At 41.8% G+C, this 57,671-nt stretch carries 53 protein-coding genes (1 of these 53 running past the window's edge); 17 read left to right on the top strand and 36 right to left on the bottom strand.

Annotated elements, in window-relative coordinates; translation table 11 throughout:
* Positions 1-32 precede the first annotated feature (32 nt).
* A complete protein-coding gene (locus D7D50_RS06530; protein WP_120701772.1) occupies positions 33-1,271 on the bottom strand; it encodes a tetratricopeptide repeat protein in 1,239 nt (412 codons plus the stop codon).
* Positions 1,261-2,430: an AI-2E family transporter gene (locus tag D7D50_RS06525; protein WP_048691022.1), complete on the bottom strand. Its 1,170-nt coding sequence runs from the start codon at positions 2,428-2,430 to the stop codon at positions 1,261-1,263. The genes D7D50_RS06530 and D7D50_RS06525 overlap by 11 nt, the downstream gene beginning before the upstream one ends.
* A 175-nt stretch (positions 2,431-2,605) precedes the next feature.
* On the opposite strand from D7D50_RS06525, the gene D7D50_RS06520 reads away from it, so the two are divergent.
* Both D7D50_RS06520 and D7D50_RS06515 read left to right on the top strand, forming a co-directional pair.
* Entirely contained in the window at positions 2,606-3,616 is a 1,011-nt protein-coding gene (locus D7D50_RS06520; RefSeq protein ID WP_042361161.1) for a lactonase family protein, read from the top strand.
* A gap of 76 nt (positions 3,617-3,692) precedes the next feature.
* A complete protein-coding gene (locus tag D7D50_RS06515; RefSeq protein WP_023023803.1) occupies positions 3,693-3,878 on the top strand; it encodes a hypothetical protein in 186 nt (61 codons plus the stop codon).
* A gap of 104 nt (positions 3,879-3,982) precedes the next feature.
* Here D7D50_RS06515 and eno read toward each other — a convergent pair whose 3' ends face one another.
* Entirely contained in the window at positions 3,983-5,287 is a 1,305-nt protein-coding gene (eno, locus tag D7D50_RS06510; RefSeq protein WP_000022824.1) for a surface-displayed alpha-enolase, read from the bottom strand.
* 186 nt (positions 5,288-5,473) lie between these two features.
* Between eno and D7D50_RS06505 the strand changes: the two genes are divergently transcribed.
* Positions 5,474-5,917 carry a DUF1694 domain-containing protein gene (locus tag D7D50_RS06505; RefSeq protein WP_023027060.1) on the top strand — a complete coding sequence of 148 codons (444 nt, stop codon included), beginning with the start codon at positions 5,474-5,476 and terminating at the stop codon, positions 5,915-5,917.
* A gap of 156 nt (positions 5,918-6,073) precedes the next feature.
* On the opposite strand, the gene D7D50_RS06500 is transcribed toward D7D50_RS06505, so the two are convergent.
* The 8 genes from D7D50_RS06500 to D7D50_RS06465 form a co-directional block, all read right to left on the bottom strand.
* Positions 6,074-7,243 (bottom strand): glycerate kinase, encoded by a 1,170-nt coding sequence (locus tag D7D50_RS06500; RefSeq protein WP_120702339.1) that lies wholly within the window; start codon positions 7,241-7,243, stop codon positions 6,074-6,076.
* 96 nt (positions 7,244-7,339) lie between these two features.
* Positions 7,340-9,064, bottom strand: coding sequence for a septation ring formation regulator EzrA (gene ezrA, locus D7D50_RS06495; protein ID WP_023027062.1), 1,725 nt, complete (start codon positions 9,062-9,064; stop codon positions 7,340-7,342).
* A gap of 86 nt (positions 9,065-9,150) precedes the next feature.
* Entirely contained in the window at positions 9,151-11,100 is a 1,950-nt protein-coding gene (gyrB, locus tag D7D50_RS06490; RefSeq protein ID WP_120701771.1) for a DNA topoisomerase (ATP-hydrolyzing) subunit B, read from the bottom strand.
* A gap of 12 nt (positions 11,101-11,112) precedes the next feature.
* Positions 11,113-11,676, bottom strand: coding sequence for an HAD-IA family hydrolase (locus D7D50_RS06485; protein ID WP_120701770.1), 564 nt, complete (start codon positions 11,674-11,676; stop codon positions 11,113-11,115).
* Positions 11,677-11,854: 178 nt separating this feature from the next.
* The gene (locus D7D50_RS06480) at positions 11,855-12,412 is read right to left on the bottom strand and encodes a DJ-1 family glyoxalase III (RefSeq protein WP_120701769.1); all 558 of its coding nucleotides are present in this window, start codon (positions 12,410-12,412) and stop codon (positions 11,855-11,857) included.
* 1 nt (position 12,413) lies between these two features.
* The gene (locus tag D7D50_RS06475) at positions 12,414-13,658 is read right to left on the bottom strand and encodes an FtsW/RodA/SpoVE family cell cycle protein (protein WP_120701768.1); all 1,245 of its coding nucleotides are present in this window, start codon (positions 13,656-13,658) and stop codon (positions 12,414-12,416) included.
* 16 nt (positions 13,659-13,674) lie between these two features.
* Positions 13,675-14,682, bottom strand: a complete 1,008-nt coding sequence (locus tag D7D50_RS06470) for a YeiH family protein (protein WP_023027066.1) — start codon at positions 14,680-14,682, stop codon at positions 13,675-13,677.
* A gap of 1 nt (position 14,683) precedes the next feature.
* Positions 14,684-17,143, bottom strand: coding sequence for a bifunctional DnaQ family exonuclease/ATP-dependent helicase (locus D7D50_RS06465; RefSeq protein WP_120701767.1), 2,460 nt, complete (start codon positions 17,141-17,143; stop codon positions 14,684-14,686).
* Between the two features lie 158 nt (positions 17,144-17,301).
* On the opposite strand from D7D50_RS06465, the gene D7D50_RS06460 reads away from it, so the two are divergent.
* Positions 17,302-17,943: an MBL fold metallo-hydrolase gene (locus D7D50_RS06460; RefSeq protein WP_120701766.1), complete on the top strand. Its 642-nt coding sequence runs from the start codon at positions 17,302-17,304 to the stop codon at positions 17,941-17,943.
* 192 nt (positions 17,944-18,135) lie between these two features.
* Here the strand turns inward: D7D50_RS06460 and ftsX are convergent, their stop codons facing one another.
* The 3 genes from ftsX to prfB all read right to left on the bottom strand — a co-directional run bounded on the left by ftsX (position 18,136) and on the right by prfB (position 20,885).
* Positions 18,136-19,062 (bottom strand): permease-like cell division protein FtsX, encoded by a 927-nt coding sequence (ftsX, locus tag D7D50_RS06450; protein ID WP_120701765.1) that lies wholly within the window; start codon positions 19,060-19,062, stop codon positions 18,136-18,138.
* A complete protein-coding gene (gene ftsE / locus D7D50_RS06445) occupies positions 19,055-19,747 on the bottom strand; it encodes a cell division ATP-binding protein FtsE (protein ID WP_023023829.1) in 693 nt (230 codons plus the stop codon). Before ftsE ends, ftsX begins: the two co-directional genes overlap by 8 nt.
* A 42-nt stretch (positions 19,748-19,789) precedes the next feature.
* A protein-coding gene (prfB, locus tag D7D50_RS06440; RefSeq protein WP_111674402.1) for a peptide chain release factor 2 occupies positions 19,790-20,885 on the bottom strand; the annotation gives its coding sequence in 2 pieces (ribosomal slippage) (positions 19,790-20,812 and positions 20,814-20,885; 1,095 coding nt in all).
* A 197-nt stretch (positions 20,886-21,082) separates the two neighbouring features.
* On the opposite strand from prfB, the gene D7D50_RS06435 reads away from it, so the two are divergent.
* Positions 21,083-21,940 carry a metallophosphoesterase gene (locus D7D50_RS06435; protein ID WP_023027070.1) on the top strand — a complete coding sequence of 286 codons (858 nt, stop codon included), beginning with the start codon at positions 21,083-21,085 and terminating at the stop codon, positions 21,938-21,940.
* A 58-nt stretch (positions 21,941-21,998) separates the two neighbouring features.
* Here the strand turns inward: D7D50_RS06435 and D7D50_RS06430 are convergent, their stop codons facing one another.
* The 3 genes from D7D50_RS06430 to D7D50_RS06420 form a co-directional block, all read right to left on the bottom strand.
* The gene (locus D7D50_RS06430) at positions 21,999-22,667 is read right to left on the bottom strand and encodes an MIP/aquaporin family protein (RefSeq protein ID WP_023027071.1); all 669 of its coding nucleotides are present in this window, start codon (positions 22,665-22,667) and stop codon (positions 21,999-22,001) included.
* Positions 22,668-22,787: 120 nt separating this feature from the next.
* The gene (locus D7D50_RS06425) at positions 22,788-25,472 is read right to left on the bottom strand and encodes a cation-translocating P-type ATPase (protein ID WP_023027072.1); all 2,685 of its coding nucleotides are present in this window, start codon (positions 25,470-25,472) and stop codon (positions 22,788-22,790) included.
* Positions 25,473-25,666: 194 nt separating this feature from the next.
* Positions 25,667-26,050, bottom strand: a complete 384-nt coding sequence (locus D7D50_RS06420; RefSeq protein ID WP_120701764.1) for a YwiB family protein — start codon at positions 26,048-26,050, stop codon at positions 25,667-25,669.
* A gap of 110 nt (positions 26,051-26,160) precedes the next feature.
* On the opposite strand from D7D50_RS06420, the gene D7D50_RS06415 reads away from it, so the two are divergent.
* Genes D7D50_RS06415 through D7D50_RS06400 form a run of 4 tightly spaced genes read left to right on the top strand, consistent with a single transcriptional unit; the run spans position 26,161 to position 30,668 of the window.
* On the top strand, positions 26,161-27,471 hold the full coding sequence (locus D7D50_RS06415; RefSeq protein ID WP_048688696.1) for an HD domain-containing protein: 1,311 nt from the start codon (positions 26,161-26,163) through the stop codon (positions 27,469-27,471).
* A complete protein-coding gene (gene yidA / locus D7D50_RS06410) occupies positions 27,461-28,270 on the top strand; it encodes a sugar-phosphatase (protein ID WP_120701763.1) in 810 nt (269 codons plus the stop codon). Before D7D50_RS06415 ends, yidA begins: the two co-directional genes overlap by 11 nt.
* Positions 28,270-29,484: an aminoacyltransferase gene (locus tag D7D50_RS06405; protein ID WP_120701762.1), complete on the top strand. Its 1,215-nt coding sequence runs from the start codon at positions 28,270-28,272 to the stop codon at positions 29,482-29,484. Before yidA ends, D7D50_RS06405 begins: the two co-directional genes overlap by 1 nt.
* An 8-nt stretch (positions 29,485-29,492) precedes the next feature.
* Complete coding sequence (locus D7D50_RS06400; protein WP_120701761.1) at positions 29,493-30,668, top strand: aminoacyltransferase; 1,176 nt, start codon at positions 29,493-29,495, stop codon at positions 30,666-30,668.
* A 74-nt stretch (positions 30,669-30,742) separates the two neighbouring features.
* Here D7D50_RS06400 and tpiA read toward each other — a convergent pair whose 3' ends face one another.
* From tpiA to ftsW, 4 genes are all read right to left on the bottom strand, one after another.
* Complete coding sequence (tpiA, locus tag D7D50_RS06395; RefSeq protein WP_120701760.1) at positions 30,743-31,501, bottom strand: triose-phosphate isomerase; 759 nt, start codon at positions 31,499-31,501, stop codon at positions 30,743-30,745.
* Positions 31,502-31,665: 164 nt separating this feature from the next.
* The gene (gene tuf / locus D7D50_RS06390) at positions 31,666-32,862 is read right to left on the bottom strand and encodes an elongation factor Tu (protein WP_023023854.1); all 1,197 of its coding nucleotides are present in this window, start codon (positions 32,860-32,862) and stop codon (positions 31,666-31,668) included.
* A gap of 256 nt (positions 32,863-33,118) precedes the next feature.
* A complete protein-coding gene (ppc, locus tag D7D50_RS06385; protein ID WP_120701759.1) occupies positions 33,119-35,944 on the bottom strand; it encodes a phosphoenolpyruvate carboxylase in 2,826 nt (941 codons plus the stop codon).
* Between the two features lie 28 nt (positions 35,945-35,972).
* Positions 35,973-37,211, bottom strand: a complete 1,239-nt coding sequence (gene ftsW / locus D7D50_RS06380) for a cell division peptidoglycan polymerase FtsW (RefSeq protein WP_120701758.1) — start codon at positions 37,209-37,211, stop codon at positions 35,973-35,975.
* Positions 37,212-37,459: 248 nt separating this feature from the next.
* Between ftsW and D7D50_RS06375 the strand changes: the two genes are divergently transcribed.
* The 3 genes from D7D50_RS06375 (at position 37,460) to D7D50_RS06365 (ending at position 39,521) form a co-directional block, all read left to right on the top strand.
* A complete protein-coding gene (locus D7D50_RS06375; RefSeq protein WP_023023860.1) occupies positions 37,460-38,323 on the top strand; it encodes a GH25 family lysozyme in 864 nt (287 codons plus the stop codon).
* A gap of 86 nt (positions 38,324-38,409) precedes the next feature.
* Positions 38,410-38,883 (top strand): aminoacyl-tRNA deacylase, encoded by a 474-nt coding sequence (locus tag D7D50_RS06370; RefSeq protein WP_120701757.1) that lies wholly within the window; start codon positions 38,410-38,412, stop codon positions 38,881-38,883.
* A gap of 14 nt (positions 38,884-38,897) precedes the next feature.
* Positions 38,898-39,521, top strand: coding sequence for a histidine phosphatase family protein (locus tag D7D50_RS06365; RefSeq protein WP_023023865.1), 624 nt, complete (start codon positions 38,898-38,900; stop codon positions 39,519-39,521).
* Positions 39,522-39,557: 36 nt separating this feature from the next.
* Here the strand turns inward: D7D50_RS06365 and lysS are convergent, their stop codons facing one another.
* The 4 genes from lysS to D7D50_RS06345 form a co-directional block, all read right to left on the bottom strand.
* Complete coding sequence (gene lysS / locus D7D50_RS06360) at positions 39,558-41,048, bottom strand: lysine--tRNA ligase (RefSeq protein ID WP_023027082.1); 1,491 nt, start codon at positions 41,046-41,048, stop codon at positions 39,558-39,560.
* A gap of 184 nt (positions 41,049-41,232) precedes the next feature.
* On the bottom strand, positions 41,233-42,585 hold the full coding sequence (locus D7D50_RS06355; protein ID WP_023023869.1) for an ABC transporter permease: 1,353 nt from the start codon (positions 42,583-42,585) through the stop codon (positions 41,233-41,235).
* Complete coding sequence (locus D7D50_RS06350; RefSeq protein ID WP_023023871.1) at positions 42,585-43,280, bottom strand: ABC transporter ATP-binding protein; 696 nt, start codon at positions 43,278-43,280, stop codon at positions 42,585-42,587. Before D7D50_RS06350 ends, D7D50_RS06355 begins: the two co-directional genes overlap by 1 nt.
* Positions 43,264-44,421 (bottom strand): efflux RND transporter periplasmic adaptor subunit, encoded by a 1,158-nt coding sequence (locus D7D50_RS06345; RefSeq protein WP_120701756.1) that lies wholly within the window; start codon positions 44,419-44,421, stop codon positions 43,264-43,266. The genes D7D50_RS06350 and D7D50_RS06345 overlap by 17 nt, the downstream gene beginning before the upstream one ends.
* A gap of 200 nt (positions 44,422-44,621) precedes the next feature.
* Here D7D50_RS06345 and gorA point away from each other — a divergent pair, with 200 nt between their 5' ends.
* Positions 44,622-45,971: a glutathione-disulfide reductase gene (gene gorA, locus D7D50_RS06340; protein WP_023027085.1), complete on the top strand. Its 1,350-nt coding sequence runs from the start codon at positions 44,622-44,624 to the stop codon at positions 45,969-45,971.
* 367 nt (positions 45,972-46,338) lie between these two features.
* On the opposite strand, the gene D7D50_RS06330 is transcribed toward gorA, so the two are convergent.
* Together D7D50_RS06330 and D7D50_RS06320 are read right to left on the bottom strand one after the other, a co-directional pair.
* Complete coding sequence (locus tag D7D50_RS06330; RefSeq protein ID WP_023023876.1) at positions 46,339-47,070, bottom strand: cyclase family protein; 732 nt, start codon at positions 47,068-47,070, stop codon at positions 46,339-46,341.
* Positions 47,071-47,408: 338 nt separating this feature from the next.
* The gene (locus D7D50_RS06320) at positions 47,409-47,621 is read right to left on the bottom strand and encodes a YdbC family protein (protein ID WP_006597402.1); all 213 of its coding nucleotides are present in this window, start codon (positions 47,619-47,621) and stop codon (positions 47,409-47,411) included.
* A gap of 89 nt (positions 47,622-47,710) precedes the next feature.
* Here D7D50_RS06320 and D7D50_RS06315 point away from each other — a divergent pair, with 89 nt between their 5' ends.
* On the top strand, positions 47,711-48,040 hold the full coding sequence (locus tag D7D50_RS06315; RefSeq protein ID WP_042361426.1) for a hypothetical protein: 330 nt from the start codon (positions 47,711-47,713) through the stop codon (positions 48,038-48,040).
* A 41-nt stretch (positions 48,041-48,081) separates the two neighbouring features.
* Here the strand turns inward: D7D50_RS06315 and D7D50_RS06310 are convergent, their stop codons facing one another.
* Together D7D50_RS06310 and D7D50_RS06305 are read right to left on the bottom strand one after the other, a co-directional pair.
* On the bottom strand, positions 48,082-49,368 hold the full coding sequence (locus D7D50_RS06310) for a peptidase U32 family protein (RefSeq protein WP_023023881.1): 1,287 nt from the start codon (positions 49,366-49,368) through the stop codon (positions 48,082-48,084).
* Between the two features lie 162 nt (positions 49,369-49,530).
* Positions 49,531-50,460: a peptidase U32 family protein gene (locus D7D50_RS06305; protein WP_006597381.1), complete on the bottom strand. Its 930-nt coding sequence runs from the start codon at positions 50,458-50,460 to the stop codon at positions 49,531-49,533.
* Positions 50,461-50,591: 131 nt separating this feature from the next.
* Here D7D50_RS06305 and D7D50_RS06300 point away from each other — a divergent pair, with 131 nt between their 5' ends.
* On the top strand, positions 50,592-50,888 hold the full coding sequence (locus tag D7D50_RS06300) for a DUF3270 family protein (protein ID WP_006595911.1): 297 nt from the start codon (positions 50,592-50,594) through the stop codon (positions 50,886-50,888).
* A gap of 98 nt (positions 50,889-50,986) precedes the next feature.
* Here D7D50_RS06300 and D7D50_RS06295 read toward each other — a convergent pair whose 3' ends face one another.
* From D7D50_RS06295 to D7D50_RS06260, 7 genes are all read right to left on the bottom strand, one after another.
* On the bottom strand, positions 50,987-51,457 hold the full coding sequence (locus tag D7D50_RS06295; RefSeq protein ID WP_006595910.1) for a YtxH domain-containing protein: 471 nt from the start codon (positions 51,455-51,457) through the stop codon (positions 50,987-50,989).
* Positions 51,458-51,472: 15 nt separating this feature from the next.
* Positions 51,473-51,856 (bottom strand): DUF948 domain-containing protein, encoded by a 384-nt coding sequence (locus D7D50_RS06290; protein WP_006595909.1) that lies wholly within the window; start codon positions 51,854-51,856, stop codon positions 51,473-51,475.
* Positions 51,857-51,867: 11 nt separating this feature from the next.
* Positions 51,868-52,650 carry a prolipoprotein diacylglyceryl transferase gene (gene lgt, locus D7D50_RS06285; RefSeq protein WP_006595908.1) on the bottom strand — a complete coding sequence of 261 codons (783 nt, stop codon included), beginning with the start codon at positions 52,648-52,650 and terminating at the stop codon, positions 51,868-51,870.
* Positions 52,647-53,579 (bottom strand): HPr(Ser) kinase/phosphatase, encoded by a 933-nt coding sequence (hprK, locus tag D7D50_RS06280; protein ID WP_023027089.1) that lies wholly within the window; start codon positions 53,577-53,579, stop codon positions 52,647-52,649. The genes lgt and hprK overlap by 4 nt, the downstream gene beginning before the upstream one ends.
* A gap of 389 nt (positions 53,580-53,968) precedes the next feature.
* Positions 53,969-54,244, bottom strand: a complete 276-nt coding sequence (locus D7D50_RS06270) for a PspC domain-containing protein (protein ID WP_048689503.1) — start codon at positions 54,242-54,244, stop codon at positions 53,969-53,971.
* Between the two features lie 60 nt (positions 54,245-54,304).
* A complete protein-coding gene (locus D7D50_RS06265) occupies positions 54,305-54,757 on the bottom strand; it encodes a SprT family protein (RefSeq protein WP_120701755.1) in 453 nt (150 codons plus the stop codon).
* Positions 54,744-56,870: a Tex family protein gene (locus D7D50_RS06260; protein ID WP_120701754.1), complete on the bottom strand. Its 2,127-nt coding sequence runs from the start codon at positions 56,868-56,870 to the stop codon at positions 54,744-54,746. The genes D7D50_RS06265 and D7D50_RS06260 overlap by 14 nt, the downstream gene beginning before the upstream one ends.
* 120 nt (positions 56,871-56,990) lie before the next feature.
* On the opposite strand from D7D50_RS06260, the gene D7D50_RS10160 reads away from it, so the two are divergent.
* Together D7D50_RS10160 and D7D50_RS06255 are read left to right on the top strand one after the other, a co-directional pair.
* Positions 56,991-57,137 carry an SPJ_0845 family protein gene (locus tag D7D50_RS10160; RefSeq protein WP_167444700.1) on the top strand — a complete coding sequence of 49 codons (147 nt, stop codon included), beginning with the start codon at positions 56,991-56,993 and terminating at the stop codon, positions 57,135-57,137.
* Positions 57,134-57,671, top strand: partial view of a permease gene (locus D7D50_RS06255; RefSeq protein WP_117744490.1) — the 5' portion only. It continues 368 nt past the right edge of the window; the window shows 538 of its 906 coding nt (coding positions 1-538); it begins with the start codon at positions 57,134-57,136; its stop codon lies beyond the right edge, outside the window. Before D7D50_RS10160 ends, D7D50_RS06255 begins: the two co-directional genes overlap by 4 nt.

Here is a 57,671-nt window from a genome sequence, read left to right as displayed (position 1 = left end):
GTTCTGATTCCCGCCCTTCAAGGGTCAAGTAGTTAATCTTCTAACAGGCTCTCATAGAAAGCTTGCATTTGCCCATCATCTGGGACTAGCTGCAAATAGCCTTCTGCCACTTCCCGGGCTTTTGCGATTTGTCCCAACTCTCTCAAGAGGTAACTATAGCTTTCTAAGTACTCTGGATTTTCTTTCAAATCTGGGTAGAGCTCTTCATAGATCGGAGCCGCTTTTTCAACCTCTTCGAGTGCTACCAAGGCACGAGCGATATTCCAACGGGTGACGACATTTTCCACTTCCACTTCTTGCCATTCAAGGACGTCTTCATAACGTTCCTGTTCCAGATAAAGAGTTGTCAGACGAAGGGCGATATCTTCAAGATCCTCAGCAACTTCTTTGGCTTCTAACAAATACTTCTCTGCTTTTTCTGGCTGGTGCAACTCGTAGGCCAATTGGGAGGCTAGAAGGAGGAGATAAGCGTCAAAAGGATTCTTTTGGATTCCTTGCTCTGCTATTGCTAACGCTGTTTCTCGGTCATTTTCAGCTTGAAGAGCCAAGGCATAGCCGTATTCATACCCTTCAAAGTCTGGCGACAGTGTATCAATCTGCTTGAAGTAGATCAGAGAACGTTGATACTCTTCTCGGTCAGAGAGAAGGGTTGCCAATTCATAGGCAATCTGGTCATCAAACTCAATTTCCAAGGCCTTTTCTAAAAACTCAATAGCAGACTCAAACCGACCCAGATTCGCATAAGCATAGCCAATCCGCTGGTATGTGGAAATGCCCGTTTCTTCTAAAATGAGACGGTTGTCTAACTGAGCATACTCTTGAATGGCTTCTTGGTAATTTTCAAGTTCTAAATCAATCTCTGCCAAGCCTAGTTGAATAATAGGGTCATCTGAAAGAGTCGCTGCTTCCATCAGTTTTTCTCGAGCCACATCTGCCAAGCCCTCACTTTGGTAGAGGTCTGCCTTGACTAAGAGACTGGCTAGATACCATTCCGAACTTTCCGGGATTTCTTCCAAATAAGCAAAGGCTTCTTCCATTTGGCCATCTTCCGCTACGATAGTGGCTAGACTCAGATAGACCTCTGGATAATCATCTCTCAGATGCAAGTAGGTTTGCTTGGCTTCTGGGTAAAAACCAATACTTTCAAAATATTGTCCCAATTCTAACAAGGTAGCTGGATCATCTTCTAGCAAAGCCTTATCCAAATAAGCTGGCAGACGATCTAGCTCTTGTTTCTCAATTGCTTCTAGAATTTTTTGACTATTCTTCACTTTGAATTTCCTCAACTTCGTCCTTTTCGTACAAACCACTGACCTCTTTATACCATTCAAATAGAGCACTGATGACTACTTTAGCCGAAGCATAAACCGGGATTCCTAAGAAGACTCCCCAGATTCCAAACATAGAGCCAGAAGTAATCAATACAAACAGAATCGTGATTGGGTGGATATTGAGCTGACTCCCCAAGACAAGTGGGGAAACGAAACGTCCCTCGATTGTTTGCTCAACAATAAAGACAATGACGACTTTGACAAACATCTCTGGTCCTGCCACCAACCCCAAGACTAAGGCTGGGAGCATGGCCAAGAAGCTGCCCAAGTATGGTATCAAGTTCAAAAAACCAGCGGTTACACCGAGTGTCACAGCGTAACGAAGCCCAATGATCTTAAGCAGAAGAATAAACATTAAAGCTACGATGATAGCAACAGTAATCTGACCTCTGACATAATTGGCCAATTGTGTATTGACATCAGACAGGACTTTGTCTGCAGATTTACGAATCTTGGTTGGCAAGAAACGGATGATTTGCCCTTTTAAGTTCTTTCCATCTCTCAAAAGATAGAAGACGATAAAAGGCATAATAATCAAAGCGATAATGACCTGAGAGGCGACAGTAATCAGATTGCTGACCCAGTTGACTGCTCGGGCGGAAAAAGAACTCGCCCAACTGGTAATATTCTGCGACAATTGGCTGGTCCATTCATCCAGCTGAGGCTTGATTTCTGGCGACACTTTGTTGTCTAAGACATCATCGATGGTCCTATTGGCCTTTTCCAAGTAATCTGGCAGGTTCTTCATAAAACTAAGAACTTGATGTTGAATAGCTGGAATAGCGACAGCCAAGCCCCATAAAATGAGAAGCGCGATCAAAATAAAGACGATGGAAATTGCAATGATCCGTTTGACTCGGTGCCTTTCCAAAAAGTCCACGATTGGATTTAACAAATAATAGAGGAGCCCTGAAATAATGACTGGTAGCATGACTGCTGCTCCAAACTCTAACAGGGGTGTAAAAATAAAACTAATCTTGCTGAGAACTAAAATATTCAATCCCATCAGTAAGGTTACTAGAAAAACAGTAATGGCTTTATTATCTACAAACCATTTAAAAAACCAGGATAAACTAAAATCTTTTTCTTTATGTTCCACGGGAATCTCCTTCGTTTTCAATCTGTCTTTATTTTAGCATTTTTAGTCCATAATTTCACGATATAGCTGAAATGTGAGCTTTTTTTTAATGCTTAGCTTGTCAATCCTTCACCTAATCGTTTTCCATCCCCTTCTTTTCTGATATAATGGAGCTATCAACAAAGTCGAGGTGCATGTGATGCAAGATATTTATTTCGGAACCTATACCAAACGAGACTCTAAAGGAATTTATAAGGCTTCCTTCGATGAAAGAACTGGTCAACTTAGCGACTTAGAACTAGTTGCTCAAGAGCCAAACCCAACCTATCTCGCTTTTTCAAAAGCTGGTTTCTTATACAGTGTGGGTGCGGAGCAAGGTCTTGGCGGCATTGCAAGCTTTAGTCCTGATCACCAGTTAATCAATCATGTGGTCGAGGAAGGGGCGCCCCTCTGTTATGTCTCTGTTGATGAGGCGCGTGGCTTGGTCTATGGAGCTAACTACCACAAGGGACAAGTCCTCTCATATCGCATCCATGAAGATGGTCATTTAACCTTTGTCGACCAAGCGACTCATCAGGGTTCTGGACCTCACGAAAACCAAGCGAGTCCCCATGTACATTATGCAGATCTCACTCCCGATAAGCTACTCATCACTTGTGATTTGGGTACCGATCAAGTAGTGGTCTATCAAGTCGATGATCTTGGTAAACTAACGAAGACTCAAACCTATCAAACAGCTCCAGGTGCTGGTCCACGTCATATCATTTTCCACTCTCATTACAAGACCGCCTACCTCATTAACGAATTAAACGCTACCATCGATGTCCTTTTCTATGACGGACTTGGCTACTTTGAACATTTCCAAACCATCTCAACCCTACCTAAAGAGTATGAAGGTCAAAAATGGGCCGCTGCTATTCGCCTCTCAGAGGATGGGAAATTCCTCTATGCCTCAAATCGTGCCCATAACTCCATTGCAGTTTATGAAATCTTGGCAGATGGTAGCTTAGTGCTTCTGGAAATCGTTCCAACCAATGGACTCAATCCACGTGATTTCATTCTTAGTCCGGACCAAGAATATCTCATTGCAGTTCATCAAGATTCAGACAATGCCACTGTTTTTAAACGCGATAAAACGAGTGGTAGATTGACTGAATTAAGCCATGATTTCCACGTACCAGAGGCGGTTTGTGTCCTCTTCAACTAACAATCAAAACGCTTGCTAGTTTGGTTAAAAAGTGATTAAATAGTGATAATAATAAATAGGTTATAGGAGAAAACTCATGAACCCAATGGATTTATTTAACCAAGTCAAAGAAATGATCGAAAAGAAAGATTTCGATGCTGCTAAAAAATTTATCGATGACAACAAGGATAACCTTGGTGACTACTTAGAACAAGCAAAAGCTCTTGTTGCTGGAAACGATCTAGTGAGCGGTGCTGTTGATAAAATCAAAGGTTTATTCTAATCCCTAAAATTCTCAACCACTTGGTTGAGAATTTTTTGTTTAGCTCGATAGCAAAAAAAGATCCTTGAGAAAACTCAAGGATCTTTTTAGTCTAGTAAACTAGCTTATTTTTTCAAGTTGTAGAATGATTTCAATCCACGGTATTCAGCTACTTCACCAAGTTGATCTTCGATACGAAGCAATTGATTGTATTTAGCGATACGGTCTGTACGTGAAAGTGAACCAGTCTTGATTTGTCCTGCGTTTGTTGCAACTGCGATGTCAGCGATTGTTGAATCTTCAGTTTCACCTGAACGGTGTGATACAACGGCAGTGTAACCAGCTTCTTTAGCCATTTCGATAGCATCGAATGTTTCAGTAAGAGTACCGATTTGGTTAACTTTGATAAGGATTGAGTTAGCTGCTCCTTCTGCGATACCCTTTTCAAGGTATGAAGTGTTTGTTACGAAGAAGTCGTCACCAACCAATTGAACTTTTCCACCAAGACGTTCAGTAAGAGCTTTCCATCCGTCCCAGTCATTTTCATCCATACCATCTTCGATAGTGATGATTGGGTATTTGTTAACCAATTCTTCAAGGTAGTCGATTTGTTCTGCAGCAGTACGTACAGCAGCGCCTTCACCTTCGAATTTAGTGTAGTCGTAGACTTTACGTTCTTTATCGTAGAATTCTGATGATGCACAGTCAAATCCGATGAATACGTCTTTACCTGGTACATATCCAGCAGCTTCGATCGCAGCAAGGATTGTTTCAACACCGTCTTCAGTTCCTTCGAAACGAGGAGCGAATCCACCTTCGTCACCTACGGCTGTTTCAAGACCACGAGATTTAAGGATTTTCTTAAGAGCGTGGAAGATTTCAGCACCCCAACGAAGAGCTTCTTTGAATGTAGGCGCACCAGCAGGTACGATCATGAATTCTTGGAAAGCGATTGGAGCATCTGAGTGAGAACCACCGTTGATGATGTTCATCATTGGAGTTGGAAGAACTTTAGTGTTGAAACCACCAAGGTAGCTGTAAAGTGGGATTTCAAGGTAGTCAGCAGCAGCACGAGCTACAGCGATAGACACACCAAGGATTGCGTTCGCACCCAATTTACCTTTGTTAGGAGTTCCGTCAAGAGCGATCATTGCACGGTCAATAGCTTGTTGATCACGAACATCGTAACCGATGATTGCTTCAGCAATGATGTTGTTTACATTGTCAACAGCTTTTTGAGTTCCAAGACCACCGTAACGAGATTTGTCACCGTCGCGAAGTTCAACCGCTTCGTGTTCACCAGTAGAAGCTCCAGATGGAACCATACCACGTCCAAAAGCACCTGATTCAGTATAAACTTCTACTTCAAGTGTTGGGTTACCGCGTGAGTCTAGGACTTCGCGAGCGTAAACATCAGTAATAATTGACATTTCTTACTCTCCTTTGAGTTTAAATTTTTTACACCTCTATGATACCTTAAAAATACGCGTTTTTCAAGAAAAAACGTTATCTTTGTGCAGATTTTCCTTAACTTTAGCAAGAAATCGCTTTCTTTATCTTGAAATCCAGCTCCATTCGTTTGTCATTTTGTAGTTAAAGTATGATATACTATTCTTATGACTGATCTATCTAAAGAAATTATGGAAAAGGCCCACGGTGGCTTAAAATTAAATCCTGATGAACAACGTCGCTTTCTAGGTACTTTTGAAGAGCGCGTCCTAGGTTATGCCGATTTAAGAACAAGCAACAGTCCTCAGCTTCAAAAGGGCTTTTTGAAGGTGCTTAAAAGCTTCAGTGAGCAAGCTGACCCTCTCTTTGTAAAAATCTCCCCAAATGTTGATTCTAGCGTCCAATTGAGCTATCTAAAACAAGCAAAAGAGTTCGGTTGCCAGGCTACCATTGTTTCGGAAGAGCATGACTCCTCTCCTTTTGGGCTCGTGATACATACAGATGCACCAGTGACCACTACTGACAAGGACCTTCGCTCTGCTTTTGCAGATCTCTGGGAGGAAGAAAAGAAACCGAGCAAACCTTCTCTTTGGAAGAAATGGTTTGGTTGATCATGACTGTCACATAGTCATTTTTATCAATCGTAAAATATTACATAGAGGCTGGGACAAAAGTCCTAGCCTCTTAATTGTCTTTGGATTGTCGAGCAAGACGCAGTGGTTGAGTGGGCTCTACTGCGCTGATTTCATCAGCTTTTACAGCCCTACTCAACTGTGCGGAGGTGGGACGACGAAATCGAATTCTAACGAATTACCGATTTCTGTCCCACTCTCTATGCTTAATAGATTTCCAATATTTCTAGCTGTAAAGAGAAGATTTTCCCTTGCGTCCTTTAAAAGTTGGTCTAAACTCTCGGGGTGTTTTATGATAGAAAAAGCTCCGACTATATTTTCAAATGGGAGACTTGGTAAATCATTTGCAAGACTGCCACAAATAGCGATTACTGGGATCCCCTTTGGGGTTCGTCTCGCAACCCCTATCGGAGCTTTTCCTGATAGACTTTGATGGTCCAGTCGTCCCTCACCGACAATGACCAAGTCTGCATTTGCTACCTTGGAGTCAAAATCGATTAGCTCTAAACAAGTTTCAATCCCTGAAACAATCCTTGCATGCGCGAAGGCACAAAGACCTGCAGCAAGGCCACCACCAGCTCCCATCCCTGCTTGGGTCAACACACTAGGACAGTTCTTTTCATAAAAGCTGTAAATTGCTTGATCCACTTTATCAAACATAGTGGGGCTAAGCCCCTTTTGTTTTCCAAAAATATAGGTTGCTCCATCTAGTCCACATAGAGGGTTCGACACGTCTGCTAAAATATGTATCTGAACCTCATCTGAGATCTTGAACGCTTCCTCTTTACGGATGGAATCACACTTTAAAAGACTTTGCCCACAGGCCTTCAATTGCTTTCCTTCTCTATCATACAATTGATAGCCTAGACCTACCGCAAGACCAAGCCCACCATCATTGGTGGCTGTTCCTCCAACTCCGATATAAATATCCTTTTTTCCTTTATTGATCAAATAACAGATCAGTTCACCAATTCCTCGGGTCTCTATGTCAAGTGGATGGCGTTGATCAACTGGAATTTTTCCTAAGCCGATCAAGTCGGCTACTTCAAAGAGAGCCAGAGTTTCCTTCTCCACATATCGCATTTCTACCGGCTTTCCAAATGGACCTGTAACAAGGGTAAAGGTTTCCTTCAAGTCTAACGAGTATCGGATGGCATCCACTGTCCCTTCCCCTCCATCTCCAATAGGACAAGTAATCGGTTCTACATCGATAATAGACTGTTGCAAGCCTTCCGCAATCACTTCCGCTACTTCTTTCGCGGGTAGGCACTCTTTAAATGAATCTGGAGCAATTAAAATTTTCATGGAGCCACCTCCTTTATCTCTTTCTATTTTGGTATTTCCCATCACATCTTATCTCCATAAAAAAACATCCAGGAATATTCTCCTGGATGTTTTGGATTAGAATCGGATGGATTCTCTTGTTTTTTCATATGAGCTAACAAATCTCTCTGTTACTCCTGGTTCTACTGTTTCCAATGCTTCTGAAATGACTTTGAATGAAGCAGGATAGTCATACTCTTTTTCAAAAATGTACAAGGCTTCATCAAAAGCTGCTTGGACATGATCATCGAAGGAACGATAACGATTTGAGTATTGAAGCAACTGCTCTGTTAGAGTAGCGTATTGTACCAGTTTATAAGTTTCTTCCTCTAACTCTGTCATATCGTTGGTCAAAATATCCAGGAGACGATTGACGTTTTCAATATTGACACGACGACCTTCTAACTCAGCCAAGAGAGCTTCTGTGTTATCACTTGCAGTGAAGAAGATAGTAAGGAAGGATTGAGGAATTCCAGGTAAGTTACGCTTATCCATGTAGCGCTTAATAGCATGCAAACGGTTGGCGTAGATATTTACCTTTTGACGAGCATTCGTATCGTCTTTCTCAATCTTAGACAAGGTTTCGCTCAGTGCAATTTGATCATCTTCAATTTCCTTCAGACGTTCTTCAATCGCTTCTAACTCTTCTTGAAGAATAGAGTAAGCTTTTTGAGTTTCAGATGTATCATTCAAGGCATCCTCTACAACAAGCTCTTGAGCTGTTAATTCAGCTTCTAACTCCTTCAAGTGATTTTCCTTGAGTACTTTGCTTTCAAATATTTTGCTGAGACGTTCAACTTCTTCTGCTAAACTCTTGTTATTTTCCTTAGCATGGGCAAGGTAACCTGGTAATGCTTTGACCAATTTTTCAACCACTTTGTGTGATTCGATTTCACGAGTGAAAATATCATACAAGGCGTTGATTTCTTCTTGAATCTGCTCATTCTCATAGAGTGCATTATCTAATTCAAGAGCAGCAACATTGGCAAGATTGGCTTTCAATGCCGCATGCAGTTGTTGGAAACGTGCTTCCAAGTCGGTCTCTGTAAAATGATAACCAGATTCCAATAGTTTGCGATAACCAGATTCCAAATCTTCCAATTGGTCAGGAAGAGTTGTTTGTAGATCCTTCACAATTGCAGGAACTTTTTCAACAATGTGAGTCAAGGCTACAATATGGTTTTCTGCTGTGTCAAGAATTTCAGCAGCTTCAACAGGGTCACCTGATGAATTCAAGGTTACAAATTTTGAAAACTCAACTTGAATATTTTCAGATTGCTTCTCAATTTCGGGAAGCGCTGGGCCATACGCATCTGGATCAGAAGCCACTTGTTTTTGCAAGTTTTCAAACATATCCAAGGCATGAACAACTCGACCGCTATTCATTTCTTCTTTTTCTTTTAATTCAGATAAAGCTTGACGGATGGCCTTGATATCTTCATCAATTAATTGAACCTGACTCTCAATATTTCCAATTGCTTGCTTGGCTTTTAAAAAGCGGAAAGAATTGTTGTAGCCTTCTGCTTCAAAGAGGTTGTTCTCAATATCAGCAAAAGAATTGAGGGATAGGTCCACCCATTTTTGATTCCATTCACGAAATGCAACTTGACTTTGACCAATCAAATGCATATTCTTCACAGCCTCTACTTCATCATTTACTGGAAGGTTATACAACTCTTCTTTTCGTTCTTCCAGTGCTGCTAGTAAGGCTTCGTTACGCTTTCTCAATAAGACTGCCACTACATATCCTAAAACCAAAAGGACCCCAATGACAATAATGAGAATAATTAGTCCACGAGACATATAAAAACTCCTTCATTAAATTACTTGAAAGTAATCGTAGTTATTATATCATAAATATTCGAATAATTGGCAAATATCGCAGAATTTTATACATCAAGTGTACTATATTCGGCATTTTCTTCGATAAATTCACGGCGAGGTTCTACTCGATCTCCCATGAGCATATCAAAGATCTTATCTGCTTCTGCTGCATCATCCACTGTTACACGAGCCATGAGGCGGTGTTCTGGGTTCATCGTTGTTTCCCAGAGCTGATGATCATCCATCTCACCCAAACCTTTGTATCGTTGAATCGTTGGTTTGGAGCGACCTTCAGAATAGCGTTCTAGAGCCGCAGCCAATTCTGCTTCTTGGTTGACTCCTGGTTGAATGTATTCTTTGATCTCACTACCGACTTTTACACCATAAATTGGTGGTTGGGCGATATAAACATAGCCAGCCTCCAAAACGGGTTTCATATAGCGATAGATCAAGGTTAGGAGGAGGGTTCGAATATGGGCTCCATCGACATCGGCATCCGTCATGATGACTAATTTTTGATAACGGGCTTTTGATACATCAAATTCTGCACCAAAACCGGTTCCCATAGCTGTGAAAAGACTACGAATTTCTTCGTTGGCTAAAATCTTGTCCATGCTGGCCTTTTCCACGTTGAGGATTTTTCCACGAATAGGGAGAATTGCCTGAAACTCCCGGTTTCGACCTGATTTAGCAGATCCTCCGGCAGAGTCTCCTTCGACGATGAAGAGTTCTGTCTCAGCTGGATTGTTAGATGAACAGTCTGCTAATTTACCAGGGAGGTTTGAGATTTCTAAACCAGATTTCTTGCGGGTGACTTCACGGGCTCGCTTAGCAGCAACACGCGCTTTGGCAGCCAGAATTCCCTTTTCAACAATTTTCTTGGCAATCTGCGGATTTTCCAACAAGAAATCAGAGAAGGCATCGCTGAACAAACGGTTGGTAATCTTCACCACTTCAGAGTTTCCAAGTTTGGTCTTGGTTTGCCCTTCAAACTGTGGATTTGGGTGTTTGACAGAAATGACGGCTGTCAATCCTTCCCGAACATCTTCCCCTGTGAGATTCTCTTCATTGTCCTTGAGAAGTTTATTCTTACGAGCATAGTCGTTGATAACACGGGTTAAGGCTGTACGGAAACCTTGCTCATGAGTTCCCCCTTCATGGGTATGGATGTTATTGGCAAAGCTCATGACGGTTTCGTGATAACCAGTCGTATACTGCATAGCCACTTCAACCGTGATATCATCCATTTCGCCATCAGTATAAATCGGAGTTTCGAAGATGACATCCTTGTTTTCGTTGATGTATTCTACATAACTAGCAATCCCACCTTCATAGTGGTAATCTTTCGTTTGCTCCTGGCCTTCACGCTTGTCTGTAATCGAGATCCGTAAACCACGGTTCAAGAAAGCCAACTCTTGAATCCGTTTGTTCAATTTCTCAAAATCAAATTCAGTTGTTTCTGTGAAAATTTCTGGGTCTGGAGTAAAGTGGACTGTAGTACCAGTTCGATCTGTTTCACCGATCACTTCAAGATCTGCAACGACTTGACCGCGTTTGTATTCTTGGTAATGAATTTGGCCATTCTTATGGACGTGTACATCTAGCTGAGTCGACAAGGCATTTACGACGGATGACCCAACTCCGTGGAGTCCACCAGAAACCTTGTAACCACCACCGCCAAATTTTCCTCCTGCATGGAGAACGGTAAAGACAGTTTCTACTGCCGGACGGCCTGTTTTTTCTTGAATATCAACCGGAATCCCCCGTCCATCATCGACGACTGTAATCGAATTATCAGCTTCGATAAAGACTTCGATATGGCTAGCAAAGCCAGCAAGGGCCTCATCGATTGAGTTATCGACGATTTCCCAGACCAAATGGTGAAGACCTTCTTTAGAAGTGGATCCGATATACATCCCCGGACGCATCCGAACTGCTTCTAAACCTTCTAAAACCTGGATCTGACTGGCATCATATTCTTGGCCAGTCGTTTCTTGTTTCAATTCTTCTGTCATTCTTTCCCTTTTCTAATTAAAAATATAGGCACTTAATTGATCCATTGAGTCAAACAAATAGGTCGCCATGCCAGCTCTCTGGCCAGCTTCAATATCGATCGGGCGATCTCCAATCACCAAGCCTGACTCAATCGCATACTTGTCTTTTAAATACAACATGGAAGTAGGATCTGGTTTACGTGGAAAACCGTCATCAGCTGTCACTACTTCTGTAAAGTAATGACGAATCCCTGTTTTTTCTAGGATGGTCTCTACATGATGGTCACGGTGAGAAACCAAAAAATGACGGGCTCCGTCTGCTGTCAGACGATCCAATAACTCCTCAGTCCCCTCGAATAAGCAGGGGATTTCAAGAGCTTTCTTCTCTCGCTTTTTATACTCTCCCAAAAAGTCTGGAAAGTCTGAGGCAAATTGCTGAACAGCATAATCCGTTGAAACCTTTAAAGCTGCATAAACAGAATCATGATCAGCCTCCCTTTGGAAATACTGTAAGGTCGCTACAAAAGCTTTTGTAGAGGTCTCATAATTGTCCAATAAAGTCCCACCAAGATCCCATATAAAATCATGATAATCCATAGCTTCAATTATACCATAATTTTCGAAAAATTGCTTGTAAAGTCAATGTTTTCACGGTTTTTTTAACTTCTTCTCCCTCCTATTTTACTTTCATTCAAAAAGCATTTATATTTTAAGAAATCCAGATGATAAAAAAAGAAGGCAGGAAATTTCCTACCTTCATTTTTCTTCTCACCATCTAAGGTGCCGACGTTCCAAAAACATCTTGATAGAGCATGCCTGCTCTTAATTTTGCTGCATCTCCACCAAAATGGTTGACCAGTGCATAAGAAAAAGCAAGTGCCGTTGCAGGGCCCCGACTGGTCAAGATGTGACCATCCTGAACCACCGCTTCTTTCACATAGTGTCCTCTTCCAATTTCTTTTTCAAAGCCATCATAGCAGGTGTAGTGTTTTTTATCTAGCAGGCCTGCCCGATCCAACACAATCGGAGCTGCACAAATAGCCGCAAGACTTTTTCCTTGTTCATGGGCTTCTTTTAAAGACTGAATCAAGCCTTCATGGTCGCGTAGATTCGCCGCACCAGGCATCCCTCCTGGAAGGACAATGCCATCAAAATGATCCAATGAACCGGACCAGACCTCATCTACCTTCACTGTGATGCCATGAGAACCTGTCACTTCTTGATCAAATCCAACCATCTGACACTCGATTTCTGCTCTTCTCAAGACATCGACAACGGTCAAGGCTTCTATTTCCTCAAACCCACTTGCTAACATAACTGCTACTTTTGCCATATCAAATGATTCCTTTCTCGTGTAGTCGACTGAGTTGTTTTTGCCTCAATAGTCGACTTTCTTTTTTTCGTTCTTCACTTACCCGATTTTGATGGCTCATCGATAACAACAAGCCAATCCCAATGAGGTTACTAACAATAGCTGATCCCCCTTGTGAGATAAAAGGCAAGGGAATTCCAGTTAGAGGCAATATTCCTGTTACAGCCCCAATATTTTCAAATATGTGGAAGACTAACATCATAATAAACCCAGTCGAGATATAAGTATAAAACTGGTTATTGGATTTCAGAGTAATCCGCAACATTTTATAGACTAAAAACATGTATAAGAGGAGAAGAACCAAACCTCCTACAAAGCCAAAATCTTCCGCAATGACCGTAAAAATCATATCACTCTCCCGGACAGGGATCAACAGGTTGGATACATTAAAGCCTTGCCCCAATAAACCACCGCTTGCGATTGCCAACTGTCCTTGTGCCTGTTGAAAAGTCATAGTTTGAGCATAGTCAAAAGGATTCAACCAGGCTAAAATACGATTCATCTGATAGGTAGGCATCCCCAGAGTTTGATGGAGAAAGGCTCGCCCACCGTTTGATAGAAAGACGGCCAAAAAGAGAGCGATCCCACCTACGAGGGTTAAAAAGACTGGTAAAATGATTTTCCAGGAGACCCCTGAAATGAGGACGACTCCTGAGAAAATCGCCATAAATACCAAGGAAGTTCCAAAATCATGTTGAAAGGCCAAGAGTCCAAGAACTGGTATGGTGTAGGCCGCAATTTGGAGAATGAGAAAAAAGTCTTTTTTTAGCGTTCGATCTTCTTCCCTATTGTTTCGTAAAAAATGAACAATCGAACGAGAGACCATCAAGATATAAGAAATTTTCATAAATTCTGATGGTTGAAAGAGGCTAATCCCCTTGTAGGCTACCCAGTTTTTAGAACCAGTCGAAGCAACCAAGTTTGGGTTGTAAAAATAAAGGGGCAAAACCATTAAGACCAAACCAAAGACATACAAATAAGGCGTCACTTTCCATAAAAATTCTGTATTAAAAAGCATGACGACAAAACTAATCATACAGCCCAAAACAATCCAGGCAACCTGTTGCCCTAAAATGGGCCAAACCAGGTCCGGATAATCATTTGAAACTGCAATGTAGACTGCCACCACTCCAAATGCCAATAACAACAAAACAGTGGTGATCAAGGAGAAATCTCCTCTAAGTTTGAAAGACTGACGTCTCTTCATTTCATCTCCCTTTCATTTAGATTCCTAAAAAGTATTGAAGTAGCAGACTAGAAATGGATACAGCTACCCAGGCAACAAGGCCAATAAGAAGAGGAGCTACCCCCTGCTTGCGAAAGGCTTGAATAGACACTTGACTTCCAATGCCAACCAAGGCCATAGCCATCAAATATTGTGACAACCATTTACAGAACGGAATCCAAGAACTTGGAAACCAGCCAAAGGAGGTCACTAAAGAGGCCAAAAGGAAGTAGAAAATAAACCAAGGAACGATTTTACTTAGTTTCACTTGCTTCCCTTCTCGATCCTGTTTCGACCGTCCAAGAAGTTTTATACCCAGCATTCCAAAACAGATTGGAATAATCATTAAGGCCCGTGTCAGCTTGACAACAGTCGCAATTTCACCAGCTTCTTTACTATAGGAAAATGCCGCCGCTACAACAGATGAAGTATCATTAATGGCCGTTCCTGCCCAAAAACCAAATTGCTGATTTGTCATCGCAAGAAGGTGACCAAAGAAAGGAAAAAGGAAGACCGCTAAGATGTTGAAGAAAAAGATGGTCGACATGGACAGAGCGATGTCGTTTTCATCAGCTTCTAGAACAGGGGAAGCCGCCGCGATTGCAGATCCTCCACAAATTGCTGTCCCCATTCCAACCAAGGTCGTTAAGATCTTTGGAGCTTTTAAAAGGTAGCCCACTGCAAAAGCAGAGAGAAAGGCAATACTGATGGTCGGTAAACTAACGATCAAAGAAGACAGGCCCAATTTGGTCACCTTTTGAAAGGACAAGGTAAAGCCCATCAAGATAATCGAATATTGCAAGATTTTTTTCCCTGAATAGGATAGACCTGATCTACTCGTTTGAGGCAAGACTTGGCTAGCATTCAAAAGGATGCCACATAAGATGGCAAAGAGACTAGAGCCAAGGATAGGCACTGCTTTTCCTAATACCATAGATAGTCCTGCTGCAAAAACTGCAATCATAAGGCCTGGAAGATACTGGCACCAATTAGATTTTTTATTCATTTTAACTCCTAAATTGTTCAACAACTACTTTTATTTCTCCAGTCTTAGCGATGACAAGAGGAGCGATTTTCTCTAAACTGGCTTGAATCTGCGAGCCATATTGACGGTTTAATAAGCGTTGATCTAATAAAATAACCAGAGATTCTTGCTCGCTCGAACGACTCGAGCGTCCAAGAGCCTGCTTTAGGCGTAAAATCGCTAGAGGCAAACTGTAATCATAGAAAGGATTCTTCCCCTCTAGACGCAAAGCTTCATGTAGCTTTTGTACGAAGAAATCACTTGGATTATCAAAAGGAATGCGAGGAATGACTTGAATAATTTTTGCTTGCTGGGCAAAATCGACTCCCTCCCAAAAACTACCGGATCCTAAAAGGACGGAAGCTTCCCCTCTATCAAATCGCCGTTTAATATTTGCCGCTTCGCCATTTTTATACTGAGCCAGATGACTCACTGTCATCTGATGTGAAGTTGCTAGAAGTAAGTCTTTGGAAGTAAACAAGGCAAAGAGAGGCAAGCCAGTAGCTGCTAGTTCATCCAAATATCGCGCTAAAGAGATTGCTAACTCCTCTTGAGTCAGGTTGGTCAAATCAGGAAATTCTCGATCAATGAAGATGGTTTGACCTTGATGGTAGGACAGTTCTTTCCCGATGAATTGGTAGTTCTCAATTCCTAAAATCGAAGCTAGATTGACCTTTTTACTAATCGATAAGGTAGCTGAGACCAAAAGAAGTCTGGTGGTCGTCGGAATAAAGTCTTGAAGCGAAACCAAGCCCTCTCTTCCCGACTGCAGTCGAATAATCGGATGCTGGTCCTCTTGTGTCCGGTCAATCCAAAAAATTTGAAAACGAGGGTCAAAGACCGTTTTTAATTCCGCTAAAACTGGACTATCTAGTTCAGATAAATCCTGGCGAATCTTTTGAACCTGTTCTGCTCCCAGTTCTATCTTTTTGTTGCCTGATTCAAGATGTTTGAGGATGGCATTCAATTCAAATTGGAGACTTTCAAGGATTCGCCGTTTCAACAAGGATTTTTCGATTTCTATCTCACGCTGCAGATCTTGCATGAAATCTGTTAATGATAAGGAAGCCCTTGAAAACTGCTCCAATGAAAAATAAAGTTTTTGTGCTTCATCCACCACTAGAGTTCGATTTTCTATCAATGAAGGATCATCCTCTAAACGAGTCAATAAATAGGCATGATTGGTAAGCACAACTCGGCTCATTTTGGCTTTTTCTTGACCAAGACGCCAAAAATCTTCTGTATAAAATAAAGATTTTTTTGATAGCTTCCCATCATGACGGAGCCGTTGAACAAAATTCCCGTAGCGATGAAGCTGCCCCACTTCGTTTAGATCACCTGTCCTTGTTTGAGCCAACCAGACCAATAATTGCATTTTGAACCGATTCCAGAGGCGATTTTCCTCAGGTTCATGCAATATTCGAAAGAATTCATCTAGTTTTAAATAATTTTGAGGACTCTTTAAACTATGAAAAGAGGTCTGAAAAACGTCCTCAATCATCTTTGCTTCCTGCTGCATGATTTGGTCTTGTAAGACCTTGGTCGGAACACTAACAACAATCTGGTCCTTTGTATGCGCTAGTAAAGGAAGGAGGTAGCCATAGGTTTTTCCAATCCCAGTAGGACCCTCAACAAAGGTGGCTACATCTCTAGAGGACTGAAGACTTTCTTCGATGGCCTGAGCAAACTCTTTCTGCAAGGGGCGGGGTTCCATCCCCATTAACTGGATATTAATATCAAACTGATCAGAAAAATTCTTAGCATCTCTCCTGATAAGAGGTTTACGAAGAAAAATACCATGACGGGAGGTTAAGTCCTCACCATGAAAAACTACCGTATCCTCGAAAGCATCCTCTATCAAGAGTCTCGACTCGTAAATTAGATTATCAGAAAATGGCAGCAAGGTTTCCACCAATTCTCTTGGGAGGGAAGCAATCGTTTCACGAATTTTAAGGAAGAGCTGGGCGGTTGCTTGGGCATCTGAAATGGCTGAATGGGCATGGTCCAAGGGGATCGCTAATTCTTCGCATAAGCTACTTAAATTGTATCTTTCTAAGGTTGGGAAAAAGACTTGAGCCAATTCAACCGTATCGATCCGGGGTGTTATGAGCTCAAATCCTTCCCAAAACAAAGATTCTGCCAAGAGATTGGCATCAAATTTGACATTATGAGCCACAAAAACAGCATCTTCAATCATTTCGTAAACTTGTCTGGCCACTTGTGAAAAATCAGGAGCCTTTTTTAGTTGCTGATTGGTAATTCCAGTCAGTTGGCGAATATGTTCGTCTAGTTGTTCATGCGGGTTGACGTCAGTCTCATAGGTCTCTACAATCTGCCCATCTTGAATGATGACAATCCCGATTTGAATTATTTTTGCATTGCTGCTTGCACTGGTTGCTTCCAGGTCCACGACAGCATATTTTCTTTTAACATTCGTCGTCATAGCACTTAAAATTATATCATTTTCCGACTCGCTTTGCTTGGGTTTTTATGACATTGAAGGAGCCAAATCCAACCAAGCGATGATTCTTCGGTTTCTAGAGGCGTTTTAGTCAGCTATTTTATCATATTTTTGATAGACTAATAGAGAAAGGAGCTCTTATGAAAATACACCGTATTGTCAACCCCATCGCTTATGAAAACACCTACCTACTTGAAAACGAGCACGATCTTCTCGTTGTTGACCCTGGCAGTGCTTGGGAAGATATCCGAAAGCGCATTGATCATCTCGCAAAACCAATTGCTGCTATTCTCCTAACCCATACCCACTACGACCATATCATGAGTTTAGAGAAAGTGCGGGAAACTTATGGCCATCCACCTGTTTATGTAGATGCTCATGAAGCGACCTGGCTCCAAAGTCCTGTGGACAATCTTTCCGGGCTAGACCGCCATTCTGACTTAATGGATGTGGTCTGCCAGCCAGCCGAAGAGCATTTTGACTACCGAACAGCTTACCATTTGAAGAACTTCCATTTTTATGTCCTTCACACACCCGGACATTCCATCGGAGGTGCCTCTATAGTTTTTCCTAACGATCATCTCGTCTTGACAGGTGATGCCCTTTTCCGAGAAACCATTGGACGGACCGATTTGCCGACAGGAAGCGGTCCCCAACTCCTAGAAAGCATCGAGACACAATTGCTCACTCTTCCATCCTCTTATGCAGTTTACCCAGGTCATGGGAATAATACCACCATCGGTCATGAAAAAATGTTTAATCCTTTCTTTCGAAATCGTTAAAAAAGAGAGTGGGACAGAAATCGGTCATTCGTTAGAATTCGATTTCGTCGTCCCACCTCCGCACAGTTGAGTAGGGGCTATAAAAGCTGATGAAATCAGCGTAGTAGAGCCCACTCAACCACTGCGTCTTGCTCGACAATCCAAAGACAATTGAGAGGCTAGGACTTTTGTCCCAGCCTCTTTTTTATATTCTTAAATCTTCAAGAAACGTCTCATTGAAATCGATGAACCTAGTGCTCCAATTAAAATACCGAGACCAAACAAAGCACCGACCATAATCGGAACAAGAAGGTTTGGACTGAATAAGAACAATTTCTGATCTTGTAGGGTATTATACATGGATTTGTAGACAATATTATAGACATAATAGAGCAAGAGAGCAGGTGGAATTGCACCAATCAAGCCAATCCAGGCACCTTCCAAAAGGAAAGGAGCACGAATATAGCCACTCTTAGCACCTACCAGACGCATAATCTTGATTTCTCGACTCCGTGAAATAATGGTAATCCGAATCGTATTGGAAATCAAGAAGACTGCGATAAAGATTAGTAAACCGGCACCAATCAAACCCCAAATACGGATGAAGTTTCCGAGAGCAAAGAGACGTTGAGTATCAACTCCTCCATCTTTTACTTCAGACACCCCTTCAATTTTCTTAGCGGCCTTGGAAACTTCTTTCACATATTTAGGAGCCGTTGTCTCTACAAAATAGGCATCATAGAGAGGATTGGCATCCCCATCAAAAATTTTCCAGTTGTTACCGGCAGTCTTGATCAAGTTTTCATATTGTTCTTCCTTGCTAGAGAACTCAACCTTATCAACATTCTTCATGGCTGTCAACGCATTATAGACTTTCTTGTAGTCTTCATTATCAACCATCTGCCCTTCTTTTTCTATCTGCGGGCTTTGATCTTGGATATCCTTGCGCATATAGACAACAATTCGTACACTATTTTGAATATCATCTGATAGCTTGATCGTATTCGCAATCACTGAGGCAAAAATTGCTACTAGTCCGAGTGTAATCATCACCGAACTAACCGCAGCAATGGTCATCCAGCCATTCCGTTTTAAACTTTTAAATGATTCAATGAGATGGCGGAAAAATCTTCTAATCATCGTATCCGTACTCTCCTTCCGCTTCATCCCGTACAACACGTCCATTTTCAATGGCGATAACACGGTGACGAAGTGTATTTACAATTTGGCTATTATGAGTCGCCATCAAAACAGTGGTTCCTTGTAAATTAATTCGCTCCAAGAGGTTCATAATTTCCCAAGAATTATCTGGGTCCAAGTTCCCTGTCGGTTCGTCCGCGATCAATACTTTAGGATTGTTCACAATAGCACGCGCAATGGCGATCCGTTGTTGCTCACCACCTGAAAGCTCATTTGGAAATGAACGAACCTTGTGTTTCAAACCAACAAGATCTAGCACTTCCATAACGCGTTTCTTAATGTTGCGACGACGCTCTCCAATTACTTCCATTGCGTAGGCAATATTTTCATATACCGTCTTTTTAGGAAGCAATTTGTAGTCTTGGAAGACTACTCCAACATTTCGACGCAACATCGGAATATCGCGTTTTTTAATTTTATCTAGGTCAAAACCAGCTACTTTCAAGGTTCCTTTATCATGTTTCACCTCACGGTAAAGCAAGCGAATAAAGGTTGATTTCCCTGCACCAGAAGGTCCTACAATATAGGCAAATTCTCCTGGTTCAATATGAACGGTCACTCCACGAAGAGCTGTCGTTCCGTTGTCATACTTTTTGACAACATCTTTCATTTCAATCATTGACATGTATTGAAAATTCCTTTCCACATTTTATATAGAAGGAGGACTTTAATTGAGACGCCATTTTAAATAGGCATCAATAAAGCCATCAATATCTCCGTCCATTACTTTATCAACTTGGGCTACTTCGTAACTCGTACGATGATCCTTCACCATGGTATATGGTGTAAAGACATAGGAGCGAATCTGACTTCCCCAGGTGATTTCTTTTTTATCACCCTTTAAGGAGTCCACCTCAGCTGCCTTCTTTTCTTGCTCCAATTGATAAAGTTTTGCCTGCAACATTTTCATTGCACGGTCACGGTTTCCGTACTGAGTCCGGTCAACCGTCGAAGCCACTACAATCCCTGTTGGGATGTGGGTCAATCGAACACCTGTTGAAACCTTGTTGACATTTTGTCCACCAGCTCCACCTGAACGGAAGGTATCCATCTTGATATCATCATCTCGGACTTCCACTTCAATCGTATCATCCAATTCTGGCATGACTTCAACTGACGTGAAGGAAGTATGGCGACGCTTAGCTGAGTCGAATGGCGAGATCCGTACCAAACGGTGGACACCCATTTCTGATTTCAACAAGCCATAGGCATGCGGTCCTTCGAAGGACAGCGTCACTGATTTAATCCCAGCCTCGTCTCCTGCCTGATAGTCCAAGACTTCCACTTTGAAACCATGAGCATTTCCGAAGCGGGTATACATCCGAAGGAGCATATCTCCCCAGTCCTGAGCCTCAGTACCTCCAGATCCTGGATGGATTTCCAAGATTGCATTATTATTATCATAGGGTTCTGATAAGAGAAGCGTCATTTCATAACTGGTCATCATCTTATCCAACTCTATCAACTTCTCTTCTAGCTCTTCGTGAACGGATTCATCTTCTGAGAGAAACTCAAGAAGGATTTCGGATTCATCAAACAAGTCTGTCATTTGATGGAAATTCTCGTAGGTTTGTTTCAACTCATTTAATTCCTGAGATGTCTTTTGCGCTGCAATATTATCATCCCAAAAATCAGGTTCTGTCATTTTGTTTTCCAAAATGGCAATTTCTTCTTCCAGACCCTCTAAGTCAAAGAGACCCCCTGAAAGAAGCTAATTTTTCACGATTCGCGTCAATTTTCTGACGGATTTCTGAAATATCCATAAGTACCTCTTTCTAAGTATCAGTCTATTATACCACAAACCCCGTCATTTGCACATAGTAAGAGATAGTAGGAATCATTTATCCTACAAAAATCGTATAAAACCAAGCCGTTGTCACTTCCCTTGTTACATAATTGTTAGATTTGTTACATGTTGGTTAACTTTCTTTTTCTTATCAACTTGTGATACACTAGTGATATGACACGTATTGGTTTTATGAGTGACCTGCACCTGGATTCCAATCAGTTTGGCGAGGTCGAACGCATGCAACTCCTTCAGGTCCTACAAGAAGAACAGATTGATCACCTTCATCTAGCTGGTGACATTTCCAATAACTTTAAGCAGATGAGTCTCCCCTTTATTCAGGAGCTCCAAACCCAGCTCCCTGTTTCCTTTAATCTGGGCAATCACGATATGTTATACCTCTCAGAGGAGGAAATCCATCAGTATGATTTTCAAGTCCAGACCTTTGGAGATAGCCATTTAGTCAGTCTTGCTGGTTGGTACGATTATAGCTTTGTCCCTGAAAAGAGCAAGGAGGTCCACCTACGTACCAAAAATACTTTCTGGTTTGATCGAAGATTGGAACGTCCCTTAGACGACCCAACAATCACGCAAGAAGTTCTCTCCCAATTGGATCAGGTACTAGCTTCTTTAGATGGTAGAATCATCGTCGCTCTTCACTTTGTTCCCCACAAGGATTTTCTCGTTAGCCACCCCTACTTTCAGAAATTCAATGCCTTCTTAGGTAGTCAAGCTTTTCATGATCTCTTTGTAAAACATGGGGTAAGAGATGTGATCTTTGGTCACTTGCATCATCGCCATTCTTCCAGAGTCATCGATGGCATTCACTATCACATGCGGCCCCTTGGCTATATTCGAGAATGGCAATTGACGGAGGATTTTTTCAAGTCCTTCCCTCAGTACAAGATTTCCCAAATGTATCGCCTTCATAAACGCTACAATGCTGTGAAGGGCTTACCTGAATTTCATCAATACAAAAGACAACATTTAGCAAATGAATTTCGTCAAGCTTTAACCATCCTTGACTGCTAAAAAAAATAAAAAGATTTCGATCCCATAAGGAGTCGAAATCTTTTTTCGTTAAAATAGCTTATTCTTCTGTTTCAAGGAGATTCTTTGCAACAAGAGCTGCCAAGATACCACCAACGATTGGAGCAAGGATAAAGATCCAAATTTGTTGAAGAGCTGCACCACCTACAAAGAGAGCAGGAGCCAAGCTACGAGCTGGGTTAACAGAAAGTCCTGTAATATTCAAACCAACAAGAATGATCAAGGTCAAGCTCAAACCGATCACAAGACCAGCGATTTTACCATTTCCTTTAGAAGCTGATGTCACTGTCATAATGACCAAGATAAAGATAAAGGATGCAATCACTTCGAACAAGAAACCGCCAAATGGGGTTACTCCTTTAGCCAAGGCATTTTCACCAAGACTAGCTGTTGACATACCTGAATTGGACAAAAGGAAGAAGACAGAAGCAGTCGCAAGGAAAGCTCCCACTACTTGCGCTACAATGTAGTTGACCAAGTCTTTAGATGACAAGCGTTTGTTGACAAACATAGCAATAGAAACAGCTGGGTTCAAGTGGGCACCGGAAACAGTCCCAATAGAGTATGCAGCTGCAACAATTGACAAACCAAATGCCAAGGCAATTCCTAGATGCCCAAGACCTTCAGTTCCATTTCCAAAAACAACAGCGCCAGTCCCGATAAAGACAAGCATAAATGTGCCGATTACTTCAGCAAAAAACTTTTTCATAATATAGTTTCCTTTCTTCAAACTGTCGTCTAGTTTATCAAAAATCAATTCTGGACTCAAGAAATATGCCCAGACATTTCTGCACACAAAAAAAGCCATCCGAAGATGACTTTTCAATGCTTAAATAGCGTTTTTATCCTTACCGAGTGCACGTTGGACGGCTTTGACAATTTCAACAAGAACCACAATCATAATTGCACCTACAGCAACCACCAACCATTGCGTCAAACTCAAGTTTGAAACATGGAAGAGTTTATTAAATCCAGGTACCATAATGGTTGCCATTAAGAGAATAAAGGCTACTGGGATAGACCAGTTAAAGGTCTTGTTCTTGAAGAGTCCCACTTTAAAGATCGATTGATAGACCGATTTCACGTTAAAGGCATGGAGCAATTGGATTAAACCGAGAGTTGCAAAGGCCATAGTAAGGGCATCCGCATGGATTTCTGCGTGACTCTGGTGCTCTGGGAAAAGAATTGCCCATCCGTATACGCCAAGTACCAAGATAGTTTGGAAGATTCCTTGATATAGGATGGCTCCAAAGACCCCACCGTCAAAGAAGTTGGACTTACGTCCACGAGGTTTGTGGGTCATGACACCTGGCTCAGCTGGTTCCACACCAAGAGCGATAGCTGGTAGGGTATCTGTTACCAAGTTAATCCATAATAGATGCACTGGTTGAAGAACGTCCCAACCAAAGAGGGTTGCAAAGAAGATAGTGAAGACCTCAGCCATATTAGCAGACAAGAGGTATTGGATGGATTTTTGGATATTGGAGAAGACCTTACGTCCTTCTTCAACTGCTACGATAATGGTTGCGAAGTTATCATCGGCAAGGACCATATCAGAAGCTCCCTTAGAAACCTCTGTACCAGTAATCCCCATACCGATACCAATATCAGCAGTCTTAAGTGATGGAGCATCGTTGACCCCGTCACCAGTCATGGCAACAACCTTGCCTTCTTTTTGCCATGCTTTCACAATCCGAACCTTGTGCTCAGGCGATACACGCGCGTAAACAGAGTATTGCTTGAAGACTTTTTGGAATTCTTCATCAGTGAGTTCATTCAACTCAGCACCAGTGAAGACATGGTCTTCTGTATCATTTGGATCGATGATTCCAAGACGTTTGGCGATAGCTTCCGCTGTATCTTGGTGGTCACCAGTAATCATGATTGGACGAATGCCTGCCTCCTTAGCGACACGAACAGCTTCTGCAGCTTCTGGACGTTCAGGGTCAATCATGCCGACCAAACCAGAGAAGATAAGGTCAGATTCAACAATTTCAGATTCCAAGGTTGGAATTTCATTGCTTGTCTTATAAGCCATCATCAAGACACGAAGGGCTTGTTTGGCCAAGTCTTTGTTGGTAGCAAGGATAGCTTTCTTATCTTCCTCTGTGATTGGGCGAACTTCCCCATTGACTTCAATACGAGTCACACGTTTGAGCAATTGGTCAGGGGCACCCTTCACAGCGATAAAGTAAGAGCCATCAGCTTCCTTATGAATGGTAGACATGAGTTTCCGGTCTGAGTCAAATGGCAATTCAGCCACACGTGGCTCATCCTTCAAGACTTCACGGACGTCGAAATTGTGGTCCAAACCAAACTGTACTAAAGCAGTCTCAGTTGGATCCCCAATCAACTTACCAGCTGGGTCCACCTTGGTATCATTGGCAAAGTTCATGATACGAAGCGTATTGTTGCTAGCAGCAATTTCTGCTGCCGAGCTTTGCAATTGACCGTTGGTATAAACCTTCTCAACCGTCATTTGGTTCATCGTCAAAGTACCTGTTTTATCAGATGCGATGATTTCTGTTGAACCAAGCGTTTCAACCGCTGGTAATTTACGGACGATGGAATTCCGTTTTGCAAGGGTTGTCGTTCCCAAAGAGAGAACGATGGTGACAATAGCAGGAAGTCCTTCTGGAATAGCCGCAACCGCAAGGGCTACCGCCACCATCAAACCTTCTAATGGATGTTCACCACGAACAAAGACACCAACCAAGAAGGTAATCACTGCAATCACAACTATTAAGTAAGTCAAAGTCTTAGACAATTGAGTCAAGCTTTGCTTCAACGGTGTTTCCGTTTCGTCTGCATTGGCCAACATGTCCGCAATCTTACCAACTTCTGTATACATACCAGTGTTGGTTACGACACCAATACCACGACCGTAAGTTACGTTAGAGTTTTGGTAAGCCATGTTAACACGGTCCCCGATACCAGCATCTGCTTCAACAAGTCCTGTCACATCTTTTTCAACTGGAACAGACTCCCCTGTAAGAGCTGCTTCTTCAATTTTAAGGGAAGCTGCTTCAAACAAGCGCATATCAGCAGGCACCACATCTCCCGCTTCTAGCAAGACGATATCCCCAGGCACCAGTTCTTTTGAGTCAATCTCAATAACATGACCATCACGACGAACACGGGCCATGGGGCTAGACATATTTTTCAGAGCTTCAATGGCCGCTTCAGCTTGCCCCTCTTGGTAAACCCCAAAGGCAGCATTCAAGACAACAACAGCTAAGATGATAATAGCATCTGTTAAACCATCCATCCCTTCTGTAATCACAGAAAGTGCCGCTGCCGCTAGCAAGATGATAATCATCAAATCCTTAAATTGATCAAGGAATTTAGCTAGTAGGCTACGTTTCTCACCCTCTTCTAACTCATTACGACCATAAGTCGCTAAGCGTTCTTGAGCTTGAGCAGTTGACAAACCTTCGATAGATGAGTCCAATTTCTTTAGGACTTCTTCTGCGGTTTGAGTGTAAAACAAGTCTTTATTTTGTTCTTTTGACAAAACAGTCTCCTCCTTTTTTGGCCTCTTTTTACAAAAAAGAGACCTGTTTTTTAAAAAAACAAGTCTCGCTGTTTAATATAGTGCCGGAAATAATTCGTAATGACGACACTATCGCGGGAAATCCGCCAGCTACTCCCTTGAGTGGTTTCATTATACCACAACTCGTAAAAAAATCAAGAAAAACTACTGATAAACTAGTCTTCCCAAGTCAATTCTAAGTGATAGGTAGCGAATTGCTGACTTTCATCTGCCGTCAACAACTGATAGGACAAACCAAGCTTATTTTGCTCTAATGCATATTCCTTGGTATCAATCACAAATTGCTGCATGCCTTGGGGAGTCGGAATAAGTGCATGGCCTTTCTCTGAAGCCATAAATTTCATGATGGATTTTGGAGTTGAGAAGCGAGTCATGGTCAATTCTTGATCATGGAATTTCAAAGCTACTTTTTCTCCTTCTTCGTTGACGTAAAGCAGATAGTGATAGCCACCCTTTTCCTTCCATTCCCCTTCGTAATATTGATCCATCACTTCGAGTTGATCATCAAATTGAATCTGATTTTGTATTCTAATTTTCAAAAGTTCCCATCCTTTCCCTCTTTCCTTTATTTTACCAAAAACTTCTTTCTTTTTCCTATTGCAACCATCTCTCGATACCAATTTAGGCCGTTTTCTGCTATAATAGAGGCATGAATGAAAAAGTATTTCGGGATCCTGTGCACAACTATATCCACGTGGATCACCCAGTCATTTACAAGCTCATTAATACAAAAGAATTTCAACGACTACGTCGCATCAAACAGTTGGGAACCTCTGGGTTTACCTTTCATGGGGGCGAGCATAGTCGTTTTTCGCACTGTCTAGGAGCCTACGAAATTGCTCGTCGTATCTTATCTATCTTTGATGAGAAATATACCGACCAATGGGACTCGAGTGAATCCCTCCTTACCATGGTTGCAGCCTTGCTCCATGACATTGGACACGGGGCCTATTCACATACCTTTGAAGGACTATTTGATACAGATCATGAAAAAATGACCCAGGAAATCATTACCTGTCCTGAAACGGAAATCTACCAGATTTTAATTCAAGTAGCTCCAGATTTCCCTCAAAAGGTTGCCAGTGTTATCGACCACACCTACCCTAATAAACAAGTGGTGCAGTTAATCTCTAGTCAGATTGATGTCGATCGCATGGATTACCTTCTACGAGACGCCTACTTCACTGGTGCCTCTTACGGAAACTTTGATTTAACTCGTATATTGCGCGTTATTCGTCCAGTAGAAAATGGGATTGCTTTTCAGGTCAATGGGATGCATGCAGTTGAAGATTATGTTGTTTCTCGTTACCAAATGTATATGCAGGTCTACTTTCACCCAGCTACTAGAGCAATGGAAGTCCTATTACAGAACCTACTCAAGCGAGCACGTCATCTCTATGCTACGCACAAGGAGTTCTTTCACGCGACTTCACCTCGCTTGATTCCATTCTTTGAACACCAAGTGAACCTTGCCGATTACTTGGCTTTGGACGACGGCGTCATGAATACCTATTTTCAATCTTGGATGGAGAGTCCTGATTCTGTTCTCTCTGATTTGGCCCAGCGTTTTATCAATCGCAAGGTTTTCAAATCCATTCTCTTTCAAGATAAGGATGAAAAACAATTAGCTGCTCTCAAACAACTGATTCAAGAGGTTGGTTTTGATCCAATCTATTATACAGCTATCCATCGAAACTTTGACCTTCCTTACGACGTTTACCGACCAGATTCAGAAAAACCTCGTACTCAAATTGAGATCATCCAAAAGGATGGTAAATTAGCTGAGCTATCCCTACTCTCTCCTATCGTTGCTTCCTTAGCTGGTAGTAGACAAGGGGATAACCGCTTCTATTTCCCGAAAGAAATGTTGCTTGAAAATAGCTTGTTTACACCTCAACTACAATTATTCCAGTCCTATATTATCAACGATACCTTCACAGGAGAGAAACATGAACATTAAACTTGTTGCCCTGGATATCGATGGAACCCTTTTAACATCAGACGGCCAAGTAACCCCCGAAGTTTTCCAAGCTATCCAAGATGCCAAAGCTCAAGGGGTTCATGTTGTCTTAGCAACTGGTCGTCCTCGTTCTGGTGTCCTTCGATTGTTGGAGGAACTTCATTTGGATCAACCAGGTGACCTCGTCATCACCTTCAATGGGGGACTGATTCAAGACGCCCACACTGGTGAAACTCTCTATGAAGAACACCTCTCCTACAACGATTATTTGGATATTGAAGCGCTAGCTCGTAAGTTAGCTGTTCCTATGCATGCTAGTACCAAGTCTGGCATTTATACAGCTAATCGTAACATTGGTACCTATACCGTCCATGAAGCCAAATTGGTCCACTCGGATCTTTTCTATCGGACTCCTGAAGAAATGGAGCATCATACGGTTCTCAAGTGTATGTATGTCGACGAACCGGAAGTCTTAGAAACGGTCCTCTCCGCTATTCCGGATAATTTTTACGACCGTTTTACGATTGTGCGTTCCGCACCTTTTTACCTTGAGATTTTACCTAAGACAGTAAATAAAGGTCAAGCTCTCTTACAGTTAGCGTCCAAGTTAAACCTAAGTCCAGACCAAGTGATGGCGGTCGGAGATCAAGAAAACGACCAGGCCATGCTAGAGGTTGCTGGTCTCCCTGTAGCAATGGACAATGCCAGTCCTGAATTAAAAAAGATCGCTAAAGTCATCACGCGCTCCAACGATGAGTCGGGTGTCGCTTACGCCCTTAGAAAGTGGGTACTCCATTAATGTATAGTTATAAAATCGGTATTACAGCCGAAGAACATGATGAATTCGTTAAAAATAGCCCCCAGACCAATTTGCTTCAAAGCTCAGATTGGGCAAAGATCAAAGATAACTGGGGCAATGAACGCCTTGGGATTTACCAAGATCAAAAACTAGTTGCAGTTGCAAGTATTTTAATCCAACCACTCCCACTTGGTTTTACTATGCTCTATATCCCACGTGGACCTATAATGGATTACCAAAATAGCGAATTAGTGGCCTTTATGCTCCAATCCATCAAAACATATGCTAAAAGCAAGCGAGCTGTTTTCGCCAAATTTGATCCCTCTCTTTTCCTAAGAAAAGGGTTAATTGGCCAAGAGGCAAAAGATCAAGAGGCTACTTTAGCGATTATCCAATCTTTAAAAGAATGTGGAGTGGAATGGGTTGGTCGGACGGAAGATATGGGGGAAACCATTCAACCACGTTTCCAGGCCAATATCTACAAGGAATACTTCACAGAGGACCAACTGTCTAAATCCACCAAGCAAGCCATTCGGACCGCCCGAAATAAAGGAGTCGAAGTCATCTTTGGAGGCACTGAACTCTTAGACGAATTTGCAGCTCTAATGAAAAAAACAGAGGCTCGTAAAGGTATCCATCTTCGTGGAAAAGACTATTATGAGAAACTGCTAACAACCTATGCAGGGCAATCTTACATCACTCTATCAAGAATTAACTTGGCTCAACGCCTTGCTTCACTCAAAGAACAACTGGAAAAAAACCAAGCAGAAGCTAGTCGTTTTAACGAAAAAACAAAACCAGGGAAGATCGATAATAACCGTCAAGAAAAAGAACGTTTGGAAGAAGAAATCCAATTTCTCAATCAAGAGCTAAAAGCTGGACATGAGACTGTCTCTCTTTCTGGAACCTTAACTCTTGAATTTGGAGGCACTTCAGAGAATGTCTATGCAGGGATGGATGAGAACTTCCGCCGTTATCAACCAGCTATTTTGACTTGGTATGAAACAGCCCAGCATGCCTTTGACCGTGGAGCTGATTGGCAAAATATGGGAGGAGTTGAGAACCATTTAGATGGAGGACTCTACCACTTCAAGTCAAAATTTAATCCAATGATCGAAGAATTTGTTGGCGAATTCAACCTCCCAACAAGTATTCTTTATCCCCTTGTTAACAAAGCCTACCAATTACGAAAAAAACTAAGAAATAAACAGTAAGGTGACCTATGACATTCAATATTATTAGTAGGGAAGAATTTTACCAACACTCTCTCACTACTTCCAATCACTCTTTTTTACAGAGTATTGAAATGGCTGATTTGCTTCAAAAAAGAGGCGCAACTATCCAATATATTGGATGGGAAGAGCAAGGAACATTAGCTATCTCTGCCATTTTATATAGTCTACCCATGACGGGAGGCTTGCATTACGAAATCAATAGTGGACCAATCGTGACGGATGCTCGCTACCTACCAGATTTTTATAAAGCATTACAGGATTATGTAAAAGAAAATGGTGGTATCGAATTTATTTTAAAACCTTATGACCACTATCAAGTTTTCGATAGCAATGGAAACCCGACCGAAGAAGAGCAAAAACAACTTCTCCATTCATTACTGGATCTTGGCTATCAATTTGATGGCTTACAAGTAGGCTATCCAGGAGGAGAACCTGTTTGGCATTATCTGAAGGACCTAACTGATTATGATGCGAAATCTCTCCTAAAATCCTTCAACAAAAACTGTAGCCGTAATATTACCACTGCCCTTAACTATGACATTTCCATCCGAAATATTAGTAGAGATGAAATCCCTCAGTTTAAACAAATTATTGAAGAAACTGGAAAACGTCAAGGATTTGAAGACAAGAGTCTAGACTACTACTACGATCTCTATGATACCTTTAAGGAAAATGCCGAATTTCTCATTGCTGAAATCAATACAGCTGATGCACTTGCTTACTTAGACCAGAAGATTTCCTTGCTCAATCCTTCATCGAAACAATATGAGCAACAGCTGCAAAAATTAGAGAAACAAAAGACAATTGTCCGAGAGACCTTGGCTGATGAAACTGCTGAAACTGTTCCTTTGGCCTGCGCCCTCATCATCTATAATCCATCAGAAGTGACCTATTTATTTGGTGGTTCGTATACCAAATATCAGAAATTTTCTGCCGCCTTCTTGATTCAATACCATGCAATGAAGCGCGCACTAGAAAAAGGAATCACCTTATACAATTTCCTAGGCATTCAAGGAATCTTTGACGGCTCAGACGGTGTTCTTCGTTTCAAACAAAACTTCAACGGATATATTGTCCGTAAGATGGGAACCTTCCGATATTACCCAAATCCTCTGAAATTTAAAACCTTGTCCTTGATCAAACGAATCTTAGGACGTTCATAAAAAAGAAAACCAGCCTTCTAGCTGGTTTTTTCATATGAAAAAGACGAGAAGTCTCTCGCCTTTTTTATTCTGCATTAGTTTACGAAGTTCAACAATGCCAAGAAGCTTTCTGGATCAAGTGATGCACCACCAACAAGAGCTCCATCAACATCTGGACAAGCCATGTATTCTGCAACGTTTTCAGGTTTCACTGAACCTCCGTATTGAACACGTACATTATCAGCTACTTCTTGACCAAAGTCAGCTGCTACAACGTCACGAACCACTTTACACATTTTTTGTGCGTCGTCTTGTGAAGCTGATTTACCAGTACCGATAGCCCAGATTGGCTCATAAGCGATTACAGATGCAGCAACTTGCTCAGCTGTCAATCCAGCCAAAGCAGCAGAAACTTGAGCACCTACGAATTCAGCAGCTTTTCCTGCTTCGTAAGTTTCAAGTGACTCTCCACAACAGATGATTGGAAGCAAACCATTAGCAAAGATAGCTTTTGCTTTTTTGTTGATATCTTCATCAGTTTCATGGAAGTAGTCACGACGTTCTGAGTGACCGATCACGACGTAATCAGTACCGATTTCTTTCAAAACTTGTGGGCTAGTTTCACCAGTGAAGGCACCAGCGTTTTCAAAGTAGCAGTTTTGAGCAGCAACTTTAAGGTTTGAACCTTTAGCAGCAGCAAGAACAGTTGTCAAATCAAGGGCAGGAACAGCAATCCCAGCTTCAACAAGATCAGATGAAGGAAGTTTTGATGCTACTGCTTCAACGAATGCTTTTGCTTCTTCTGGGTTTTTGTTCATTTTCCAGTTACCAGCAATAAATGGTTTACGTGACATTTCACATACCTCGTTTTTCTAATTTTATACTAACTATTTTACCATAATTTTCGTCATAATGAAAGGATGCACAAACCCATTTTACTTTTTAGCATAATAAAAACCCCGTCTTCACGGGGTTTTTTGTCTGTCTATATAATTGTTAATCTGGGAACTAGATCGAATTAAGCTTCGATTTCAGTAACCATACCTGAACCAACAGTACGTCCACCTTCACGGATAGAGAATGTAGTACCTTTTTCAACGGCGATTGGGTGGATCAACTCAACGTCGATAGTCACGTTATCACCAGGCATTACCATTTCAGTTCCAGCAGGAAGTTCGATAGATCCAGTTACGTCAGTTGTACGGAAGTAGAACTGTGGACGGTAGTTGTTGAAGAATGGAGTGTGACGTCCACCTTCTTCTTTAGTAAGGATATAAACTTCACCTTTGAATTTAGTGTGTGGGTTGATTGAACCTGGTTTAGCAATAACTTGTCCACGTTCGATTTCATCACGTTGGATACCACGAAGAAGCACACCAACGTTGTCCCCTGCAAGACCTTCGTCAAGTTGTTTACGGAACATTTCAACACCAGTAACAACCGCTTTTTGGATTTTTTCTTTAATACCAACGATTTCGATTTCGTCGTTGACTTTAACGATACCGCGGTCGATACGTCCTGATGCTACAGTACCACGTCCAGTAATTGAGAATACGTCTTCGACTGGAAGAAGCAATGGTTTGTCAGTATCGCGTTCTGGTTCTGGGATGTACTCATCAACAGTGTTCATCAAGTCCATGATGATGTCTTCATATTTAGAGTCACCTTCAAGAGCTTTAAGAGCTGAACCTTGGATAACTGGAAGGTCATCACCTGGGAAATCGTATTCTGAAAGAAGGTCACGGATTTCCATTTCAACCAACTCAAGCAATTCTTCATCGTCAACCAAGTCAACTTTGTTCATGAAGACGATCAAGTGTTTAACACCAACCTGACGTGAAAGAAGGATGTGCTCACGAGTTTGTGGCATTGGTCCGTCAGTTGAAGCTACTACAAGGATAGCTCCGTCCATTTGAGCGGCACCAGTGATCATGTTTTTAACGTAGTCCGCGTGTCCTGGAGCGTCGATGTGAGCATAGTGACGTTTTTCAGTTTCGTACTCAACGTGCGCAGTGTTGATGGTGATACCGCGTTCGCGTTCTTCTGGAGCAGCATCGATAGACGCATAGTCTTTTGGTTGGTTAACTGATGAAGGCAAGCGACGTGCCAAAACAGTTGTGATAGCTGCAGTTAGGGTAGTTTTACCGTGGTCAACGTGTCCGATAGTACCAATGTTAACGTGTGGTTTACTACGATCGTATTTTTCTTTTGCCATTTGAGTAAAAGCCTCCAATAAAATATATTTTATAGATAGACAGTAGGCAATACAGTCTAACTTTCCTTACTATTCTATCTAATTTTAGATGAAATTGCAAGCCTTTTACCTATATTTTCTTAATTATTCCTTTTCTTATCTTTTATTTTTCCATCTAGCAGAAAGAACTTGATCAAGCTTTCAAAAATCTCCCATAAAATCCCCTGTCTCGCCTGATTCTGAATAGAAAAAAATCGGAACAAGGGTTCCGATTTTTTTAACCAGAATTACGCAATCCTGTCGCGACACCATTGATGGTGATATGAATCAACTTGTCCTGATCTGCAGGCAATTCACCACGTCTTTGGCGTTTAATTAATTCTAATTGAATATAGTTCAGAACATTAAAGTATGGCATACGATAATCTAAACTATCTTTTAGATAAGGGTTTTCAGCTAATAGTTCATCATGCCCTTCAATTTGTAAAATAACATCCTTGGTCAGTTGCCATTCGTCCAGGATAATATTGAAGATATCACGAACTTCCTCTTCTTCACACAGCTTAGCATATTCAAATGCAATGTTCATATTGGCTTTTGAGAGCACCATGTCTACGTTTGAAAGAAGAGACTTGAAGAATGGCCATTTTTGGTACATATAACGCAAGGTTTCAATGTTTTCAGGGTCTGCATCAATAAATTCTTTAAAACTAGATCCTACACCGTACCAGCCAGGGAACATCACACGGCTCTGTGACCATGAGAAGACCCAAGGAATGGCACGCAAGCCACCGATTTCTTTGATGGTCTTACGGGCTGCCGGACGGGAACCAATATTAAAACTAGAAATGGCCTTAATCGGACTGGATTCGAAGAAGTAATCATAGAAATGTTCATTGCCAAAAACCAGTTCACGATAAATATCGTAGCTACGATTGACAATCTGATCCATAATCTCATTGTACTGATCGGACATGCTCTTTTCACTCTTCTTCTTAGCAATCATCCGGTTAATCGTTGCAGAGACCAACATTTCTAAGTTGTAATAAGCTGCATCCTTGTTCCCATATTTGTTGCCAATGACCTCACCTTGCTCAGTCAAACGAATTCGGTCATTGATAGATCTCAATGGTTGTGAGGTGATCGCTTCATAGGTTGGGCCACCACCACGACCAACCGTTCCACCACGGCCATGGAAGAAGGTGATCTTGACACCAAATTCGTCACCAATCGCTGTTAATTGTTGTTGGGCTTTATAAAGAGTCCAACAAGAAGATAGATAACCACCGTCTTTATTACTATCAGAATAACCAAGCATAATTTCTTGGTAGTTGTTCTTAGAAGCAATCCAGCGTTTAGCAATTGGAAGTGACAGATACTTTCTCATCGTATCTTCAGATTGGTCCAAGTCTTCGATTGTCTCAAAGAGAGGAACAATTTGCACACGTGCGCTTTCCTTGTCAATCAGTCCCACTTCTTTCAACATGATGGCCAACTCAAGCATATCCGATACACTGGTTGCATGAGAAATAATGGTTTGACGAATGACATCTTCTCCTAAGCGGTCTTTTAATTCACGCGCTGTTTGGAAAATAGCTAATTCTTTCTCAAGCAATTCTGATTTTTCTGCATGGGTAGCAGATAAAATCCGAGGATCTTCTAACAACTCTTGTAAAAGCAACTCGCACTTTTCGTCTTCTGACAAATCACTGTAGTGATCATTAATCCCTGCTTCTTTTAATAGTTCTGCCACACAGGCTTCATGGACACTCGAATCTTGACGCATGTCAATCGAAGCCAAGAAGAATCCAAAGACCTCTACTGCTTCTAATAACTCAGCAAACTCACCTGAGATTAAAGCCTCTGCCTTATTTTCAATCAATGATTCTTGAATCAGGGTCAAATCCTGTTTAAATTCTTCAACTGTTTCGTAATAAGGAGGACGATCTTCTGCCAACTCTTGGATAGCACCACTGATACGGGTACCGATATAATCGGAAACCACTCCTTGTTGATGGGTGTGAGCACCGAGAAGACGTTCAATCGGATGACGGTCATCTACTGTTGAGCCAACTACTGACCATTCCTTAATATTCAATAAGGTTTGGACCAATTTAGATTGAATATAGTGGAAGGCCCGACGGTAAGGCTCCTTCTCTCTAAAGACAGATGTATCACTCGAACGGGCCGCCATCTCTTCAACCGCTTGACTGGTTTTTGAAAGATTGGTAGAGAGGGAGAAATTCCGATAAAGACTAGAGATTTTCTGAATATAATAGTTCAGAATGACTTCACTTTGAATGGTAGCTGATCGCTTCAAGGTCTCTGCGGTTACAAAAGGATTCCCATCCCGGTCACCACCGATCCACATTCCCATCGTAATCGGTTTAGGTTGCTGTAACTCAATCCCTTGCTCCTTGGCAAGACGTTTGTATTCCAACATTAAGTTAGGAACAGCCTGAAGGAAGGAACTATTATAGTATTCCATGACATTGGTAATCTCATTGGTTACCTTGAGTTTCTTTTCACGGATCATATCGGTTTGCATCATAATTTCAATATTTCGACGCAAATTATTGTACCATTTGGTCTCGTTCATCAAGCCTGCTTTCACATCCCGATGTTGGCGCAAAAGACTGTGAATGTGAGTGGTTAGGTCCAACATGGTTTTCCGTTGCACTTGGGTCGGATGAGCTGTCAATACTGGTACCACGTTGAGGCGTTCCAAAATTTCCTGAGCATTTTCAGTCTCAGCCACCTGGCGAATGGTTGACGATAGTTTGCCTAGATAGTCCTGTCCCACATTATTCTGATGATTGATTTCAAAAGCCAAATCGACATCTTCAGAGATATTAATCAATAAGGGGAGAATGGCAAAGTATCGAGAAATCACGATCATCTCTTCATTTGATAGCTCTCTAACAATTTGATCCAATTTTAAATAATCTTTTGAGACAGATAGTTTTTTCAATTCAAGAATCTTATCAAAGGTTTCTGGACTCACCAAATTTTTAGCAATGTCTTCTAAAATAGTGGTTAAAATCTCAACTTCTTCTTTGATAATCTCTTTGTTGGTATAGCTCTCTAGTTTTTGTAAAGTCATGATAACTCCTTTCTTTACTCACTCCGGCTTAGTAATAGCTTTGGATCTTCTGAGGCTTCTCGTATGAAGGAGCCTCTTGAATAGCCAGGGCGCGCTTTTCACTCGCATCAATATTTAAGACAAGGGCAATCGCAATGGATAAGACCCACAAACTATTTCCTCCTTGTGATAGGAAGGGGAAGGTCACCCCTGTCGAAGGAATCAACCCAGAAATCCCACCAATATTAATAAAGGTTTGAGTCAGAAGCATCCCTCCTATACCGATGGCCATCATCGAATTAAATGGATCTCTTGCCCGTATCCCCACAAGAATAATACGCAAAATTAAGAAGAACAACAAGGCTAAGATGAGACTAGCTCCCACAAAACCAAGTTCTTCAATGACGATCGAAAAGACAAAGTCTGTATGTGCTTCTGGCAAATACCCTTGCTTTTCAATCGAATTTCCAAGCCCTAAGCCAAACCAGCCCCCATTACTCATGGCGTAATAGGAATTGGCCAATTGGTGTCCAGAATCTGATAAATCATTAAAGGGATTATAAAAAGCACTGAAACGTTTCGCTACATATCCAAAGACAGGGATTTTAGAGAAACGCTCTACCCCAATTAGCTGAATGGAATAAAGAAGAACGGTTGAACCTCCTACTAGGATAGCTAATAGACTTGAGAACCAGCGGTAAGCTATCCCACTTGCACTAATCATAATTAAGGTTGTCAGTGCAAGAATGGTCGCATTTCCTAAGTCTGGCATGATGACTACAATAGCGATCAAGAAGAGCACCATCCAACGCCAATCTGCCAAATCACGAGGAATCCATTGATTATGGGTAAGTGCCTGGTAATCATATTGCTGAATCTCTTCTTGCTTTTTAGAGAAAACTAAGGCCAAATACCAAACTAGGATAATTTTCAAGTACTCAGCTGGCTGAATAGAGAAACCTCCAAAATTCAACCACCCATGCGCCCCATTCACCGTGTCTGTGATAAAACGCGATAGCAAGAGAAGGATCGTCTCCGCAATGATAACAATCCCAATGAAAGCCTTTTTCTTAAGGTTATTCAATTTCACCTTATAGATAAAGAGAATGGTAACCAAACTCAGAACAAAAAAGATTCCCTGGCTTTTGATCATCCCAAAAGGACTAACTCCTTTTTGGATGGCTAATGCACTCGTTGTCGAGTAGACAATAATCAATCCTAATATTGACAAAAGGAGGTACGGAATCAGGATTGAATAGTTTAAAAAATGACGTTTTTCTAATTTCATGTAACACCCATACTTCTAATTTTCAGTCTTCATTATATCACCTTTCAATAGTAAAAAAAAGGAAATACCAAATAAGATTCGGTTTTCACCTGTCATAGAGGATTAATCAGATCAGTCTAGCCCTTTTTTATTCCTCCTACTAGCTTAGTCCAAAAAAGTAATCCGCATCTTTACGACAATCGTTTGTTTTTGTGCTTTCAGACTCTTTGTTTTGCCTTTTTCCATCTTTTGCGGTAAAATGATTCTGTATGAGAAAAAGGATTAAACCAATTGTCCTCTTCGTCTTTTTCCTAAGCATCTTTTCCTTTCTGCTCATTTCTAAAACAGTAGCAGATATTCAAAGGAATCAACTTGCTAGAAGCAAGACTACACAAGAGGCAAAGAAAACCAATCAATCAAAAGTCCCATCTAGTTCTTCTTCTGACTCAGTAGAAGAACTAGATCAAGAATTTTTGAATCGACCAATTATTGACATCTCTGGTTGGCAATTACCAAGCGAGATTGATTATGATCTCTTAGCACAGAATGTTTCTGGAGTCATTGTTCGCGTTCATAGTGGCGCTCAAGCTAAAAAAGAAAATGCTGCGACTTATTTAAATGGAATAGACAAATCATACGAAACTCATATTAAAGAGTTTCAAAAACGAGATATTCCAGTTGCGGTATATGCTTACGTAGCTGCCAAGGACAAGAAAGAAATGGAAAAGGAAGCAGAAGAGTTCTATCAGGCATCCAAAAAATACAAACCAACCTATTATTGGCTGGATGTAGAAGAAAAAACCATGGGTGATATGAACGCTGGAGTGGAAGCCTTCCGTGCCAAGCTAGCATCATTGGGAGCCAAAAATATCGGAATCTATATTGGGACCTATTTCATGGAAGAACATAGTATCTCCACTGATAAATTTACCGCCCTCTGGATTCCAACTTATGGGTATGATGATGGCTATTACAATGCAGCTCCATCTACTGATGATGAGTATGATCTTCACCAGTACACCTCTCAGGGGCAATTGAATGGCTTCACCCACTACTTGGACTTAAACCAGATTGCACCTACACAAGATCAAGAAAAAATCTACCGAAAACTATTTACAGTAGAAAAGAATTAAAAGAGGCAGACGCCTCTTTTTCTCTTAAACTGCAACTCAAAGAGTATGATATAATATTAGAAAATTTAGAGAAAGACAACAGTAAGATGGCGAAAAAACAAAAAGTAAAAAAAACATTGGTGGAACAAATTTTGCAAAAAGCAAAAATCCCCCATATGGGATTACAAATCAATGCCCTTGAAGGAATAATTCCAGAAGGGATTAGGACTGAGCAAATTTATAAGACATTGGCTCTAACTGGCGATAAAACTGGCCCTGTTATCGGAATTGTTCCCATCTCTGCCCACTTGTCAGAGAAAAAATTGGCCAAACTATCTGGCAATAAAAAAGTCAGTATGATTCCACAGAAAGATTTAGAAAAAACAACAGGCTATGTTCACGGGGCCAATAATCCTGTTGGCATTCGACAAAAACACAACTACCCCATTTTCATTGACCAATCTGCCTTGCAACTTGATCAGATGATTGTCTCTGCAGGTGAAGTTGGTCACAGTATTCAAATCAAGGCACAAGATTTAGCTGATTTTGTCAAGGCTAGCTTCGAGGATTTGGTTGAGTAAAGGATAAAACTACTATGAAACTATATTTTGTCCGTCATGGACGCACTGAGTGGAACGAGGAGGGCCGTATCCAAGGGGCAAACGGCGACTCCCCGCTTTTAGAATCTTCCATCCAGCAGTTAGAAGCCTTGGGTCGGCATCTATCTCAAACACACTTTGATGCAGCTTATTCAAGCGATTTGCCTAGAGCCGTCCATACTGCTCAAATCCTCCTCAAGCAAAATCAGCATCCTACCTCCCTCCAAGAGACTCCTGCTCTACGGGAATGGCAGCTTGGTAGGCTAGAAGGTGGAAAAATTGTGGAGTTGAAAGCTCTCTATCCTGAGGAAATGAAGGCTTTCCGACACGATCTATCACAATTCCATCACGACCTATTTGAGGCAGAATCCGTTTCTGAAACAACCAAGCGTACCTGTGATTTTGTGAAAAGCCTGAAAGGAAAAGAGTTCGATACCGTTCTTATCGTTGGACATGGGGCGAATTTAACAGCTTCCATTCGGACCCTACTTGGCTATAAACCAGAGGAACTCCGTAAAAACGGTGGCCTCAATAATGCCAGTGTGACCATTTTGACAACAGATGATTTTGAGCACTATCACTTAGAAACTTGGAATGACACCTCTTATTTGGAAGACTAAAAAACACTGATCTTGCGATCAGTGTTTTCTTTTATCTTATTTCATAGTTGGGAAGAGAAGAACATCCCGAATAGTAGTTGTGTCAGTAAGGAGCATGCAGAGACGGTCGATACCGATTCCGAGTCCTCCTGTTGGTGGCATACCATATTCAAGAGCTTCAATATAGTCGTAGTCAATACCAGTCGCTTCATCGTCTCCCAATTCTTTGGCGCGTGCCTGCGCTTTGAAGCGTTCCAATTGGTCGATTGGGTCGTTCAATTCTGTAAAGGCATTGGCATATTCCTTGGTCATGATGAAGAGCTCAAAACGATCCGTGAAACGAGGATCTTCATCATTCTTCTTGGCCAATGGAGATACAGCTACAGGGTGTCCATAGACAAAGGTTGGTTGTGTCAAGGTTTCTTCCACATATTCTTCGAAGAAGGCATTGATGATGTGACCTACTTCAGTGTAGTGTTTTTCAACTGGCACATGTTTTTCTTTGGCAAGGGCTACTGCTTCTTCAAAGCTCATTTCCTTCCAGAAATCAACGCCAGCAATTTCCTTGATGGCATCCACCATGTGAACCCGTTTAAAGGGTTCATTGATCTTGATTTCAGTTCCTTGGTAGTTAACTGGACCATCCCCATGAATGGCTTTAGCAGCGTGTTGGATAATGCCTTCTGTCAAGTCCATAATATCTTGGTAGTCAGCATAGGCTTGGTAGACTTCGATGGAGGTAAATTCAGGGTTGTGGGTAGCATCCATTCCTTCATTACGGAAGATACGTCCGATTTCATAGACGCGTTCCATTCCACCAACGATCAAGCGCTTCAAGTGAAGCTCAGTCGCAATCCGAAGGACCATATCAATGTTTTGGGCATTGTGGTGAGTGATAAATGGACGCGCAGATGCTCCACCAGCTTCGTTGTGAAGGACAGGTGTTTCTACCTCAAGGAAGCCTTGACCATCCAAGTAACGACGGATTTCTGAAATGATTTTTGAACGAGTTACAAAGCGGTTAAAGCTTTCACGGTTAGAAATCAAGTCCAAGTAGCGTTTGCGGTAGATGGTTTCCACATCTGAAAGCCCATGGAATTTTTCAGGCAAGGGACGAAGTGCTTTAGATAAATGAGTGATGTGAGTAGCTTTGATTGAAAGCTCACCCATGTCTGTCCGCATCACTTCTCCTTCTACACCAAGGAAATCTCCAAGGTCAGCCTTTTTGAAAATTTCATAATTTTCTTCGCCAACCGCGTCTTTACGAACGTAAATTTGGATTTGACCTTCACGGTCTTGAAGGTGGGCAAAACCAACCTTCCCTTTTCCACGTTTGGTCACGAGACGGCCTGCAATAATAGCTGTCTCGTTCAAGTCATGAAGTTGTTCTTTATCTAATTCTGAATATTTTTCTTTTAATTGACCAGAATCTGCAGTACGTTCGAATCGCTTTCCAAATGGGTCGATTCCTTGTTCACGAAGGGCCGCCATCTTTTCGCGACGGACAATCTGCTGGTCATTTAATTCTTCCATATGTTCAGTAGTCATTTGGAACCTCCTAAGTTATTCTCCCCTATTTTATCATATTTACCAGGGAAATACACTATTCTTGAGCAGGAAAAATGAAAAAAGGAATGGAAGGAAAGGGAGTTTGCTACCTTTCCTATCACATTCCTAGATTTCAGAAGGGAACACGACGATTGTCCCAATCCATCATTCAAGTCATTCTACCTTATTCATAGCGTAGGGCTTCAATTGGGTCTAGTTTTGATGCCTTGCTAGCTGGTAGGATACCAAAGATAATTCCGACACAAGCTGAGAAGATGATACTTCCAATAGCCACTGACATGGAGACGACTGGAGGCCCTTCTAGAGCACCTGCAGCAGCTGTGGCGATGAGAGCATTGACACCATAGGCCAATCCCAAACCGAGAATTCCTCCCATCATGGTCAAGACCATTGATTCGATGAGGAATTGAATCAAGATTTTGCTACGAGTAGCTCCAAGTGCTTTTCTTAGACCGATTTCACGTGTCCGCTCAGTCACAGAAACCAACATGATATTCATGACCCCAATCCCACCAACGAGAAGGGAAATTCCTGCAATCGCACCAATGACTGTTGTCATAATACTGAGCATTTGATTGGTCTGCTCTAAGAGACTATCCATATTAAAAATTTGGAACTCCCCTTGGCGAACTCCTGATAGCTCGGTTAATTTTTTCGCTGCTTCGATTCCAGTTGATTTAATCTGTTTGACATCAGGAATATGTACCACAATAGTGGAAATTTCTTCTGTTCCAAATTCTGAAGCTACTTGGGTATTAGCCATCAAGGCACTTCCTCCAGAAGAAGCCCCATATAATGCAGATCCAGCATTTGGATCCTTGAAGATTCCTACCACCCGATAGTTATTGTCTCCGACAGCAACCACTTGGTTGAGAGCACTTTCCGTTCCAAACAAGGTCGAAGCTAAGCCTTCATCCAGCATGATGACCCGAGAAAAACTCTGGTAATCTGAGGCATTTAGTTTTCTTCCTGAAACCAATTCAAATTTTCTAACAGAGAAATAGGTATCATTGACTCCCATAATATTCACCCCTTCAGATTTTTTCTTCTGAAAGGAGATAGTAGCATTGGCTGTATTACCAACATAGTAGCCATCAACCCCAGGAATCTTGGTCAGTTCTTTGACCCATTCTTCTTGGACAACAGGAGGGGTTTCAAGGATTGGATTATCAACATCTTCGCTAGTTTCCTCTCCATAGCCAGCTGGTGGTGACATTCCTTGGTCTTCTTCACTTGCGACGCCACCTTCCCCACCACCTTCAGCGCCGCCTTCTTCTGAGACAGGTTCTGGGCCAAGATTAAAACCAGTCATGTAGCCACTCTTTCGGGCGGAATAAGAAATCTGAACATACTGTTGATCCTTAGTAAAGGTCTTGGTCACTCCAGCTTTCATCCCATCTCCGAGAGCCATGATGACAACGACTGAGGCAACCCCGATAATAATCCCTACCATGGTTAAGAAAGATCTCATTTTATGTCCCATAATGGAACTAATGGCGAATTTCCAGTTCTGCATCAGGCCCTCCTTTCATTGCGACTATCCGATGATATCACTCCATCTCGAATGACAATCTGACGTTTGGCATAGGCAGCAATCTCCGTTTCGTGGGTTACCATGATGATGGTTTTCCCTTCTTGATTGAGTGCTGTCAAAAGCTCCATAATTTGTTCGCCGGTTTTGGAATCAAGAGCTCCTGTTGGTTCATCCGCTAAGATAATAGAAGGATGATTCACCAAAGCCCGGGCAATGGCCACCCGTTGTTTTTGCCCTCCGGACAATTCAGAAGGAAGGTGGTGCATCCGCGTATCTAGCTCAACTTTCTTTAAAAACTGTTCGGCTAATTCCTTTCGTTTGGAAGGATTCACTCCTGCATAAATTAAGGGGAGCTCGACATTTTGAAAGGCATTAAGTTTTGATAGGAGAAAAAATTGTTGAAAGACAAAGCCAATTTGCTCATTGCGAACCTGAGCCAACTTCTTCTCACTGAGGTTCCCAACCTCTTCCCCTTCTAATCTGTACTCACCACTAGTCGGACGATCGAGAAGGCCAATAATATTCATTAGAGTAGATTTCCCAGAACCAGAAGGTCCCATAATGGCTAGAAATTCTCCCTCTTCTACTTCTAAATGGATATCCTTTAATACCTGTAAGGTTTGATCTCCATTTTTATAACTTTTATTGATATTTTTCAGCTCAATCAATTTTGTCATATTTTCCGACCTCTTTCCCATCTTCCAAATCTCCAGAAGGGTTGATGATCACTTGCGCATCTTTCTTCAAGCCAGATAAGACTTCCTGATTTTCTGCATCTGCATTTCCTAAGGTAACCATAACTTTTTTAGCCTTACCAGCTTCAATGGTCCAAACATAGCTTTGCTCGCCATCCGATAGGACACTTGTCACAGGAACTAAAGGATGGATGGTTGAACTTTTTACTTCAATATTGACAGAGAAACCTTGTTTCAAATCGCCGATCTCACTCGTAATATCTACAGTAAACGGATATTTGGCTCCTCCTGTTCCTTGTCCAGAACCTGCAGCACTTGCACCTGCCTGACCTGCATCCGTCGGATAGTTAGCTACATAGCTAATCTTTCCAGTCCATTTTTTCCCAGGATAGACCTTGGAGGTTAAGGTCACTTCCTGGCCAACTGAAATGTTGGCTAGATTATATTCAGACAACTCTCCTTTTACTTGAAGGTTTCCATTGCTGACGATATGAACAAGAGTTTGGTTGGTTCCTGTTGTTGATTTTGAAACATCCTTATTAACTTCTACAACTGTCCCATCTGTACTACTTTTTACGGTTGTAGCATCCAATAAGGCCTTGGCTTTTTCCATATTGGCTACAGCATCTGCACGGGCATCGCGTAAATCACCCACTTGAGTATCCAAAGATCGTTGAGCTTGAGAGGCTGAGCTGCTATCTGCTTCCTCATCCCCTGTTGTATCAATCGTCACCCCATTGGTCAAGAGATCGTTTAATTGACGATCCGCTTTATTAACTGCACGAACAGCGGCATCATAGGCAGATTGCGCTTCTGTACTGCTATATTGAACAATGGCTTGTCCAGCAGTCACTTGATCCCCAACATTCACTAAGATGGATTGCAAATCTCCTTTCGTTCCGTCAAAGTAGATATATTGCTCCTGATTGGCAGTGACTTTCCCCGTCAACAATACTGATGAAGCAATGGAACCTTCTTTGACTGTTTGAACCATCGGAGTCATATCCACCAACTCCTCAGGACTATTGCTAGATTTTCCAAAAGCAAGCCAGCTCCCAATTCCTAGGACTGCTAGTGCAGCGCCTGTAGCTGTAACGATTTGCCATTTTTTAAATTTTTTCATTTCTTTCCTCCAGTATTCGAAAGCGTTTCAAATTATAAGTTTAGTATATCATATTTCCTCATTTTTCAATTCAAAATCATCTGTTTTGCAAGTTTTTTTTGCTATCTTGTTTTCTCCTCCTATTCAACGATGGCAATTTCTTGATTTTTGTAACCTATGTTGTTACAATGAAGGTGTAAATCAACAAAGGAGTATTAACCATGAAAGAATTTGATATTATCTCCATTGGTGGAGGTAGCGGAGGGATTGCTACTATGAACCGTGCTGGAGAACATGGAGCCCGCGCTGCTGTTATTGAAGAAAAGCAACTAGGTGGAACCTGTGTCAACAAAGGATGTGTCCCTAAAAAAATTATGTGGTATGGCGCCCAAATTGCTGAAGCCATTCGTGATTACGGTCCAGATTATGGGTTTACTTCTGAACAGACCAATTTTGATTTTGCGACATTAAGAAAAAATCGCGAAGCCTATATTGATCGGGCTCGTTCGTCTTATGACGGCAGTTTTAAACGAAATGGTGTGGAATATATCCAAGGTCGCGCTCGCTTTATCGACGCCCATACGGTTGAAGTCAACGGGGAAACCATCAAGGCTAAACACATTGTTATCGCTACAGGTGCCCATGCTTACGTCCCAGATCTACCTGGAGCAGACCTAGGAGAAACCTCTGACGATGTCTTTGCTTGGGAAGAACTACCAAAATCAGTTGCCATTATTGGAGCTGGTTACATTGCGGTAGAACTAGCCGGTGTCCTCCATGCCCTTGGTGTTCAGACAGATCTCTTCGTTCGCGGTGATCGTCCCTTAAGAAAGTTTGATTCTTACATTGTCGATGGCTTAATGGAGGAGATGGACAAACAAGGATTGTCCCTCCATCCTCACAAGGTTCCTGTTCAACTCACAAAGGAAGAAAATGGTCAAATCCGTGTCTATTTCGAAGACCAAACATCTTTTGTTGCTGATCATATTATCTGGGCGACCGGCCGAAAACCAAACGTTCAGGACCTCCATCTAGAAGCTGCAGGTGTCACCTTAAATGAAAAAGGATTCATTGCAGTAGATGAATACCAAAATACCGTTGTCCCTGGCATCTATGCTCTTGGGGACGTCACAGGAGAAAAAGAATTAACCCCTGTCGCTATCAAGGCAGGGCGTACCCTATCCGAACGTCTCTTTAATGGAAAAACCGATGCTAAAATGGACTATTCAACCATTCCTACCGTTGTCTTCTCTCATCCCGCTATTGGTACAGTCGGTCTCACTCAAGAAGAAGCCGAAAAACAATATGGAAAAGAAGCTATCAAGGTCTACACTTCTAGTTTCGCCTCTATGTATTCAGCTGTGACCCAACATCGTCAGCTGGCTAAATTTAAACTCATCACTGCAGGACCAAAAGAAACCGTCGTCGGCCTTCATGGTCTTGGATATGGTGTAGACGAAATGATTCAAGGATTTGCCGTTGCCATCAAAATGGGAGCGACAAAAGCCGATTTCGATGCCACTGTCGCCATCCATCCAACCGGTTCCGAAGAATTCGTTACCATGCGCTAATATCAGAAAAGGTTTGTTTAACAAGCCTTTTCTGATGTTTAAATTTTAACTGATCATCACTGGAGCTACCATAGTCTAATCTTTCATTTTAACTTGATTACCTTACATTTTTGTAAGATAAGAGCTTTCGAAAGAATGAAAGCTAGCTTCACTAGTCATGCTTTTAATAAATCATATAAAAAAGAGAGTGGGACAGAAATCGGTCATTCGTTAGAATTCGATTTCGTCGTCCCACCTCCGCACAGTTGAGTGGGGCTGTAAAAACTGATGAAATCAGCCTAGTAGAGCCCACTCAACCACTGCGTCTTGCTCGACAATCCAAAGACAATTGAGAGGCTAGGATTTTTGTCCCAGCCTCTGTGTCTTCTTATGGTAAGATAGCAATAGCACGAACAGGTGAACCAGTTGCCTTGTCCCAATGAGGGAAGGCAATTGAAATCAAGGCACCGACTGCTGGTACTTGATCCAATTGGTTCAAGACTTCTACTTGATAGATATTTTGTTCCAAAAGGTAGTATTCATTGACCAAGCCATGTTCTGCTGCTGGAATACCAGCATCTGTATCGAAGGTCTCATGCCCCACCGCCTTAACATGGCGTTCATGGATCAAGAATTCCAAAGCTTCACGGCTCCATCCTGGACTTTGTTGAACCCCATTTTCATCTAGGTTGCGCATAGCATCTTGATCTGGCCAACGTTTTGACCAATCACTACGGAAGGCGACAAAAGCTCCTTCTGCAATTTGTCCATGTTCTGCTTCGAAATCCAAAATATCTTGTTTGCTCAAGATAAAGTTTGGATTGGCTGAAACTTCTTTCGATTTGTCGATGACATAAAGTGGCAAGAGGAGATCTTTGAGGTCAATCTCATCCAACCAACGGCCACCTTCTACAAAGTGAATCGGAGCATCGATATGCGTTCCGTATTGACCAACCACCGTAAATTTTTGAACATGGAAGCCATCTTTTAGTGTGAAGAGGTCTTCTTGTTGCAAGGCGGGAAGAGCTGGAAAGTGAGGACTTTCTGCATTGATTTGGTGACTCAAGTCTACCCACTTTTTAGCTTGCAATTCTTTGTAAATACTAAGTAAATCTGACATAAGGGTTCCTTTCCTATAAGTGCGACATGAAATAAACGAATAAGGTTATTATAACAGTCAATGTCAACATCCACAATGATTTGCCTTAATCTTGTTTTCTTGAATAGGATATAGTTTCAAGCTATAATTATAGAAAGCATCAAAAAAGAGGCTAGGACAAAAGTCCTAGCCTCTCAATTGTCTTTGGATTGTCGAGCAAGACGCAGTGGTTGAGTGGGCTCTACTAGGCTGATTTCATCAGCTTTCACAGCCACACTCAACTGTGCGGAGGTGGAACGACGAAATCGAATTCTAACGAATGACCGATTTCTGTCCCACTCTCTTTCTTACTCTGTCCATTACTGTTTAAATGCATCTAACAGAACTTGGAATTCTTCATTAGTGAGCGTAATCCCCTTGCCCATCTTCGTATGGTCTGGACTCCAAGTGCGGATATCATATTTAGCAGGTGCTCCATTAAAGCTCACCCGGTTTAACTCCTTGGTCCATCCCTTTTCATTTTCAGATAACACCAAGAGTTGTTCTTCAATTTCAAAACTAAAATCTGCCATGAATACTCCTTTCAATGTCTTTCACCTTAATAATTCGTAAAAAATTTTACAAAATGAATGAAATTTTCTATAATATATTGTATCAACTTATGGAGAATTATGCTATGAAAAGATTTCTTGAGCTTCTCAAGGACCGAGCGAATGAATTTTTTAACGATAAAACCTCCCAACCAGCCCCACTAGAGGATGATAAAATTATTCAGATTATTGAACTGGCCCTTCGAAAAAAACAAGGAGTCCATGTCATTTTCCAAAATAAAAGCTTTACAGGCGATATCGTGAAATATGATCAGGAACGAAAACAACTCATTGTCAAGAATTTTAAAAAGAGTATGTCAACCATCATTCGAATTTCTGACATTCAAAAGATTAGTCTCGTTCCACATACGATTCGAATCGCACAACAAAAAACACCGTAAACTTCCAAGCTTGGGAAGCATGCGGTGTTTTTTTTTACGTTTTAGGCACGAACCGTTTGGCTGGTTCCATCTTCTTTATAGAGGTTGATCAAGCCTTCTTTAAGAGCACGGATCATATCACCTGGTTCAACTGGTGTTGGCATATGAATGGTCAATAACTCCATCGGATTTGGAGCCCGATCAATTTTATTGCCCTTGGCATCATGCAAATCTTCAATCACCGTTTCAAAATGACGGAACCCAGGTCCATAAAATTCCACTTGGTCTCCTTCATTGATGACATTCCGTTGTCGAATGGTCGCAATTTGCTTGTCCGCATCATAGGCTACCACTTCTCCGACAAACTTGTACTCTGGAATCTTCCGACGAGCCCCAAACAGTTGCTCGTTTTCAGATGGTGTTCCGTAATAGAATCCGGTAGCTAACTCACGTTGGGCTACCTTCCACATCTCATCAATCAAGTCTTGCTTAATCGCTTCAAACTTCTCAGGACTTTCCAAATAAGCATCAACAGCCGCCTTGTAGCAATTCGTTACGGTAGAGACATAGTGAATGGACTTCATCCGACCTTCAATCTTAAGGCTGTCCACTCCATTTTCAATCATATCAGGGATATGGTCAATCATCGACATGTCCACAGCTGACATCGAGAATTCTTCAGGGATTTCCCCTTTGAGACTCTTGCGTTCTTGGCCAAATGGCATATCGTAGAGATCGTACTTCCAACGACAAGATTGGGAACATCCTCCACGGTTGGCATCCCGCATACTCATATGATTGGACAAAGTACAACGGCCAGAGTAGGAAATACACATTGCTCCGTGAACAAAGGCTTCAATTTCAACATCTGTCCGCTTACGAATTTCAGCTAGTTCTGCCATCGAAACTTCCCGAGCCAAAACGACCCGTGTCAAGCCCAAGTCTTTCCAAAACTCGAGAGTTTCATAGTTAGTCGCACTAGCTTGAGTAGAGAGGTGAATTTCCAAGCCAGGTGCTTCTGTCGCTGCGATGGTAATCAAGGCAGGGTCTGAAACAATGACCGCTGCGATTCCGATATCCCGTAAGCGACGAAACCATTCACCAGCTCCAACTTCATTTCCTTCATGCATGACCATATTGGCTGCAACATAGACCTTGGCTCCATACTTGGCCGCAAATTGGACTCCTTCTTCCATTTGCTCGAAAGTGAAGTTCCCTGCACGGCTACGAAGACCATAGGCCTGACCACCGATGAAGACAGCATCCGCACCATAGCGCACAGCAACCTTTAGTTTTTCAAGTGTTCCCGCAGGTGATAGAACCTCAGGACGTTTCAATTGTTTTGTCATCATATCTCCTAGTATATTACAAGTATATTAGTTAGATTATCAATCTTGTCTATTTTATAGCAAATCCAGTCGAAAGGCAATGGTTTGGGAATTGTTTTGACAATTCTCATTCTTTACCATCACTAAAAAGGAAGGCCCGCACTCCTGGCAGGCTTTTCTCCTTTATTTAACCATGTCTGGATCGTAATCATAAAATCCAGTGTCAAGGAAACGATTCTTAGGATGCAATTGGTGAATCTGCTCATCCAATAAGAAGGCTTGATCAGATGTGAAAGTCCCAGCTTCTAGAAGCTCACGTGCTTTCACAAAACACTTGGCAATTTCCACAAAGTTTTGACCAGGTGTATAAATCCCCTCTAACTTCCAGTGGGTGAAACCATGCTCCACTAACTCAGAGAGTTTGGTCATCAAATCCAGGTCATTATTGGCAAAAATATGAGTTCCATGCTTGTCCTCAAAGATAGAATAGTGGCTTTCTGGATCTCCTGGTTCTGCCAAAAAGAGATCGCGCTCTCTCGTCTTTTCGTCATCGATGTGCGTAAAATTGTAGTAATTCTGCAAAAGAGGGCGTTTGGAATGATGAATCACACTGGCCCCATAAACCAATACTTCAGCAGGAATCTCTAAGATTTCTGGCATCTTGAAAAGCTCTGCAGATGGGATTTCTCGAGCAAGAACTGCTTCTGAAGCACCAGCCTTTTGTCCCCAGAAATTGATCTGACGGCTACTTGTCACCATGGTAGAAGCATCATAAATGGTTTTAAAGCTGTAGCCATCCCGCTTCAATACATAAAAGACGCCTGCATCTCCTACCGTGATATAATCGACGTTAATCGAAGCAAGGAAATCTAAAAATGGTTTGATACGATCCATCATGTCTTGGTGCATCAAGGCATTGACAGCCACTGTCATTTCCTTACCTGCCGCATGGACTAGATCAGAAATTCGACTTAATTCGTCATACGAGAAAGTGTGAGGAAGTCGTAATCCAAATTCCTTTTCTCCGACATAAATACGGTCCACACCTACTTCTAGAAGGGCTTGAACCTGTTCAATACTTTCAGCTGTAGCTGTAATAATTATCTTTTTCATGAAAACTATTATACCAAAAAAGTCATTTTGCTCTCTAAATTTCTTAATTTTGTAAAAATTGTAACAGTTTTGTAACATTTCTATGCTTGAAAACGTGTTAAAATAATAGAGTACTGTTAGGAGAGAGAAATATGCCCGCAAGAAAACTTAGAGTTGTTGAAGAATACGACTATGTCGAAGTCCCTCTTCAACAAGAGAATACAACAACTAATTATGATTTTAACCTTGATACTGAACCAGCTCCGCAATTAAGTGAGCTACTATTTTTCCTTAATATTGCTGTGTTTTGTGTCTTAACTGTTTTATTTAGTTTCGTCTTTTTATCAATGAAGATGAATACCTTTTTTGCTTTTGCCTCAGCAATTGCTTGTAGTTTGGGAAGTATCCAAGCTTTCCGCATTTTCCAGTTAAAACGGAAAAAGGACTAAGATGAATTTTTTAGCCTCCTTCGGGAGGCTTTTTGGCATTTCCCATCCACGTTTGTCATTGTATAAGAGAAATCCCTCACCAATGGTGAGGGATTATTTTATTCTTCTTCTACAGCTGTTTCTTTGATCTCTTCTTCCACTTCTGGAAGAGCTGTTTCTTCTTCCAATTCAAGGACAATCTCTTCACTTTCTTTTTCCTGTTTAGGCTGGAAAGGACTTGCTTGATTGCCGGTCTTTTGCTGGATTTTTTCCTTAATCGTTTGGATAGCATCTTGTGAAAATTCTACCACATCCTGCGTCTTATCTTTCACTGTCTCGATAACAGTGTCTTTGTTGATCTCGCCACTTTCAACTTTTTCCTTGGTTTGCTGAATAGCGTCTGATGCTTGCTTGGATAGTTCCATTGCAGATTGTTTCACAGAATCATGAACTTCTTGTGGATTCTCTTGGTATTCTTTTACAAAACCTTTGACTTTACCAGTCAACTCTTTCCCTTTTTTGGTTGTCAGGAAGTAGGCTGCGGATGCGCCAGTGATCGTTCCAATTAATAATGATGATAAACGTCCCATAAGGTACCTCTTTTCTTATTTAAATAATTTCATAGCCATGCGAGCTGCTTTTAATCCGACGGATGTTTTAACAGTCTTTCCACCAACAACGACAGCTTTTTTGCTAATCTGACGTGCTTGATCATTCAGATCCGACACAGATACAGATAAATCTGCCACTGCTGTGAAGAGTGGATCAATGGTTGCAACTTTTTGATTCAAATCTTCTGTCAAAACATTCACTTTTGCTAACAACTCATTGGTTTGGTGTAAGGTTACATTTACATCTGATGTCAAGGTCTTAATCGTTACTTGAGTCTCATCTACAACTTTTCCAATCTTTGAAAACAAGATAATCAAGTAGATGACCAAAACTACTAAAGCTAACCCTAAAAGCCCATAGGCAATTTCAATAAACATTTCTTTTCTCCTTAATCTATTTCCGTTCTATAAAATGGTGCATTCTTTTTTCGTTGATAGATCATGATGCTGATTCCAAGCAGGATGAGGACCAGGGAAAGCCATTGTGAAACTCGAATTCCCAAAAACATCAAGCTATCTGTCCGCATTCCTTCAATAATCATTCGACCAAAGCCATACCAGATTAGATAGAAAGCAGTAATTTCGCCCTTTCTCAACAGTTTCGGACGACGACGCAAGTAAAGAATCAGCACAAAACCAAGCAAGTTCCAACAAGATTCATATAAGAAGGTCGGTTGACGGTAATGTCCATCAATAAACATCTGATTCCGAATGAAAGAAGGTAAATAATCTAAATTCTTAACAATGGCTCCGTAGGCTTCTTGGTTAACAAAATTGCCCCAACGGCCAATACTTTGAGCAATCATGACACTCGGTGCAGCGATATCTAAAAAATCAACTGGGTCAATCAAACGACTGCGTGAAAATAGGTAGAGGACTAGAGCCCCTGCCAGGAGTCCACCATAGATAGCAATCCCACCGTTCCATACGGCAAAAATCTCTCCTGGGTGTTCCCTGTAATAAGACCATTGAAAAATAACATAGTAAAGACGGGCCCCTATGATCGCTACTGGAAAAGCAATCAGAATGAAATCAATAATATCGTCTGACTCTATCCCTTTACGAGGGGCTTCTTTCATAGACAGGATAACCGCCAAAAGGAGACCGAGGACGATACAAATCGCATACCAGCGAATGCTAAAGGGACCAAGTTGAATGGCTACTGGATTCATACTTTCACCTCATTCTGATCAATCAACTGGGTCAATCGATCTTCAAAGGTTTTAGTAGCATCATATCCCATTTCTTTGGCGCGGTAGTTCATTGCTGCTGCCTCAATGACAACGGAAATATTGCGACCTGTCTTAACAGGGATGCGAATTCTTGGAATAGTCACTCCACAGAACTCAATTTCTTCTGCATTATTGCCAAGACGATCGTAGGTTTGTTCCTTGGTGTAGTTTTCTAAATAGACCGCGATTTGAACCTGTGAAGAATCTTTCACAGCACTGGCACCATAGAGACTCATAACATCAATGATCCCTACTCCCCGAATCTCTAGCATATGACGTAGAATTTCAGCAGGCTCACCCCACAAGGTCATCTCATCACGGGCGAAGACATCTACCCGGTCATCTGCTACCAAACGATGCCCTCGTTTGACGAGCTCTAAACCAGTCTCACTCTTCCCGATTCCACTATCTCCTTGGATCAGAACCCCCATGCCATAGATATCCATCAAGACACCATGGACACTAGTTCTTTCCGCAAGGAGAGAATCTAGGTAGCTTGATAGTTCACCAGATAGGCGACTAGTTGGAACGCGACTGCTTAAAATCGCGATTTGCTTTTCCTCTGCAGCACGGAGCATTTCTTCAGGAACCTCTAGATCCCGCGCGATGATGAGTACCGGTGTTTCCGGCTGGAACATCTTTCTCAAAACTTGGTGACGATTGTGGGAGGTCATCTTGATGAGGTAAGACCACTCTTTCATCCCAACCAATTGAATTCGTTCTGGAGTATAGTAATCAAAATATCCTGTCATTTCAAGTCCAGGACGTGAAATATCTGCCGTTGTGATTTCTTTTTCAAATAGGCTTTCATTGCCGTACACAACCTTCAAACGAAGCTTATCAATTAAATCTCGGACTGTTATTGCCATAGGCTTCTCCCTTTTTGTTTTCTCTTACTATTATAGCAAATTATCCCAGGTAAGACTTGCTCAAGCATCTTTTTTTAGTATCAAAACTGATGCTATTATTCTCACACTCATTCCAGTACTCTTTGATGTTTCTCTTTATCCTTGTTATCCCATATTTCTATCGTTTCTTCATTTGAAAAAAAAGATGAGAGTGGGACAGAAATCGGTAATTCGTTGGAATTCGATTTCGTCGTCCCACCTCCGCACAGTTGAGTAGGGCTGTAAAAGCTGATGAAATCAGCGTAGTAGAGCTCACTCAACCACTGCGTCTTGCTCGATAATCCAAAGACAATTGAGAGGCTAGGACTTTTGTCCCAGCCTCACATTCTTATTCGATTCATGAAAATTCTTTAAAAGAATGGATCATCGTCTTTGATTACTTGTGCATCCTTCCGTTTGCGAGGTCCGAGGCCATACTTTTCTCTTTCAAGATCTTCTTTATACGGCAAGGAGAAGGCACATAGGCAATAAATAGCCAAGCCTACAAGCCCATAAGCATGAAAGATACTAAAGAGCACAAAGAGAAAACGCAATAGGTTTGCATCGAGCCCAAATCGATCCGCTAGTCCAGCAAATACTCCGAAAACGATTCTGCCTCGACGTAATTTATAAAAAGTTGGATTCAAGGGCATACCTCCTATTATTTTAGAACAGTATATCCCGAAATCAAGTCACTGTCATCCGACTCAAGGCCGATTTCCTGGATCAATTGTCCCTTGATACTTAAGTAGTCCTCGACACCGACCACAGCGGTACTTTTGCAGATCAATCTGCCGCTTTCTCCTGAATTCTTGCCCACAGCTCGTACAAACATAAATCTTATAGTTTCCCTTATCAACTGAAGGGGCATACCGCAAGCCGTCTACCTTTTTGAGTAAGGCCTTGAAATCTTGATCCTGGTGGCGATAGCCCTTTTTCATATAGTAGAGATGGTAGTGACACAACTCATGACGGACAATCTTTCGAAAAATCTCCCAGCCAAATCTTTCTAGGATTCTAGGATTGAAATCCAGATGACCATCTTTAGGAAAGAAGCGACCGCCGGTCGAACGCAAGCGAGGGTTCCAGATCGCTTGGTGAAGAAAAGGGTGAGCAAAATCTTCCAGCGATACTTCTTGAACGTATTTAGTCAGATTCATGTGGTGCCAAGAGGGAAAGATTCACTTTTTCCCGTTCTAAATCAATCTTGTAGACCCAAACGGTCACTAGGTCGCCAACTGAAACAACTTGACTTGGATGCTTGATAAATTGCTGACTCATCTGTGAAATGTGGATCAAACCATCTTCATGAATCCCAATATCGACAAAGGCTCCAAAGTCAACAACATTGCGGACAACTCCTTCTAGTTTTTGACCAATCTTCAAGTCTTTCAAATCAAGAACATCCTGGCGAAGGACAGGAGCATCAAAAGAATCACGTAAATCGCGACCTGGTTTGAGAAGATCTGCGACAATATCTTTCAAGGTTTCAGGGCCAATTTCAAGTTCCTGGGCCATAGAAACCGTGTCAATTTGTTTCAACTTGGCTTGGGCCTCTTCATCCATCTCCTTGATGCCTAGTAAGGTAAAGAGCTTCTTCACTGCAGGGTAACTTTCTGGATGGACCCCTGTCCGATCGAGGAAATTCTCACTTTCTGGGATCCGTAAGAAACCAGCTGCTTGTTCAAAAGCCTTGGCTCCCAGACGAGGAACCTTTTTAATCTGTGCCCGAGAAGTGATCAACCCTTCTTCTTCCCGGTACTTCACGATGTTCTCAGAAATGGTTTTATTGAGACCAGCCACGTGAGACAAGAGGGCTGGACTAGCAGTGTTAATATTAACTCCGACTTGGTTTACCACGGTATCGACTACGAAATCAAGGCTTTCAGATAATTTCTTCTGGCTGACATCATGCTGGTACTGGCCGACTCCGATAGATTTTGGATCAATCTTAACCAACTCAGCCAGTGGATCCTGCAAACGACGGGCAATGGAGATGGCTGAGCGCTTTTCAACTGTCAGTTCTGGAAACTCATGGCGAGCCAATTCACTAGCTGAATAGACAGATGCCCCGCTCTCGTTCACAATGACATAGCTGACATTTGGAACTTCCTTGAGAACTTCCGCAACAAAGGCTTCGCTCTCTCGACTAGCCGTCCCATTCCCAATCGCAATAATTTCTACGCCGTATTCACGAATCAAACGCTTCAGCTCTTCTTTCGCCGCCTCAATTTGTGCTGGTTTAGCTGGTGCAACAGGATAAATCACCTGAGTGGTCAACATCTTTCCTGTCTGATCGACAACAGCCAACTTGGCTCCTGTCCGGAAAGCTGGGTCAAAGCCTAAGACCACGCGCCCTTTGAGGGGAGCAATCAACAAGAGGTGACGAAGATTTTCAGAGAAAAGTTGAATGGCCCCATCTTCTGCCACTTCTGTCAATTCTGTCCGAATCCGACGCTCCATAGCTGGTAGCATCTTCTTTTTCAGAGCCTGGCTGATAACTTCTTCGATGTAGCCATTTTTCGATTTAAATCGGGCTTCAAAATGACGAATCAAACGGTCTACAGGATGCTCAAATCCAACCTTTAATACTCCTAATTTCTCTCCACGGTTTAAGGCAAGAGTCCGGTAGCCCTGCATATTTGCAATCTTCTCAGAAAAATCATAATAAATCTGGAAGACTTGCTTCTCGTCTTTGCTCTCATCCTTCAAGCTAGAGGTTATCAAGGAGTGTTTGCGAATCTCCTGGTAAGTGAGGTTACGCAATTGCGGGTCTTCTGCAATCGCTTCGACTAAAATATCGATTGCTCCAGAAATGGCATCTTTTACAGTTGGAAAAGCTTCTGATAAAAATCCCTCTGCTGCTATTTCCAAATCCTTTTGATCTTGCAAAATCATCCGAGCAAGCGGGAAGAGCCCTGCCTCACGCGCAATCGTAGCCTTGGTCCGGCGTTTTTCCTTGTAGGGAAGATACAACTCTTCCACATCTGCCAATTTTTCAGCTTGCTCAATCGCTTCTTTTAGGGCTGGAGTGAGTTTCCCAAGCTCTTCAATCTTGGCTAGGACAGTTTCTTTCCGATCAGCCAAGGCTGTCAAAGACTTGTCCATATCGATAATAGCCTTGATCGCCACTTCATCTAGATTCCCCGTAGCATCTTTTCGATATCGGGCAATAAAGGGGATAGTGGATCCCTCTGCTGTTAAGGTCAAAACGGTATCAATTTGTTTGAGACTCACGCCCAATTCCTGGGCTATTTTTTCATATTTTTCCATAGCTTCTATTATACCATAGAAAGCTCTCTATTCCGCCCTTCCGTCCTGTTTTTGCACTTGATTTCCCCTCTTTTCTGAGAATTTGATATAATGAGAAAAAAAAGAAAAGGAGACCTATTCATGGCTATTAAATTTTCAAAAACAGACGATTTAGACAAACTCTTTGAGGAATTTGCCGTTTTCCCAGATCCCCCTCAAGCCACTTTCCCAGATGAGAAGAAGGAAGCAACTAAAGGGCAAAAAGTACAGAAGGATTCTGACAAATGAATTTCTTTCAGCAGTTGCCAACTAGTGTCCTTCAAGCTGGAGCAATTTTTCTTTCGATTATGATTGAAGCCCTTCCTTTTGTTCTGATTGGAAGTCTGATTTCAGGGGCAATCGATGTCTACATCACCCCTGAAAAAGTTTATCGAGCTCTCCCTAAAAATAAATGGGGAAGAATTTTGTTTGGGACCTTGATTGGTTTTATTTTCCCTTCCTGTGAGTGTGGCATCGTCCCTATTATCAATCGCTTTTTAGAAAAGAAGGTCCCTAGCTATACAGCTGTGCCCTTTCTAGTAACAGCGCCAGTTATTAACCCCATTGTGCTCTTTGCCACCTATTCCGCCTTTGGCAATTCTTTTCAAATGGCTCTCTTACGAGCTATCGGCTCTATCTTGGTAGCGACTGTTCTGGGTATTTTCCTAGGATTTTTCCAAACCGCTTCTATTCAACGGGCCAACCGCAAGGAAGTCCATATACATGACTTTTCTAAACTATCTGCTGCTCAACGCTTTTTCCAAGTATTTGTGCAGGCCATTG

Origin of the sequence: Streptococcus koreensis, from assembly GCF_003627135.1 — a bacterium.
GTDB classification, from domain to species: Bacteria; Bacillota; Bacilli; order Lactobacillales; family Streptococcaceae; genus Streptococcus; species Streptococcus ilei.
The sequence above is the reverse complement of the archived record's forward strand: the minus strand, read 5'-3'. Positions and strand labels throughout refer to the sequence as shown.

What these genes read in the sequence shown, in the direction of transcription:
- D7D50_RS06515 (WP_023023803.1), top strand. Translation starts at nt 3,693, where the DNA reads ATGAACCCAATGGATTTATTTAACCAAGTCAAAGAAATGATCGAAAAG.
- eno (WP_000022824.1), bottom strand. Translation starts at nt 5,287, where the DNA reads ATGTCAATTATTACTGATGTTTACGCTCGCGAAGTCCTAGACTCACGC.
- D7D50_RS06505 (WP_023027060.1), top strand. Translation starts at nt 5,474, where the DNA reads ATGACTGATCTATCTAAAGAAATTATGGAAAAGGCCCACGGTGGCTTA.
- D7D50_RS06500 (WP_120702339.1), bottom strand. Translation starts at nt 7,243, where the DNA reads ATGAAAATTTTAATTGCTCCAGATTCATTTAAAGAGTGCCTACCCGCG.
- ezrA (WP_023027062.1), bottom strand. Translation starts at nt 9,064, where the DNA reads ATGTCTCGTGGACTAATTATTCTCATTATTGTCATTGGGGTCCTTTTG.
- gyrB (WP_120701771.1), bottom strand. Translation starts at nt 11,100, where the DNA reads ATGACAGAAGAATTGAAACAAGAAACGACTGGCCAAGAATATGATGCC.
- D7D50_RS06485 (WP_120701770.1), bottom strand. Translation starts at nt 11,676, where the DNA reads ATGGATTATCATGATTTTATATGGGATCTTGGTGGGACTTTATTGGAC.
- D7D50_RS06480 (WP_120701769.1), bottom strand. Translation starts at nt 12,412, where the DNA reads ATGGCAAAAGTAGCAGTTATGTTAGCAAGTGGGTTTGAGGAAATAGAA.
- D7D50_RS06475 (WP_120701768.1), bottom strand. Translation starts at nt 13,658, where the DNA reads ATGAAGAGACGTCAGTCTTTCAAACTTAGAGGAGATTTCTCCTTGATC.
- D7D50_RS06470 (WP_023027066.1), bottom strand. Translation starts at nt 14,682, where the DNA reads ATGAATAAAAAATCTAATTGGTGCCAGTATCTTCCAGGCCTTATGATT.
- D7D50_RS06465 (WP_120701767.1), bottom strand. Translation starts at nt 17,143, where the DNA reads ATGACGACGAATGTTAAAAGAAAATATGCTGTCGTGGACCTGGAAGCA.
- D7D50_RS06460 (WP_120701766.1), top strand. Translation starts at nt 17,302, where the DNA reads ATGAAAATACACCGTATTGTCAACCCCATCGCTTATGAAAACACCTAC.
- ftsX (WP_120701765.1), bottom strand. Translation starts at nt 19,062, where the DNA reads ATGATTAGAAGATTTTTCCGCCATCTCATTGAATCATTTAAAAGTTTA.
- ftsE (WP_023023829.1), bottom strand. Translation starts at nt 19,747, where the DNA reads ATGTCAATGATTGAAATGAAAGATGTTGTCAAAAAGTATGACAACGGA.
- D7D50_RS06435 (WP_023027070.1), top strand. Translation starts at nt 21,083, where the DNA reads ATGACACGTATTGGTTTTATGAGTGACCTGCACCTGGATTCCAATCAG.
- D7D50_RS06430 (WP_023027071.1), bottom strand. Translation starts at nt 22,667, where the DNA reads ATGAAAAAGTTTTTTGCTGAAGTAATCGGCACATTTATGCTTGTCTTT.
- D7D50_RS06415 (WP_048688696.1), top strand. Translation starts at nt 26,161, where the DNA reads ATGAATGAAAAAGTATTTCGGGATCCTGTGCACAACTATATCCACGTG.
- yidA (WP_120701763.1), top strand. Translation starts at nt 27,461, where the DNA reads ATGAACATTAAACTTGTTGCCCTGGATATCGATGGAACCCTTTTAACA.
- D7D50_RS06405 (WP_120701762.1), top strand. Translation starts at nt 28,270, where the DNA reads ATGTATAGTTATAAAATCGGTATTACAGCCGAAGAACATGATGAATTC.
- D7D50_RS06400 (WP_120701761.1), top strand. Translation starts at nt 29,493, where the DNA reads ATGACATTCAATATTATTAGTAGGGAAGAATTTTACCAACACTCTCTC.
- tpiA (WP_120701760.1), bottom strand. Translation starts at nt 31,501, where the DNA reads ATGTCACGTAAACCATTTATTGCTGGTAACTGGAAAATGAACAAAAAC.
- tuf (WP_023023854.1), bottom strand. Translation starts at nt 32,862, where the DNA reads ATGGCAAAAGAAAAATACGATCGTAGTAAACCACACGTTAACATTGGT.
- ppc (WP_120701759.1), bottom strand. Translation starts at nt 35,944, where the DNA reads ATGACTTTACAAAAACTAGAGAGCTATACCAACAAAGAGATTATCAAA.
- ftsW (WP_120701758.1), bottom strand. Translation starts at nt 37,211, where the DNA reads ATGAAATTAGAAAAACGTCATTTTTTAAACTATTCAATCCTGATTCCG.
- D7D50_RS06375 (WP_023023860.1), top strand. Translation starts at nt 37,460, where the DNA reads ATGAGAAAAAGGATTAAACCAATTGTCCTCTTCGTCTTTTTCCTAAGC.
- D7D50_RS06370 (WP_120701757.1), top strand. Translation starts at nt 38,410, where the DNA reads ATGGCGAAAAAACAAAAAGTAAAAAAAACATTGGTGGAACAAATTTTG.
- D7D50_RS06365 (WP_023023865.1), top strand. Translation starts at nt 38,898, where the DNA reads ATGAAACTATATTTTGTCCGTCATGGACGCACTGAGTGGAACGAGGAG.
- lysS (WP_023027082.1), bottom strand. Translation starts at nt 41,048, where the DNA reads ATGACTACTGAACATATGGAAGAATTAAATGACCAGCAGATTGTCCGT.
- D7D50_RS06355 (WP_023023869.1), bottom strand. Translation starts at nt 42,585, where the DNA reads ATGCAGAACTGGAAATTCGCCATTAGTTCCATTATGGGACATAAAATG.
- D7D50_RS06350 (WP_023023871.1), bottom strand. Translation starts at nt 43,280, where the DNA reads ATGACAAAATTGATTGAGCTGAAAAATATCAATAAAAGTTATAAAAAT.
- D7D50_RS06345 (WP_120701756.1), bottom strand. Translation starts at nt 44,421, where the DNA reads ATGAAAAAATTTAAAAAATGGCAAATCGTTACAGCTACAGGCGCTGCA.
- gorA (WP_023027085.1), top strand. Translation starts at nt 44,622, where the DNA reads ATGAAAGAATTTGATATTATCTCCATTGGTGGAGGTAGCGGAGGGATT.
- D7D50_RS06330 (WP_023023876.1), bottom strand. Translation starts at nt 47,070, where the DNA reads ATGTCAGATTTACTTAGTATTTACAAAGAATTGCAAGCTAAAAAGTGG.
- D7D50_RS06320 (WP_006597402.1), bottom strand. Translation starts at nt 47,621, where the DNA reads ATGGCAGATTTTAGTTTTGAAATTGAAGAACAACTCTTGGTGTTATCT.
- D7D50_RS06315 (WP_042361426.1), top strand. Translation starts at nt 47,711, where the DNA reads ATGGAGAATTATGCTATGAAAAGATTTCTTGAGCTTCTCAAGGACCGA.
- D7D50_RS06310 (WP_023023881.1), bottom strand. Translation starts at nt 49,368, where the DNA reads ATGACAAAACAATTGAAACGTCCTGAGGTTCTATCACCTGCGGGAACA.
- D7D50_RS06305 (WP_006597381.1), bottom strand. Translation starts at nt 50,460, where the DNA reads ATGAAAAAGATAATTATTACAGCTACAGCTGAAAGTATTGAACAGGTT.
- D7D50_RS06300 (WP_006595911.1), top strand. Translation starts at nt 50,592, where the DNA reads ATGCCCGCAAGAAAACTTAGAGTTGTTGAAGAATACGACTATGTCGAA.
- D7D50_RS06295 (WP_006595910.1), bottom strand. Translation starts at nt 51,457, where the DNA reads ATGGGACGTTTATCATCATTATTAATTGGAACGATCACTGGCGCATCC.
- D7D50_RS06290 (WP_006595909.1), bottom strand. Translation starts at nt 51,856, where the DNA reads ATGTTTATTGAAATTGCCTATGGGCTTTTAGGGTTAGCTTTAGTAGTT.
- lgt (WP_006595908.1), bottom strand. Translation starts at nt 52,650, where the DNA reads ATGAATCCAGTAGCCATTCAACTTGGTCCCTTTAGCATTCGCTGGTAT.
- hprK (WP_023027089.1), bottom strand. Translation starts at nt 53,579, where the DNA reads ATGGCAATAACAGTCCGAGATTTAATTGATAAGCTTCGTTTGAAGGTT.
- D7D50_RS06265 (WP_120701755.1), bottom strand. Translation starts at nt 54,757, where the DNA reads ATGAATCTGACTAAATACGTTCAAGAAGTATCGCTGGAAGATTTTGCT.
- D7D50_RS06260 (WP_120701754.1), bottom strand. Translation starts at nt 56,870, where the DNA reads ATGGAAAAATATGAAAAAATAGCCCAGGAATTGGGCGTGAGTCTCAAA.
- D7D50_RS10160 (WP_167444700.1), top strand. Translation starts at nt 56,991, where the DNA reads ATGGCTATTAAATTTTCAAAAACAGACGATTTAGACAAACTCTTTGAG.